59 protein-coding genes (1 of these 59 only partly in view) are annotated in these 55097 nt (G+C 69.1%); 26 read left to right on the top strand and 33 right to left on the bottom strand.

The features are described from left to right. From GV015_RS05685 to GV015_RS05675, 3 genes are all read right to left on the bottom strand, one after another. A protein-coding gene (locus tag GV015_RS05685) for a zinc-ribbon domain-containing protein (protein ID WP_159877219.1) crosses the window boundary here: on the bottom strand, positions 1 to 251 show its 5' portion. Its footprint begins 616 nt before the window's first position; the window shows 251 of its 867 coding nt (coding positions 1–251); its start codon is at positions 249 to 251; its stop codon lies off the left edge, out of view. 90 nt (positions 252 to 341) lie between these two features. After that, entirely contained in the window at positions 342 to 1037 is a 696-nt protein-coding gene (locus GV015_RS05680) for a hypothetical protein (protein ID WP_159877217.1), read from the bottom strand. Positions 1038 to 1214: 177 nt separating this feature from the next. Next, positions 1215 to 2039 carry a helix-turn-helix domain-containing protein gene (locus tag GV015_RS05675; RefSeq protein WP_159877215.1) on the bottom strand — a complete coding sequence of 275 codons (825 nt, stop codon included), beginning with the start codon at positions 2037 to 2039 and terminating at the stop codon, positions 1215 to 1217. Between the two features lie 225 nt (positions 2040 to 2264). Between GV015_RS05675 and GV015_RS05670 the strand changes: the two genes are divergently transcribed. The 3 genes from GV015_RS05670 to GV015_RS05660 are packed head-to-tail and all read left to right on the top strand — an operon-like array spanning position 2265 to position 4527. Then, entirely contained in the window at positions 2265 to 3476 is a 1212-nt protein-coding gene (locus tag GV015_RS05670; protein WP_159877213.1) for an inorganic phosphate transporter, read from the top strand. Between the two features lie 11 nt (positions 3477 to 3487). Then, the gene (locus GV015_RS05665) at positions 3488 to 3796 is read left to right on the top strand and encodes a hypothetical protein (RefSeq protein WP_159877211.1); all 309 of its coding nucleotides are present in this window, start codon (positions 3488 to 3490) and stop codon (positions 3794 to 3796) included. A gap of 2 nt (positions 3797 to 3798) precedes the next feature. After that, positions 3799 to 4527: a DUF3349 domain-containing protein gene (locus tag GV015_RS05660; protein WP_159877209.1), complete on the top strand. Its 729-nt coding sequence runs from the start codon at positions 3799 to 3801 to the stop codon at positions 4525 to 4527. A gap of 49 nt (positions 4528 to 4576) precedes the next feature. On the opposite strand, the gene GV015_RS05655 is transcribed toward GV015_RS05660, so the two are convergent. After that, positions 4577 to 5179 carry a TetR/AcrR family transcriptional regulator gene (locus GV015_RS05655; protein WP_159877207.1) on the bottom strand — a complete coding sequence of 201 codons (603 nt, stop codon included), beginning with the start codon at positions 5177 to 5179 and terminating at the stop codon, positions 4577 to 4579. 132 nt (positions 5180 to 5311) lie between these two features. Here GV015_RS05655 and GV015_RS05650 point away from each other — a divergent pair, with 132 nt between their 5' ends. Beyond that, positions 5312 to 6013: an SDR family oxidoreductase gene (locus tag GV015_RS05650; protein WP_159877205.1), complete on the top strand. Its 702-nt coding sequence runs from the start codon at positions 5312 to 5314 to the stop codon at positions 6011 to 6013. A 77-nt stretch (positions 6014 to 6090) separates the two neighbouring features. On the opposite strand, the gene GV015_RS05645 is transcribed toward GV015_RS05650, so the two are convergent. From GV015_RS05645 to GV015_RS05635, 3 genes are all read right to left on the bottom strand, one after another. Further along, entirely contained in the window at positions 6091 to 7083 is a 993-nt protein-coding gene (locus GV015_RS05645) for an NADP-dependent oxidoreductase (protein WP_159877203.1), read from the bottom strand. A 208-nt stretch (positions 7084 to 7291) separates the two neighbouring features. Further along, complete coding sequence (locus tag GV015_RS05640) at positions 7292 to 9604, bottom strand: DUF2510 domain-containing protein (protein WP_159877201.1); 2313 nt, start codon at positions 9602 to 9604, stop codon at positions 7292 to 7294. 217 nt (positions 9605 to 9821) lie between these two features. Then, a complete protein-coding gene (locus tag GV015_RS05635; RefSeq protein ID WP_159877199.1) occupies positions 9822 to 10448 on the bottom strand; it encodes a LysE family transporter in 627 nt (208 codons plus the stop codon). Positions 10449 to 10518: 70 nt separating this feature from the next. On the opposite strand from GV015_RS05635, the gene GV015_RS05630 reads away from it, so the two are divergent. From GV015_RS05630 to GV015_RS05615, 4 genes are all read left to right on the top strand, one after another. After that, complete coding sequence (locus GV015_RS05630; RefSeq protein ID WP_159877197.1) at positions 10519 to 10938, top strand: Lrp/AsnC family transcriptional regulator; 420 nt, start codon at positions 10519 to 10521, stop codon at positions 10936 to 10938. A gap of 171 nt (positions 10939 to 11109) precedes the next feature. After that, positions 11110 to 12282 carry an amidohydrolase gene (locus GV015_RS05625; RefSeq protein ID WP_159877195.1) on the top strand — a complete coding sequence of 391 codons (1173 nt, stop codon included), beginning with the start codon at positions 11110 to 11112 and terminating at the stop codon, positions 12280 to 12282. 45 nt (positions 12283 to 12327) lie between these two features. Beyond that, on the top strand, positions 12328 to 12837 hold the full coding sequence (locus tag GV015_RS05620; RefSeq protein ID WP_159877193.1) for a hypothetical protein: 510 nt from the start codon (positions 12328 to 12330) through the stop codon (positions 12835 to 12837). Continuing rightward, complete coding sequence (locus GV015_RS05615) at positions 12837 to 13154, top strand: transcriptional regulator (RefSeq protein ID WP_159877191.1); 318 nt, start codon at positions 12837 to 12839, stop codon at positions 13152 to 13154. Before GV015_RS05620 ends, GV015_RS05615 begins: the two co-directional genes overlap by 1 nt. A gap of 26 nt (positions 13155 to 13180) precedes the next feature. Here GV015_RS05615 and GV015_RS05610 read toward each other — a convergent pair whose 3' ends face one another. From GV015_RS05610 to GV015_RS05595, 4 genes are all read right to left on the bottom strand, one after another. After that, the gene (locus GV015_RS05610; RefSeq protein ID WP_159877189.1) at positions 13181 to 13717 is read right to left on the bottom strand and encodes an MOSC domain-containing protein; all 537 of its coding nucleotides are present in this window, start codon (positions 13715 to 13717) and stop codon (positions 13181 to 13183) included. 95 nt (positions 13718 to 13812) lie between these two features. Then, positions 13813 to 14409, bottom strand: coding sequence for a gamma carbonic anhydrase family protein (locus GV015_RS05605; protein ID WP_159877187.1), 597 nt, complete (start codon positions 14407 to 14409; stop codon positions 13813 to 13815). A gap of 36 nt (positions 14410 to 14445) precedes the next feature. Beyond that, positions 14446 to 14952 carry a GNAT family N-acetyltransferase gene (locus tag GV015_RS05600; RefSeq protein ID WP_159880127.1) on the bottom strand — a complete coding sequence of 169 codons (507 nt, stop codon included), beginning with the start codon at positions 14950 to 14952 and terminating at the stop codon, positions 14446 to 14448. A 105-nt stretch (positions 14953 to 15057) separates the two neighbouring features. Then, positions 15058 to 15513: an Lrp/AsnC family transcriptional regulator gene (locus tag GV015_RS05595; RefSeq protein ID WP_079704740.1), complete on the bottom strand. Its 456-nt coding sequence runs from the start codon at positions 15511 to 15513 to the stop codon at positions 15058 to 15060. A 99-nt stretch (positions 15514 to 15612) separates the two neighbouring features. Here GV015_RS05595 and GV015_RS05590 point away from each other — a divergent pair, with 99 nt between their 5' ends. Beyond that, on the top strand, positions 15613 to 16164 hold the full coding sequence (locus GV015_RS05590; protein ID WP_159877185.1) for an alpha/beta hydrolase: 552 nt from the start codon (positions 15613 to 15615) through the stop codon (positions 16162 to 16164). Here the strand turns inward: GV015_RS05590 and GV015_RS05585 are convergent. After that, the gene (locus tag GV015_RS05585) at positions 16121 to 17479 is read right to left on the bottom strand and encodes a PLP-dependent aminotransferase family protein (protein ID WP_236555562.1); all 1359 of its coding nucleotides are present in this window, start codon (positions 17477 to 17479) and stop codon (positions 16121 to 16123) included. The genes GV015_RS05590 and GV015_RS05585 overlap by 44 nt on opposite strands. Positions 17480 to 17576: 97 nt before the next feature. Here GV015_RS05585 and GV015_RS05580 point away from each other — a divergent pair, with 97 nt between their 5' ends. Both GV015_RS05580 and GV015_RS05575 read left to right on the top strand, forming a co-directional pair. Then, positions 17577 to 18416 (top strand): NAD(P)-dependent oxidoreductase, encoded by an 840-nt coding sequence (locus GV015_RS05580; protein ID WP_159877181.1) that lies wholly within the window; start codon positions 17577 to 17579, stop codon positions 18414 to 18416. Beyond that, complete coding sequence (locus GV015_RS05575) at positions 18413 to 18700, top strand: hypothetical protein (RefSeq protein WP_159877179.1); 288 nt, start codon at positions 18413 to 18415, stop codon at positions 18698 to 18700. Before GV015_RS05580 ends, GV015_RS05575 begins: the two co-directional genes overlap by 4 nt. Here GV015_RS05575 and GV015_RS05570 read toward each other — a convergent pair whose 3' ends face one another. Next, positions 18701 to 19171 carry a hypothetical protein gene (locus GV015_RS05570; protein WP_159877177.1) on the bottom strand — a complete coding sequence of 157 codons (471 nt, stop codon included), beginning with the start codon at positions 19169 to 19171 and terminating at the stop codon, positions 18701 to 18703. It abuts the gene before it with no gap. 74 nt (positions 19172 to 19245) lie between these two features. On the opposite strand from GV015_RS05570, the gene GV015_RS05565 reads away from it, so the two are divergent. Beyond that, complete coding sequence (locus tag GV015_RS05565) at positions 19246 to 20148, top strand: serine hydrolase (RefSeq protein WP_236555339.1); 903 nt, start codon at positions 19246 to 19248, stop codon at positions 20146 to 20148. Positions 20149 to 20167: 19 nt separating this feature from the next. On the opposite strand, the gene GV015_RS05560 is transcribed toward GV015_RS05565, so the two are convergent. Next, positions 20168 to 20512 carry a hypothetical protein gene (locus GV015_RS05560; RefSeq protein WP_159877175.1) on the bottom strand — a complete coding sequence of 115 codons (345 nt, stop codon included), beginning with the start codon at positions 20510 to 20512 and terminating at the stop codon, positions 20168 to 20170. Positions 20513 to 20802: 290 nt separating this feature from the next. On the opposite strand from GV015_RS05560, the gene GV015_RS05555 reads away from it, so the two are divergent. After that, the gene (locus GV015_RS05555) at positions 20803 to 22077 is read left to right on the top strand and encodes an MFS transporter (RefSeq protein WP_159877173.1); all 1275 of its coding nucleotides are present in this window, start codon (positions 20803 to 20805) and stop codon (positions 22075 to 22077) included. A gap of 151 nt (positions 22078 to 22228) precedes the next feature. After that, positions 22229 to 23902, top strand: a complete 1674-nt coding sequence (locus GV015_RS05550) for a RecQ family ATP-dependent DNA helicase (RefSeq protein WP_159877171.1) — start codon at positions 22229 to 22231, stop codon at positions 23900 to 23902. Here GV015_RS05550 and GV015_RS05545 read toward each other — a convergent pair. From GV015_RS05545 to GV015_RS19000, 9 genes are all read right to left on the bottom strand, one after another. Continuing rightward, positions 23852 to 24514: an HAD-IA family hydrolase gene (locus tag GV015_RS05545; protein WP_159877169.1), complete on the bottom strand. Its 663-nt coding sequence runs from the start codon at positions 24512 to 24514 to the stop codon at positions 23852 to 23854. The two genes, GV015_RS05550 and GV015_RS05545, sit on opposite strands and share 51 nt — an antisense overlap. Further along, positions 24511 to 24996, bottom strand: coding sequence for an NUDIX domain-containing protein (locus tag GV015_RS05540; protein ID WP_236555338.1), 486 nt, complete (start codon positions 24994 to 24996; stop codon positions 24511 to 24513). The genes GV015_RS05545 and GV015_RS05540 overlap by 4 nt, the downstream gene beginning before the upstream one ends. A gap of 36 nt (positions 24997 to 25032) precedes the next feature. Continuing rightward, positions 25033 to 25548 (bottom strand): ASCH domain-containing protein, encoded by a 516-nt coding sequence (locus GV015_RS05535; RefSeq protein WP_201299361.1) that lies wholly within the window; start codon positions 25546 to 25548, stop codon positions 25033 to 25035. A 40-nt stretch (positions 25549 to 25588) separates the two neighbouring features. Beyond that, complete coding sequence (locus tag GV015_RS05530) at positions 25589 to 26158, bottom strand: hypothetical protein (protein ID WP_159877167.1); 570 nt, start codon at positions 26156 to 26158, stop codon at positions 25589 to 25591. A gap of 16 nt (positions 26159 to 26174) precedes the next feature. After that, the gene (locus GV015_RS05525; RefSeq protein ID WP_124768385.1) at positions 26175 to 27335 is read right to left on the bottom strand and encodes a hypothetical protein; all 1161 of its coding nucleotides are present in this window, start codon (positions 27333 to 27335) and stop codon (positions 26175 to 26177) included. A gap of 45 nt (positions 27336 to 27380) precedes the next feature. Continuing rightward, positions 27381 to 28277 carry an oxidoreductase gene (locus GV015_RS05520; RefSeq protein ID WP_236555336.1) on the bottom strand — a complete coding sequence of 299 codons (897 nt, stop codon included), beginning with the start codon at positions 28275 to 28277 and terminating at the stop codon, positions 27381 to 27383. Further along, entirely contained in the window at positions 28274 to 29470 is a 1197-nt protein-coding gene (locus GV015_RS05515) for a M20/M25/M40 family metallo-hydrolase (RefSeq protein WP_159877163.1), read from the bottom strand. The genes GV015_RS05520 and GV015_RS05515 overlap by 4 nt, the downstream gene beginning before the upstream one ends. A gap of 53 nt (positions 29471 to 29523) precedes the next feature. Next, positions 29524 to 30000, bottom strand: a complete 477-nt coding sequence (locus tag GV015_RS05510) for a hypothetical protein (RefSeq protein ID WP_159877161.1) — start codon at positions 29998 to 30000, stop codon at positions 29524 to 29526. A gap of 218 nt (positions 30001 to 30218) precedes the next feature. Next, positions 30219 to 30365: a hypothetical protein gene (locus GV015_RS19000; RefSeq protein WP_157579891.1), complete on the bottom strand. Its 147-nt coding sequence runs from the start codon at positions 30363 to 30365 to the stop codon at positions 30219 to 30221. 100 nt (positions 30366 to 30465) lie between these two features. On the opposite strand from GV015_RS19000, the gene GV015_RS05505 reads away from it, so the two are divergent. Beyond that, positions 30466 to 30693: an RNA-binding S4 domain-containing protein gene (locus GV015_RS05505; RefSeq protein WP_159877159.1), complete on the top strand. Its 228-nt coding sequence runs from the start codon at positions 30466 to 30468 to the stop codon at positions 30691 to 30693. 19 nt (positions 30694 to 30712) lie between these two features. Further along, entirely contained in the window at positions 30713 to 31570 is an 858-nt protein-coding gene (locus GV015_RS05500; RefSeq protein ID WP_159877157.1) for an SDR family oxidoreductase, read from the top strand. A 46-nt stretch (positions 31571 to 31616) separates the two neighbouring features. Here the strand turns inward: GV015_RS05500 and GV015_RS05495 are convergent, their stop codons facing one another. Then, complete coding sequence (locus GV015_RS05495) at positions 31617 to 31886, bottom strand: hypothetical protein (RefSeq protein ID WP_159877155.1); 270 nt, start codon at positions 31884 to 31886, stop codon at positions 31617 to 31619. Between the two features lie 194 nt (positions 31887 to 32080). On the opposite strand from GV015_RS05495, the gene GV015_RS05490 reads away from it, so the two are divergent. The 5 genes from GV015_RS05490 (at position 32081) to GV015_RS05470 (ending at position 37539) form a co-directional block, all read left to right on the top strand. Then, on the top strand, positions 32081 to 32263 hold the full coding sequence (locus GV015_RS05490) for a hypothetical protein (RefSeq protein ID WP_159877153.1): 183 nt from the start codon (positions 32081 to 32083) through the stop codon (positions 32261 to 32263). Further along, complete coding sequence (locus GV015_RS19260; RefSeq protein ID WP_159877150.1) at positions 32260 to 35235, top strand: helix-turn-helix transcriptional regulator; 2976 nt, start codon at positions 32260 to 32262, stop codon at positions 35233 to 35235. The genes GV015_RS05490 and GV015_RS19260 overlap by 4 nt, the downstream gene beginning before the upstream one ends. Positions 35236 to 35452: 217 nt before the next feature. After that, positions 35453 to 36421: a ketopantoate reductase family protein gene (locus GV015_RS05480; protein WP_159877148.1), complete on the top strand. Its 969-nt coding sequence runs from the start codon at positions 35453 to 35455 to the stop codon at positions 36419 to 36421. Next, complete coding sequence (locus tag GV015_RS05475) at positions 36418 to 36951, top strand: TetR family transcriptional regulator (RefSeq protein ID WP_159877146.1); 534 nt, start codon at positions 36418 to 36420, stop codon at positions 36949 to 36951. The genes GV015_RS05480 and GV015_RS05475 overlap by 4 nt, the downstream gene beginning before the upstream one ends. A gap of 45 nt (positions 36952 to 36996) precedes the next feature. Beyond that, on the top strand, positions 36997 to 37539 hold the full coding sequence (locus GV015_RS05470) for a GNAT family N-acetyltransferase (RefSeq protein ID WP_159877144.1): 543 nt from the start codon (positions 36997 to 36999) through the stop codon (positions 37537 to 37539). 40 nt (positions 37540 to 37579) lie between these two features. Here the strand turns inward: GV015_RS05470 and GV015_RS05465 are convergent, their stop codons facing one another. From GV015_RS05465 to GV015_RS05460, 3 genes are read right to left on the bottom strand one after another with little or no spacing between them, the layout of a single operon-like run. Next, positions 37580 to 38296: a tyrosine-protein phosphatase gene (locus GV015_RS05465; protein WP_159877142.1), complete on the bottom strand. Its 717-nt coding sequence runs from the start codon at positions 38294 to 38296 to the stop codon at positions 37580 to 37582. Between the two features lie 45 nt (positions 38297 to 38341). Beyond that, positions 38342 to 38497, bottom strand: a complete 156-nt coding sequence (locus GV015_RS18995; protein WP_168223376.1) for a hypothetical protein — start codon at positions 38495 to 38497, stop codon at positions 38342 to 38344. Positions 38498 to 38544: 47 nt separating this feature from the next. Beyond that, positions 38545 to 39654, bottom strand: coding sequence for an acyl-CoA desaturase (locus GV015_RS05460; RefSeq protein ID WP_159877140.1), 1110 nt, complete (start codon positions 39652 to 39654; stop codon positions 38545 to 38547). A 267-nt stretch (positions 39655 to 39921) separates the two neighbouring features. Between GV015_RS05460 and GV015_RS05455 the strand changes: the two genes are divergently transcribed. Next, positions 39922 to 40692, top strand: coding sequence for a GAF and ANTAR domain-containing protein (locus tag GV015_RS05455; RefSeq protein ID WP_236555334.1), 771 nt, complete (start codon positions 39922 to 39924; stop codon positions 40690 to 40692). A gap of 116 nt (positions 40693 to 40808) precedes the next feature. After that, on the top strand, positions 40809 to 41387 hold the full coding sequence (locus tag GV015_RS05450) for a TerD family protein (protein WP_064295082.1): 579 nt from the start codon (positions 40809 to 40811) through the stop codon (positions 41385 to 41387). A 30-nt stretch (positions 41388 to 41417) separates the two neighbouring features. Here GV015_RS05450 and GV015_RS05445 read toward each other — a convergent pair whose 3' ends face one another. Then, positions 41418 to 42923, bottom strand: a complete 1506-nt coding sequence (locus tag GV015_RS05445) for a SulP family inorganic anion transporter (protein WP_159877138.1) — start codon at positions 42921 to 42923, stop codon at positions 41418 to 41420. Between the two features lie 212 nt (positions 42924 to 43135). On the opposite strand from GV015_RS05445, the gene GV015_RS05440 reads away from it, so the two are divergent. Continuing rightward, positions 43136 to 43489 (top strand): MerR family transcriptional regulator, encoded by a 354-nt coding sequence (locus GV015_RS05440; RefSeq protein WP_121291167.1) that lies wholly within the window; start codon positions 43136 to 43138, stop codon positions 43487 to 43489. Between the two features lie 67 nt (positions 43490 to 43556). Here the strand turns inward: GV015_RS05440 and GV015_RS05435 are convergent, their stop codons facing one another. The 5 genes from GV015_RS05435 to GV015_RS05415 all read right to left on the bottom strand — a co-directional run bounded on the left by GV015_RS05435 (position 43557) and on the right by GV015_RS05415 (position 52039). Continuing rightward, positions 43557 to 47168 carry a family 43 glycosylhydrolase gene (locus GV015_RS05435; protein ID WP_201299360.1) on the bottom strand — a complete coding sequence of 1204 codons (3612 nt, stop codon included), beginning with the start codon at positions 47166 to 47168 and terminating at the stop codon, positions 43557 to 43559. Between the two features lie 68 nt (positions 47169 to 47236). Beyond that, entirely contained in the window at positions 47237 to 48280 is a 1044-nt protein-coding gene (locus GV015_RS05430; RefSeq protein ID WP_159877136.1) for an ABC transporter permease, read from the bottom strand. Next, positions 48277 to 49401, bottom strand: a complete 1125-nt coding sequence (locus GV015_RS05425; RefSeq protein WP_124768368.1) for an ABC transporter permease — start codon at positions 49399 to 49401, stop codon at positions 48277 to 48279. Before GV015_RS05425 ends, GV015_RS05430 begins: the two co-directional genes overlap by 4 nt. Beyond that, a complete protein-coding gene (locus GV015_RS05420; protein WP_159877134.1) occupies positions 49398 to 50924 on the bottom strand; it encodes a sugar ABC transporter ATP-binding protein in 1527 nt (508 codons plus the stop codon). The genes GV015_RS05425 and GV015_RS05420 overlap by 4 nt, the downstream gene beginning before the upstream one ends. Before the next feature lie 116 nt (positions 50925 to 51040). Continuing rightward, positions 51041 to 52039 (bottom strand): ABC transporter substrate-binding protein, encoded by a 999-nt coding sequence (locus GV015_RS05415; protein WP_159877132.1) that lies wholly within the window; start codon positions 52037 to 52039, stop codon positions 51041 to 51043. Between the two features lie 268 nt (positions 52040 to 52307). Here GV015_RS05415 and GV015_RS05410 point away from each other — a divergent pair, with 268 nt between their 5' ends. Next, positions 52308 to 53891 (top strand): sugar ABC transporter ATP-binding protein, encoded by a 1584-nt coding sequence (locus GV015_RS05410; protein ID WP_159877130.1) that lies wholly within the window; start codon positions 52308 to 52310, stop codon positions 53889 to 53891. Beyond that, positions 53884 to 54921, top strand: a complete 1038-nt coding sequence (locus tag GV015_RS05405) for a LacI family DNA-binding transcriptional regulator (protein WP_159877128.1) — start codon at positions 53884 to 53886, stop codon at positions 54919 to 54921. The genes GV015_RS05410 and GV015_RS05405 overlap by 8 nt, the downstream gene beginning before the upstream one ends. Positions 54922 to 55097: the final 176 nt, after the last annotated feature.

Genomic DNA, 55097 nt, shown 5'->3' with positions numbered 1-55097 from the left:
CCGGGCCGCGAGCGCTGTTCGGCCGGCGTCGCGACGAAGCGGTGTCCCCGGTCGCACTGCCACTGCAGCAGGACGTCGGCGGCCGGCGGCACCTGACTGAGGACGATGCCGGCGTTGAGATCGGCGTGGTACTGACGCCAGAGCGCTGGGAACGACGCCCAGGCCTGCCGGTAGGCGCCCACCGGGTACGGCGTCTCGAGACCCTTCGACCACTGACGGCGGGCCCACCACGCTTCCACACGTTCCGGCACGAGCCGAACCTACGACGGGCCCCCGACATCGGGGGCCGCGAAGGGCGACCACCTCGGCGACCCCGTCGTCAGCGCGTCGCGTGCACGGTGTCACCCCACCGGGACCTGGAAGTCCTCGCTGCAGGGGACGTTGTCCTGCCCGGTCTCGAAGTGCCCCGTCGGCGCCTTGCGCTTGACGTCGTCGATGTAGTGGGTCTCGGTGCTCTGCGAGTAGCCGTCTCCACCCTGGAATTCGTACACGGTGATGTCGACGCGGATCCGGCCGGTCTGCTCGACGTACTGGGTTCCCGCCGTCACCGCGTTCTTGTAGCCCGGAACCGCCGTCACCTCGGCCCGGCGTTCGTTGGTCGTGGTCTTGGTCTCCGTGTAACCACCGCTGGCCTCGATGCTCACGACGTCCTTGATGTTGAGGGAGACGCCCCCGCCGGTGGTCCACGACTGGGCGAAGGACTTCACGTCACCCAGCGTGAGCTTGAGGTCGCTGACCGCGCCGTCGTTGCAGTTGGACAGCGGCTCGCCGTAGCGCACCCATTCGAGCGGGAGCGGGGTCTCGCCCTGCACCTCGAAGGTGCACGACCCCTCCATGGCACCCGTCGACGCCGGCTCCCCGTTGCAGGTCTTCATCAGCATGTCGTCGTTGTAGGGGTCCTCGTCGGCGGATGCGGGACCTCCGGCGATCAGCGCCCCGGTGAGCGCGAGCAGTGACCCGGCGGCCAGGAGGTTCCGCTTCCGACCTCCGCTGAATCGAGTGGCGTTCACGTGTGTGGTCGTGGTCTCGGTGTTCATGGTTCCGTCCTTTCGCCGTACGTTCCTGTCGCTGTTCCCCGCCGGTCGTTCCGACGTGTCGTCAGCATGACGCGACCGACTCGGGCTCGACAACGGAAGCGGCGGATGCTGAGGCGATCGCCTAAAGAGCCGCAGGGGTCGACGAATGCGTGATAGAGGCGCGGGCCACCGTGGTCGTCACGCGAGCTGGTCGTCGTCCTCGCGCTCGCTGGGCTTCGCCAGGGCGACTGCTGGATGACGGTGCGCCGCTTCGAGCTGCGCCGGAGTCGACGGACGGCGGCGGAATCTGGCGGCGAGCACACCGCGGACGAACGCCACCGCCACGAGCGCGGTCCGATTCTGCACGTTCCAGGCCTTCATGAGCTTGCCGAGGTGCCAGCTGACCGCCTGTCGGCTGTAGTTCGTCTGTTTGGCGATGTCATCGTTCGAGAGCCCGTAGGCGGTGAGCGTCAGCATGTGCTGCTCGGTCTCGTCGAGCTCCGGACCGGTGGCGATCAGTTCGACCGGCGCTTCGTCCACACCCTCGGCGCCGACCTCTCCGACCGGCACCAGCGATCCCTGAGCCCGATCGAGCCGCGCCCGCTCCTGGTCCCAACTCTCGACCCAGCAGGATCCGAGTTCGTGAGCCACCCAGGTCGCGCGCGTCATGGCGAGCACGACCTGCGAGGGTCGGGCGTGCTGGAGTTCGAACATGACCGCTGAGAACACCGCCAACGCCGGATACGACCCCCGCAGGGCCGTGGAGAAGGTCGCCCCCGGCTCGTTCGCCGAACGGATCGCCACACCTCTCAGCTCGGCGAGACACCTGGGCGAGATGGGTCCGCCGCGCTCCACGGCGCGCAATGCGGCCGGGAGGACGACGGGAACGATCTCGGCGTACCGGGCCCGGAGCCACGCTCGCGTCTCGGGTTCGATGTCGTCGAACGGTGGGTCCTGGAGGAGGAGGCTGAATTCGTGGACGCGGTGGTCGAGGTGCAGTCCGAGATGTCGCCGTTCGCCCATGAGCCCCCGCCAGCCGTCAGTTCGCCTTCGGTCCACAGTGGTCGGAGGCGCCGCCTCACACTGTATCGACACGCGATCACCTCGACGGCGTTCGAACGGGTCGGGCTCGCCAAGGTGGACTGAGGGCCCGCGCTCGCCCCCTCTCACCCCTCCCCACGTGAACAACGGGTGAATCCGCCCGCTCACCCGTTGTCGATCCCCCTATCGAGGAGCAAGCTCGTCGCCGTGGACCCCATCATCCTGCTCTCGCTCGTCGTGATCACGGCGCTCGCCTTCGACTTCACCAACGGCTTCCACGACACGGCGAATGCGATGGCCACCTCGATCGCCACCGGTGCGCTGCCGCCGAAGGTCGCGGTCACCCTCTCGGCGGTGCTGAACCTCGTGGGGGCGTTCCTGAGCATCGAAGTCGCGCTCACCGTCACGAACGCGGTGGTGAAGATCCAGGACTCGTCGGGAGCTCCCGATCCGGCGCTGCTGGAGGGCGGCGGCTCGGCGCTCCTGCTGATCGTGCTCGCCGGGCTCATCGGCGGCATCATCTGGAACCTGCTCACCTGGCTGCTCGGTCTTCCGTCGAGCTCGTCGCACGCGCTCTTCGGGGGTCTCATCGGCTCGACGCTCGCGGGCCTGGGCCTGAACGGCGTGAACTGGGCCGGTGACGGCTCGAAGCTCGACGGCGTCGTCGGCAAGGTCATCCTCCCGGCGCTCATGTCGCCGTTGCTCGCCGGCGCGGTGGCGGCGATCGGCACCTGGCTCGTCTTCCGCGTCATCGGCAACCTCGCCCAGGGGCGTCTCCATCGCGGCTTCCGGATCGGGCAGATCGGCAGCGCGTCGCTCGTGTCGCTCGCCCACGGCACGAACGACGCACAGAAGACGATGGGCGTCATCACCCTCGCGCTCATCGCGGCCGGCGGCTGGGACGACACCGAATCGGTCCCGCTCTGGGTGAAGCTCGCCTGTGCCCTCGCGATCTCGCTCGGCACGTACATCGGCGGGTGGCGGATCATCCGCACCGTCGGCAAGGGCATCGTGGAGTTGAACACGCCGCAGGGCATGGCCGCCGAGAGCTCCTCCGCCGCCGTCATCCTCGCCTCGAGCCACCTCGGCTTCGCCCTCAGCACCACGCACGTCGCGACCGGATCGATCCTCGGTTCCGGGGTCGGACGACCGGGCGCGCAGGTGCGCTGGCGGGTGGCGCTCCGGATGGTCGTCGCCTGGGTCATCACCCTCCCGGCTGCCGCCCTCATGGGCGCGGTGATGTGGTGGGTCGGTCACCTCGCGGGTGGGGCGATCGGCGGGATCCTCATGGTCGCGATCCTCGCCGGCGTCGCGCTCACCATCTACCTCCGCTCGCGCCGCGACAGCATCGGATCCCACAACGTGAACGACGACTGGCAGGACGCCCCCGCCCGCTCGTCGCAGAAGACCGCAGCGTAAGGACGTCGGACATGTTCATGCTCTTCCTCGAAGCCGCCGCCCAGGTGGCCGTCATCGCGCTCGTGCTCGGTGCGGGTCTTCCCGCGCTTTTCGCGCTGGGTGTCCGCTCGTTCGCGGTCGCCGGAGGCGCCGGGTCCGACGACCGGAGCGGGTCGACCGCGCCGACGCTCCCGTCGGGGCTCCTCCGGGCCATCGGGGTGCTGTGCTTCGCCGTCGTCGTCGCCGCAGTGCTGGTCGGACTCACGATCATCGTGGCCACCGGCCTGGGGCAGGAGGTCAGCTTCGACCACGTGTTCCCGACCTTCACCCCGAAGGACTGAGGATGTCGGACGAGAACGGCGCCGGCGGGACCGGAGCCGACGCGATCCGCGAACCGGCCACCGGCAGTGGGTCCGGCGTGGTGGCGCGCGTCGTCGGTTGGCTCCGCGCCGGATACCCGTCGGGCGTGCCCGAGCACGACTATGTGCCGTTGCTCGGCATCCTCCGCCGGAGCCTCACCCCCGAGGAGCTGGACGAGGTCGTCGGCGGACTACTCATCGATGCGGAGCAGGCGGAGGCGTCCGGCGAGCTGATCGGTCAGGATCGTCTGCGGGCGCGCGTCGAACAGCTCCTCCTCGGTCCGGCGCTCCCGGAGGACCTCGTCCGCGTCTCCGCCCGGCTCGCGAGCGCGGGGTGGCCGCTCGGCAGCCCGGACGACGTCCGCGCGGCGGCGACTGACCATGACGGTGGTCGGGCTGCGCGCGCGACCCTCCTCGAGGAACGCGGAGGGCTGGTCGCCCGCATCGTGCGCTGGCTCCGAGCCGGGTATCCCGCAGGATTCCCCGACCAGGACTTCGTCCCGCTCGTGGCGCTCCTCCGCCGTCGGCTGAGTGACGCCGAGGTGGCCGAGGTGGGCGCACGCCTCGCGGCCGAGGGCGACACGTCGCTCAGTCGGGTCGACGTCGCCACCGCGATCGCGCGGGTCACCGCAGAACTGCCGAGTGACGAGGACGTGGAGCGTGTCCGCCGGTCGCTCGCCGACCACGGGTGGCCGAGCGACTTCGCGGTCTGAAACCCGCCCGCAGTCCGCGCTGCGGGTCACCTACAGGACGGTTCCCGGCTCAGCTCGGAAGGATCACCCGCACCTGCGCTTCGATCTCGGCGACGATCTCGTCGATGGTGTTCCCGGCGTTGATCGTCGCCGCCATGCTGACGAACATGATCGCGGACACGATGTGCGCCGTCGTCGCTGCGCGCTCGGCGGTCATGAGGTCGTCTCGTCGCAACACCGCGGCGATCGCCTCCTCGGTCTGCACGGTGAGGGCGAGCGCGGCGCGATGATACGGCTCCTCGGGATCGCCGAAGACGATCTCCCGCAGGTAGGTGCGGCCGTTGTCGACCTGCTTCCGATTGCATTCCACGACCGGACGGATGATCGCCATGACCGCATCGAGCGGGTCGGCTGCGGTTTGGGCGTCGGCCACCCCGCGGACGAGTGCATCCGCATAGGTGGAGTTCTGCACGAGCAGCAGGAGCTCACCCTTCGTCTTCGCGTAGAGGAAGAGCGTGCCCGTACCGATGTCGGCCCGGTCGGCGATCTGCTGCGTGGTCACGTCGTCGACCCCGTGCTCGGCGAACAGCTCGCCGGCGGCTGCAGTGATGCGTTCGAGTTTGTCGAGCTTGTTGCGCTCGCGGCGTCCGAGCGGTCGGGAATCGACGGTCATGGGTGTCCTTCGGGAATAGAAGATGATTGCGCTCAGTTGTGAGCATAGTCACTGGATCGCGGCATCGCTGGATGTCGCTCATTGTTCCACGACCACTTCGGAACCACTCACTCGAACAGAACGGTCAGCCACATGCCCTCACTCAACGGAGCAGTCGTCCTCGTCACCGGCGCGAACGGCGGCATCGGGACCAACTTCGTCCGCGACGCCCTCGAACGCGGCGCCAGCAAGGTCTACGCCACGGCTCGGAACCCGCGCACCTGGGACGACGAGCGTGTCGTCCCACTCGCGCTCGACGTCACCGACCCCGCTTCGATCGCCGCCGTCGTCGTCGCGGCCCCCGACGTCACGATCCTCATCAACAACGCCGGCACGAACGCGTCGACGCCCGGCATCCTGTCGCACACCGACGAGGAGATCCGCACCAACGTGGAGACCAACTTCCTCGGCCCACTCTTCCTCGCTCGCGCGTTCGCACCGATCCTCGCCGCCAACACTGGATCCGCGATCATCGACATCCACTCCGCCCTCAGCTGGTACGCCGTCGCAGGCATCTACAGCGCCACGAAGGCCGCGCTCTGGTCGGCGACCAACTCGCTGCGCCTCGAGCTCGCCCCCGCGGGCGTGCACGTCGTCGGCGTGCATGTCGGCTACGTGGACACGGCAATGGCCGCCGGTGCGACCGACCCGAAGCTCGACCCCGCCGTCCTCGTGACGAAGGCACTCGACGCGACGGAGGCCGGCGAGTACGAAGTCCTCGCTGACGACACCTCGGTGCAGCTCAAGGCCGGGCTCAGCGCCCCACTCGAGGCGGTCTACCCGCAGCTCGCCTGACCCTTCCCGAGAGTGCACAAAACGCTCCCAAACGTCGTGTTTGGGAGCGTTTTGTGCACTCTCGCTGTCATCACTGACTAGTCCGCGATGACCGCTTTGCCACGGATGCCGCCACCGGCGAGCGAGCCGAGTGCCTCCACCGCGTCGTCGAAGGGGAACACCCGTCCGACGACGGGACGGATCGCGCCGCTGTCGATGAGGGCGGTGATCTCGCGCAGCTGGTCACCACTCGCCTGCATGAGGAGGAACCGGTAGCTCACGCCGAGCCGCTTGGCCTGCCTGCGGATCTTGCCGCTCAGTGCGGAGATCGCGAGCCGGAGCACCGCGCTGAGACCGACGGACCGGGCGAAGTCCGGGGTGGGCGGTCCGGCGATGCCGACGGCCGTTCCACCGCGTTTGAGGATGCGGAGCGACTTCTCGAGGTTCTCGCCGCCGAGGCTGTCGAGCACGAAGTCGTTTCCCCGGAGGAACTGCTCGAAATCCTCGGTGCGGTAGTCGATCACGGTGTCCGCGCCGAGTTCGCGCACGAAGTCCGCGTTGGAGGCACTGGCCGTCGTCGCGACCTCCGCACCGAGCTGCTTGGCGAGTTGGATCGCGATCGATCCAACCCCGCCCGCACCGGCGTGGATGAGGACCTTCTGACCGGGCTGCACGTCGCCGAGCTCGACGAGGGCCTGCCAGGCGGTCAGTGCGACGAGCGGCAGCGATCCTGCCTCCACCATGCTGATCGACGCCGGCTTGAGCGCGACATCCGCCTCTGCGAGAGCGATGCGCTCGGCGAAGGTCCCGATCCGGTGATCACGAGGACGCGCGTAGACCTCGTCACCGGGCTTGAAGCTGCGGACATCCGCGCCGACGCGGATCACGGTGCCGGCGACGTCGTGGCCGAGGATGATCGGCAACCGGTACGGGAGGATCTGCTTGAACTCGCCGAGACGGATCTTCTCGTCGAGTTGGTTGAGGCCGGCGGCCTGCACCTGCACCAGGACGTCGCCGGCGCCGACGACGGGCTCGGGCACCTCGGTCTCGTGCAGTGGGGACGCGTAGCTCGAGATGGTGAACGCCCTCATGGGTGGGGCTCCTTCCGGGTCGATTCCCCGGATTGACCCGAGTTAGCTCAATTATGAGCAGACTCAGTTATTTTGTCAAGGAGCCCCCACAGCCACCCCGACGCCCAACTCCCCCAACCACTTCACGCCCCGACTGGGCACCACAAGACCATCGGGCCGCTGGTCGAGCGGCAGCCGTCAGACCCTCGACGACGAGGATGCTCGCCGATCAGGGGGTCGCGTACGCGGGGATCGACGAGTCGATCATCCAGTACGTGTCTTCGACCCGCTGCGCCGAGTCGGTGAAGCCCGAGTCGGGGATCATGAGGTAGGCCGAGGGATCGCCGCCGTCGTTCCAGGTGGCGTCGACGGCGAGCCACTGCCCGTCCACGAACACCTTGTTCCATGCGTGCGGCCCACCGGAGAGGACATCCCCGGTCACGACCACCGTCTGCACACCCGCGGCGTTCGCGAGCGCGTTGAAGGCGTAGGAGTAGCTCGCGCACACGCCGAGTCCCTGCAGCAGCGTCCCGGTGGCGTTCCAGGCGTACTCGTAGCCGGCCGGGACCCCGTCGAACGCGTCGCCCTGCAGGGTCGCGAAGGCGGTGTCGTCGTACTCAGCATTCGAGACGAGCCACTCGTTGAGCGCGGTGACCTTCTCCCGATCACTCAGCCCCTCGGGTGCCACTGCCGCCACGACCTCGTCGACGCGTTGCTTGAGTTGCGCCTGCAGCGCCGCCACCTCGTCGTTCGGCAGCGAATACGTCACGAGCAGGGTGTCTCCCCCGTCGCGGAGTCCGACGTAGCTGACGTTGAAGACGTAGGGGTTCTGGGCCCGCGCCTCGTACACGGCGTCGTACGGGTCGGGCGCTCCCGGAGTGTCGACGAACTCGGAGATGTCGATCGACTTCGTCTGGGCGATCAGGTGCCCGGCGAGGAACCGGGTGAACTCGGTGCTGCCGTAGACCGGGTAGTCGGTGGGTGGCACCTCGGACACCGGTTCGGCGTCGGTGTTCTCGGGTGCCACGAAGGCGTCGAACCGCGGCATGCCGGTCGGCGGGGCAGCCTCCTGCGCTGCGGCGTTGAACTGGGCGATGGCTGCGACCGGGTCGGGGGTCGACCGCTTCGTGATCGGGATCCACTCCCCCAGCTGCGTGTTGCGCCCACGGAGCGGGACGACCCATCGATCGCCGTAGTCGAGCACGGCGCTGTCATCGAGGTACGCGACGGTCGAGCGGGTGCGCCCGTCGACGGAGACGAACGGCAGCACCTTCTGCACGTTCTCGATGCCCTCGATGTAGCCGCTGGCACCCCAGTTCTTCAGCGCCCGCGTGGAGTTCGACGCGACCTCGAGCGGAAGGAATCCGGCGGAGCGGGTGAAGTCGTACGGCTTGTACGGGGAGAAGGCTGTTCCGTCGGTGGCGATCACGCCGAGGTCGAACCCGATCGTCTCGGCGGCGATCTCCTCCTCGCCGGCGTCCTGCTCCTCGCCGCCGGTCACGTCGTCCTCGGTCTGCGAACGGTAGTTGTAGGCCTGCAGCCCGATGTTCTGACGACTGACGAAGGGGGCTTCCTTCGCCTCGAAGCTCTCGGTGTCGCCAGCGGAGGACCACTCGGTCCCGTCGACCTCGGCCACCAGCTTGAAGACGCCGTCACCCCGCTTGGTGACCTCGTGGTGCACGATCAGGTAGGTGTCGGCGCCTTCCACCGACTCCCAGGACAGCGTGACACCGCCGCTGTCGTCGGCCGCCCCGAAGGTCACCTCGGGTGCCTCGTACTCCGACTCGACGGTGAACTTGGTCACGAGCGGCTTGTCCCGCTCGGTGCCGTCCTTCTCGAGCCGACTTACGAGGAAGTACTCGTCGTGCAGGCCCCAGCGGCCGCGGGACGCTCCGGCTTCGTCGAGGATGTCCGCCTCGGTCTTCCCGAACGTCTTCCCGAGTTCGGTTCCGGAGATCGTGACGCCGCCACCGGAGTCGGACTGGTACACCGAGTACTCGGCCTGCTTCGTCAGAGCCGCGTCGTAGAAGACCTGGAACGCCCACGGGGGTGCGTTGCCGCCGCGGTCGAGGTCGTCGGCGTCCGCCCGCTTCTTGTTCTCTGCCTTCACGTCGTAGTCGACGTCGATCTCGAACTCGTGGTCGCGTTCGAGGCCCGCCTGTGGGGCGGTGAAGTCGTAGAGTGCGGACTGGTCGGTGGTGATACGGCCCTCGTCGCCGCCGGTCACGGCAGGGACCACGACGAACGCCGCCACGACGGCGAGCGCAGCCGCGATCGCGACACTCCCGGTGACGATGCCGATCGTGCGGCCCCGCCGTTTGCCGGGATGCTTCGACTGGTGTGGCTGCTGTGGCTGACGCTGAGCCTGCTGTGGGGCTGGTGGCTGCTGCACGGGTCGTGGCTGCGGCGGCTGCTGCGGCTGCTGCGAAACTCCGCTGTGCACCTGCGGGGTCCACTCCGAGCCGTTCCAGTACCGCTGCCCGGTCGGGTTCCACGGGTCCGCATACCAACCGGCCGGCGTACCCCCATGCGATTCCGTCACCCGACATCCCCCTTCAATCCGAACGCATCACTGCGATGACCCCATCAAAGCAACGCAACATACGATATTCGATTCACGGGAATCGGGAAGCGAATCGGCCCGCCGTCACCGCACGACCTCGAGCGGTCAGATCGTCGCGCCGACGTCCCGGAACCCCTGGGGGGACGTGCCGGCGAGGCGCTGATCGACGGACGAGCCGGCGCTCACAGGGCGAAGATCACAGCGCCTGGACGATGAGGGCGACACCGAATGCGACGATCAAGCCGTTGCCGACGATGGCCGTCCACCTCCGAAAGGACGCGCCCGTCCTCCGCCGGAGTCCGGCTCCGAGCGCGACCAGCAGCGCCTGCCAGCCGAAGGATGCGAGCCCGACACCCGCGATGAAGGCGACCGCCGTCGACCCTGATTCCGTGAACTCGGCCAGCCCGGTCAGGATCGCCGCGAAGTACACCAGGGTGGCCGGGTTGAGCGCCGTCAGGCCGAGGAAGAGCAGGTAGCGCTGACGCGAGGAGCCCGTGCGCCCCGCCGGCCGGTCCCCCGCTGGCGGCTTTGCGCGCAAACCTTGCAGGAGTCCGTGCGCTCCGAGCGCGATGACGGCGACACCACCGAGGAGCTGCGGCCAGGGAGACCAGCCGCTCACGATGGGACCGGCGAGCGCACCGGCAGCGACGGCGGCCGCGCAGTACGACACGTCCACCGTCGCCACGGCGGCGGCGGCAGGCAGTCCACTGCGCAACCCGCGCGTGATGCCCTCCTGCAGGAGCAGGATCCCGATCGCACCGAGCGGAGCAGCCAGCGCGAGGCCGGCGACGGAACCGGCGAAGAGAGCGAGGAGGACATCCATGCCGACGACTCTGGCGCAGCGCGACGGTAGCGACGGTGCGTTCCGGCAGTGAGACGGCATACTGTGTCGCATGGACGATCTCGACAGTGAAATCATCGACGTGCTCCAGGTGAACGCGAGGATTTCGTTCAGTGAGCTCGGTCGCCAGATCGGCTTGAGCACGAATGCGACGGCGGCCCGTGTGCGTCGCCTGGAGCACAGCGGCGTCATCACCGGGTACCGCGCGATCCTCGGCTCCGATGCCCCGGTCGCCGAGGACGGCCTGGAGGCGTTCATCGACGTCCGACTCGACCCCGCGCGCAAGTCGGAGGAGTTCCTGGAGTGGACCCGTCGGATCCCCGAGATCAGAGACGCGGTGCACGTCACCGGCGCCTACGACTACCTCGTCCACATCCGTGTCGCCGGCACCGCCGCCCTCGACCGCCTCCTCCGCAGCATGAAGAACGATGGCGGCGCGACCCACACGCAGACGCGGCTGGCACTCCGCTAGGCATCGAAGCCGTGTTCCGATGCGACACTCGGACGGGACATCGATGGATCACCACCACATACGCCCGGCTCATCCCGAGCAGGCAGACTGACGCGACGGCTTCGGAGGCGCGAGACAGAACGCCGTCATCGAAGCGGTATCCGATCGACGCGCCCACAGACAGGAGCATCGATGCACCCGCAGCCCCATGGCACCGAGCTCGCGACCAATGACCTCGACCGACTGATCCTGCTCCGTCGACAGCTGCACCGTCACCCCGAGCTGTCCGGCAGCGAACACCGCACCGCGGCCGCGGTCGCCGAGTTCCTCGCCGCCACCAGGCCCGACGAGATCGTGACCGGGCTGGGCGGCCACGGGGTGGCGGTGGCCTACTCCGGTGCCGACACCGGCCCGACACTCCTGCTCCGCGCGGAACTCGACGCGCTCCCCATCACGGAGGTGACGGAGGTCTCGTACCGCTCCGAGCACGACGGCGTCGGTCACCAGTGCGGACACGATGGCCACATGACCGTCCTCGCCGGCGTGGGCCTCCTGCTCGGCCGTCGTCGACCGACACGGGGTCGCGTGGTGCTGTTGTTCCAGCCGTCCGAGGAGAACGCGGTCGGTGCGGCGGCCGTGCTCGCCGATCCCGCCTTCGAACGGTTGCACCCCGATCTGGCACTCGCGCTCCACAACCTGACGTCACTGCCGTTGGGTCAGGTGGTGCTCGATGAGGGCGTCGTGAACTGTGCGTCGCGCGGCGTCCGCGTGATCCTGGACGGCGAACCCACCCACGCGTCGGCGCCGGAAGGCGGCGTCTCCCCCGCCACGGCGATCGCCAGGCTACTCACGTCGCTTCCTGCACTCGGACGCGGAACCGAGATCGACTCGGACTACCGGCTCGTGACGGTAACCCACGCCGCCCTCGGCGAGCGGGCATTCGGCGTGGCACCCGGGCACGGTGAGATCTGGGCGACCCTGCGCACCATGACCGACGACGGCATGGACGCGCTCCGCGCCGATGCCGGACACCTGGCCGTCGACGTGGCCGAGCAGGAAGGTCTCCGTGTCACCGTCGAGGAGGCGGACGTCTTCCACCACTGCGAGAACCACCCTGCAGCCGTCACCCTCCTCCGTCGGGCGCTCGATCACGAAGGCGTGCCCCACACGACCGGTGTCGTCGAGCGAGGGTCGGAGGACTTCGGTCGCTTCCGAGCCGTCGCCCCCTCGGCCATGTTCTTCATCGGGTCCCGACGCAGCGCTGATGGCCCCGACTTGCACCACCCGGACTTCGACTTCCCCGACCAACTCATCGACACCGGCACACGGGTGTTCGCGCGTGCGGTCCGCGAATTCCTCGACTGAACGCTCAGTTGCGTTCATCGCAACCCACGACATAGAGTTGCGATCATGGAAAGCGACTTTGACGGCCGGATGGAGGACGCGCAATCGGCGTCAGACCGGGCAGCCCGGGCTCAGGCGGAGACCGCGCTCGCCGAGCTGGCGCGCGACCACGAGCGACTCGCCACGCGGATCATCACGCCGTGGTGGTACCACCCGGCACTCGGCCTCATCACAGCGGTCTTCGCCGGCGCCCACGCCCTTCCCGGCGTGTGGCCGATCGCCGCGATCACCCTGGGAATCGTCGCGCTACCCATCCTGACCACGACGTATGCCCGGGTGTCCGGGGTCGTCGTCACGAAGCCGGCTGGCCCTCGCAGCAGGCGCCTGCTGATCGCGACACTCGTCATGCTCGTCGCGGCCATGTCGTGCAGCCTGGCGTTCAAGTTCCTCGACGTCTCGCCGTGGTGGGCACTCGTCCCGGCAGGTGTGACGTTCGTGGCGACCGTCGTGCTGGGACGGCGATACGACGAGGCGCTCCGCCAGGAGATCGCGGCCCCGAGAACCTCGCCTGCCTGATGAGCAGTCCCGCACCCGCCTTCAACGAATTGATCCACGCGCCCCTGCGACTGAGGATCTGCGGACTCCTCCGGAGCGTCGACGAACTGGAGTTCTCCGTCGTGCGTGATGCACTCGCCATCGACGATGCGAAGCTCTCGAAGCACCTCAAAGTGTTGGCCGACGCCGGGTTGATCTCACTTCACAAAGAACGATCGTCAGCCCGCACCGACTCGCGGCGGCTCACTTGGGTGAAGCTCACGCCCGCCGGTTCGACCGCACTCGAGGCGCACCTTGCAGCGCTGGCGAGCATCGCCGCAGGAGTACCGGTCGAGTGATTTCGGGGTCACCATCTCAGCACCGTCTACACCGGCGCGAGCGGTTCGAGGACTCCGTCCGGCAGTTCCACGGTGATCGGGTCACCGGGCTGCACGACGCCGCCGACGAGCACCACACCCATGACTCCCGTCTTGCGGACGGTGCGGCCCTCGGCATCCGTACCGACGACCTGCTTGAGCAGGCCCGGTTCGAAGCGGTCGATCTGGACACACGGGTTCCGTAGCCCAGTCACCTCGACGACGGCGTCCGTTCCGAGTCGGAGCACTGCACCCGCGGGGAGGTCGAGAAGGTCCAGTCCCTCGGTGGTGATGTTCTCGCCCAGCTCACCCGGGGTGAGGTCGGCGTCCACCTCCGCGAACAGCTCCCGGTGGATGAGGTGGACCTGCCGGAGGTTGGGCTGCGTGGGGTCTCGTCTCACCCGGGATCGATGCTGCACCGTCGCACCGAAATGCGCGTCCCCTTCGACGCCCAGCCCGGCGACGAGCGTGATCGCGTCCCGTCGCGGCTTGGAGAAACGGTGCTCATCGTCGCTGCTGACCGAGACGACACGGGCGTTTGTCATCTCCCCAGTGTGCACGGGGGAAGCGAGGAACTCCACAGGCCTCGGCGCTGTGCGCCATGACGTCCGTGGACGACGAGGAGCACTTCGGGCTGGCCTCAGCGACCGACGGGCTCGTCGCCTGCATGGGCTCCGTAGAACTCGGACTGACGCCGCATGAGCTCGCGCATCGACACCTCGGGTCCGACGCCGTACACGGTCCCGCCGAAATCGAGCTGTCGCTGGATCGCCCAGATCTCATCGTGACGTTCGGGCGGGAGGATCGATGCCGGTGTTCCGACCGCGACCCATCCGATGGGAACCACGGCACCCGGTTCCAGCACGGTGTTGACCTGGACGACACCGTTGATCCGGACTTCGGCACCGTGCCCGACTCGGCTGCCGGGGAACAGCGAGGCACCCGTGGCGATGAACGCCTCGTCGGCCACCACGCTGCCGTTCACGTGCGTGTGCGGCCCGATCATGACGGCGGCTCCGATGAGCGCTGGGTGACCGGACCGTCCGCGGATCAGGGCATGCTCCATGACGACGGTGTCCTCGCCGATGACCACCTCGCCGTCTTCGGCGGACACCACCGCACCGTGCAGGATCCGCGCACCCGCCTCGATCCTGACATCGCCCACGATCATGGCGGACGACGCGACGGTCGCGGTCGCGTGGATCGACGGTTCGCGGTCCCGGTGTCTGATCAGCATGCGCTCACGATAGCGAAGGCGTCCGGTACAGGACGGTCAGCGGTGCAGGATCACCTGGTACAGGTTGTGGTCCTGCCAGGTCCCGGCGATCCGCAGGTACGACGGAGCCATGCCGATGTGCTCGAACCCGGCTTTGCGAAGCACCCGTTGCGAACCATGGTTGTGCAGCAGGGTGCTCGCCTCGACCCGATGCAGGCCGAGGTCGTCGCGCGCCACCCGGACGATCGCCTGCACGGCGGCCGTCGCGAGGCCCTTACCCGCGTACTCCGCATCCACCCAGTAGCCCAGACCGGCGTTCTGAAACGGCCCGCGGACGATCCCCGACAGGTTGAACCGGCCGACGATGCTCGTGCCGTCGAACAGACCGAGCGAGTATCCGCTCCCGGCGGCACTCGACGCGAGCTTGCTGGCGAGGTCCGCCGATTGCCCGGCCTCGGTGAAGAACTCGTCGGATCGAGCCGGCTCCCATGGGGCCAGATGGTCGCGGTTCCGCGAGTACGCCGCAGCGAGCGCCTTCGCATCGCCGAGCTCCAAGGGCCGCATGTCGACGCCGTCGGCGAGGTTGATCACGGTGAACACCCGTCAACGGTAGTCGCCGCCGGGCGCACTCGACCACCCCGATGCGACGTGGGTACCGCCGACTGAGACTCAGCGGCTGGCGATGGGGTGGGCCGGGTACTCGCGCAGCACCAGGGCCGTGCTGACGGGACCGAACCGGCCGATGGCGTCGATGATCTGCTCGAGGCGTTCCGGCGAGGGGGCGTGCACGTCGAGGACGAAACAGTCCTCGCCGGTCACTCGGTAGATCCGGTGGATCTCCGGCAGCTCGTCGAACTGGGTCAGTGACGCCTGGATCTGCGCGTGGGTCGTCCGCAGTCGGACGACGGCGTGCGTCGTGAGCCCGAGCTTCCGCGGCGAGACCCGCGCCCCGTAGCCGGTGATGTACCCGGCGAGCTCGAGCTTGCGGACCCTCGCCGACACTGCCGGCTGGGACAGGTGCACGAGCCGGGCGAGGTCGGTCATCGTGGTTCGCCCGTCGACCTGGAGCACGTCGAGGATCGTCTGATCCGTTCGATCGAAGGAAAGCGAAGCATCGTCCGTCATCTGCTTAGTAAACAACGGATGATGACGCTCCAGCTGCTGACACCGAGGGTCCGACTGGCACGCTGAGGGCAGATCACCCAGCCACGACGAAGGAATCCCATGTCGATCATCACCATGCCCGGGATCGGTGGATCCGACGACGCCCACTGGCAGTCCCACTGGGAGCGCGCGACGCCTGCGATCCGACGGTTCGCACCGGCTTCCTGGGACGAGCCGGATCTCGACGACTGGTCCGCTGCGCTCGACCGGGCGGTGGCGGACGAACCGGCGATCCTGGTGGCCCACAGCCTCTCGTGTCTGCTGGCCGTCCGCTGGGCGGCGGCGAACCCTGCACGAGTCGCCGGGCTGTTCCTCGTCGCTGCACCCGATCCCGACGGGCCGCGGTTCCCGAGGGTCGCCGCTGCGTTCGCCGAGGATCTCGATGTCCGGCCATCCGCACCCGCACTGCTCGTGGCCAGTGACGACGACCCGTACTGTTCGGAGGCACGCGCAGCCGGGTTCGCCGCAACGTGGGGCGTGCCTCGGATCAGCGTCGGGCGGCAGGGCCACGTGAACTCCGCCAGTGGACTCGGCGCCTGGCCGGAGGGCCGGCGACTGCTGACCGCGTTCAGCGCGGGGGTCGGGAGTCGCGAGCGGTCAGCAGCGGCGTGAGGGCCGCGATCGCCGGTTCGAACCGCGCTCGCGACGGCGTGGCGAACCCGACGACGAGGGCCTCCGGGCGGTCGTGGCTCCGGGTGTAGCGCGCGAGGCGATGGACGCCGACGTAATCGGGTTGGGACTCGAGCCGGGACAGCACCGTCGGGGCGGCATCGCCGAGCGGAATGAGGCCGTGCAGCCCGGCAGCGAGACCGGGGACCTCGAGACCGACGCTGCGCAGCGCCTGCTGGAGATGGGTGCGACGGCGGGCGTACTCGCGGCGCTGACGGCGGATGTGGCGCTCGTACTCGCCGGTCCTGATGAGGTCGGCGAGAGCCAGTTGGTTCAGCATCGGCGCGCCGCCCGTGAGCGCTTCGGACGCCTCGACGACCGGACGCACGAGGTCGCGCGGCAACACGAGCCACCCGAGCCGGAGGTCTGGAGCGAGGGTCTTGCTCACGCTGCCGGCGTAGACCACGCGCTCCGGTGCCGACCGTTGCAACGCGGCGACCGGGCGGCGGTCGAAGCGGAACTCGCCGTCGTAGTCGTCTTCGACGATGAACCCTCTGTCGTTCGCCATCGCCCAATCCACGACGAGTCGACGTCGCGCCGGAGCCAACGCCCCACCCAGTGGGAACTGGTGCGACGGCGTCAGCACGACGGCGTCCGTGCGGGCATCGAGCCGACCGATGTCCGCGCCGTCCTCGTCCACGACGAGGTCGGACACGGTGAACCCCGACGTCGACCATGGGCGTTCGATGCCGAACAGCGACGGGTCCTCGATCGCGACAGACGACGCTCCGCCTGCCGCGAGCGCTGCTGCGAGGAGCGTGCTGGCAGTCCGGTAGCCGGCGCAGATCACGATGGCGTCAGCGGTCGTCTCCACCCCGCGAGCGCGGGCGAGGTAGGAGGCGAGTTCGGAGCGCAGCGCCATGCTGCCGGCACCGTCGGAGTCGACGTCGGCAGGTGCGGCGCCGGCACGCCGGATGGCGGTGAGCCAACGCGCGGTCGGAAAGGACCCCGCCTCAGGTCGCCCCGGCCTGAGGTCGAACTCCGGTCCGGCACTCGCTGCCGTCCGGCTTGCGCTGTGGATTGGCGCGACGCTGCGCGCGACGAACATGCCCTCGCGGGCTCTGGCCTCGAGAACACCTTCGGCGACGAGGTCGTCGGTGACGGCCACGATCGTGTTGCGAGCCACCCCGAGCTCGAGCGCGAGTTCCCGGGACGACGGCAATCGCATCCCGGGTAGGGCCCGGCCATCGGCGATCGCGGCCCGGATGGCGTGTTCGACGGCACGGGTCTTCGGCAACGTCGGGTCCAGCTGGAGCATCAGGTCCACTGGACCAGGATATGCGGCTCGTTCTGGACCTCATCATCGGTCCACCGGCGGAATAGGGTCGAACCGCATCTTCTGGAAGGACGTGCTCATGCGGGTGTTCATCGCGGGCGGATCAGGCGTGCTCGGGCGCGCGCTCATCCCGATGCTCAGGGCAGCAGGTCACGAGGTGATCGCGACGACCCGGTCACTCTCGAAGTTCGCGCGCGTCGCGGACACCGGGGCGACACCGTTCCTGCTGGACGCCCTCGACCGGACCGCGACGGTGCGGGCGGTGGTCGAGACCCGGCCGGACGCGATCGTGCACCTCCTGACCGATCTGACCGCGGGAGACTCAGGGAGCAACGCACGATTGCGCACCGCGGGCACCCGTCACCTCGTCGACGCGGCCCACGAGGTCGGAACGTCGCGGATGGTCGCGGAGAGCATCTCCTGGATCCACTCCCCCGGTCGTGAGCTCGCGACGGAGTCCGATCCGCTCGATCTGGACGCACCGGAGCCTCGGCAGACGACGATCTCCGCGGTGCGTGCCCTCGAGGGCACCGTGCGGGAGCTCGATGACGGCGGGGTCCTCCGCTTCGGCCAGCTCTACGGGCCCGGAACCTGGTACTCGACCGCCGGACGCTTCGGCGATGCCGCCCGTGCGGGCGAGCTCCCAGCCACGGAGACCGTCACCTCGTTCGTGCACACCTCCGACGCCGCCGCGGCGCTCCTGCTCGCACTCGGATGGGGTCGCGGGACGTGGAACGTCGTCGACGACGAACCCGCCAGTGGCCACGAGTGGGTGCCGCGGTTCGCCGCTGCAGTCGGCGCGCCGCCGCCGACATCATCGACCTCCGGTGACATCGGCCGCCCGGTGTCGAACGCCGCCGCCAGAGCGGCAGGTCTCACGTTGCGTTACCCGAGCTGGCGCGACGGGTTCTTCGCGTGAATCGGCGGCGATTCCGTCGCGGATCCTGGCGGCAGGCCGTCGTCACCCTCGCCGGGGTCCTGCCGATGAGCGTCGCGTTGAACATCGGCCTCGACCCGCTCACCAGCGACTGGCCCCGCCTGGCCACGGTCGTCGCAAACGCGACCGTCCTCGTCGCGTCGCTCACGTGGATCCTCCTACCGGCGCTCCATTGGGCGACGGGCGGGTGGGCCGCGCCGCGCCCGAATCCGTCAGCCGAGCTCGCGGAGCCTGGACGCGACGTCGCAGACGTTCCGTCGCCGTGATCAGCGGACGCTGCAGGGCCCCGAGGCGGACAACACGATGACCGGGCCTACTTCGGGCGCGTCGGCGAACTCCCCGAGACGCAGGTAGAACCCGTCGTCAGACGTGAACGCCACGGCCCGGGTGGCGTCTGACGATCCATCCGCGGCGACCTTCTTCTCCACCTTCCATCCCGCGCGTCCGGCGTACATCGCGGCCGCATCGTCCAACCAGGCGGCACGGTCGAAGTCCGCTGCGACGCTGACCGTCAGGATCCCGTTGAACTGCGCGGCGCCACCGGTGCACTGGATGTCGACGTCGTCCTCGACCCCCGTCGACGCGCTGTCGGCAGGCAGCGTCGCCTCGAACTCGGCACGGAGCGAGAGCGCCTCCGACTTCGTGGTGTCGTAGTCCGGCCTGATCTGCAATGATCCACAGCCTGCGAGCGCGCAGGCGAGGACGATGCCGATGAGGCCGAGCATTGTCCGACGCATGATGCGATCCCTCCCCAAATGGACCAAGGTCTTCAGCGTAGGTGCCGAGGACGCCCGTCGGGCAGACTGGACCGGTGACCCGACCCGATCCGATCCGAGCCGACACCACCCGAGCAGCCCTCCTCCGCGACCGCATCGTCCAGCAGGTCGCCGAGCGGGGCTTCGGCGCACACGGCCTGCACGTGCTCGCCGGTGATGACGAAGCCGAGCATCGCTGGACCGAGGACGTCCGTGAGGACATCCACTCCGCAGCGAAGGGCGTCTGCGTGCTCGCCGCCGGTCTCGCCATCGACGACGGCCTGATCACGATGGACACCACGCTGGGCACCGTGTTCCCGGAAGCCGACTTCGGCGAGGGCACCGCCGACGTCACCCTCCGGCACCTCCTGAACATGACGAGCGGCGTCGACCTCCCCTGGTCGCCGACCCTCCTGTCCGACTGGCCGGACCTGGCCCTCGAGTTCCTGAGCAGGCCGTCCCGCGGTCGCGTCTTCCAGTACTCGAACGCCAGCACCTACACCGCGATGCGCGCGCTCGAGACTCGGGTCGGCGACGTCGGCGACTACCTCGAGCAGCGACTCCTCGCACCGCTCGGCATCCACGACGCGCCCTGGGAGCGGTGCCCCCGCGGATTCATCGCATCCGGCGGAGGGCTGCAGCTCCGCACCACGGAACTCGCGCGCATCGGCCGCCTCATCCGCGACCGCGGCCGGTGGGCGGGCGAGCAGCTCCTGTCGCCGGAGTGGATCGACGCCATGCACACCGACTGGGTGCCCTCCGGAACCGGCGCCGGGTACGAGCGGTATGCGCTCGCCGGATGGGACGGTCCGGGCGCGGCCTGGCGACTCCACGGTGCCTACGGGCAGCTCGTCATCTTCACCGGCGACGCCGTGGTCACCATCACCGCCGAGGACCACGAGGGGGCCGACCGCATCGCGGCCTCCGTGTCCTCGCTCCTCACCGACACCGCGGGCTGATCGCGGCTGCGGGCGCGGGTCAGCTTCCGGCGCGGAGCACTCCCGCCGCCGCTTCGACGGTCGAGACGAATGTGGCGCCGACGCTCCGGTGCCCCGACCGGATCTCCTGCTGCGGAGCGTCGGAGAGCACGACCACGTCGATGTCGAGGATGCGGCAGACACGCGCCTTGTACGCGATGTCGACGCGGTCACCCGCTCGCGGGCACAACACGACGGCGCTCGGTGGGAACCGGTCGTCCGTGAGCATCTCGCCCCAGGATGACGCCGCGATCGTCACCTGCAGATCAGGTGCGTGGGAGCCGAGCCACGACACGGCAGACGTGCGGGCGCGATCGTCGCTGTCCAGTACGCCGACTGTTCGCATCGATACCTCGTCACCCGCCGTCGCACCCGGAGTCACACCCCGGTGGTGTCGGCGCCATCCGTAAGATACCAGCGCCGGGACCGCCCGCGGAGCACGGAAAACCGAACCCCACCGCACCACCCACCCACCCACGCCCGACGCGGACCGTCCACCACGGACGGCTCGCGGCGCTTGCGCCCCACAGGCCTGGCGGGCACGATGGACGGGTACCGCGGTGTCGTGGTGATCGTCGAAGCCCAGGCCGACTTGTCTGCCGACCGATCCCCCGCTCCGCCTCGGAGGCATCGTCCATGACGACTGCTCGCTCATTCCCACCTTCCATCCCCGGCCCCGTCCGCTCAGCCGCCAGCCGGTACCGCGGTGTCCTCGGCCGGGCCGGGGCGCCGCAGTTCTTCCTCGCTGCGGCCCTCGCCCGGCTCGGCGTCGCCATGACCGGACTCGGATTGCTGTTCTCGATCCAGCACGCGACGGGATCGTTCGCGGTCGCAGGTGCGGCGACGGGGGCGTTCGCCCTCGCCGAGGCGGTGTTCGGTCCGCAGATCGCACGACTCATCGACCGGTGGGGCCAGACGGCGACCCTTCCGGTGGCCGTGCTCGTGCACGTCAGTGCAGTCGTCGTCGCGATCACCACTGCAGGACATGCGCCGATCGGCATCACCCTGGCGACCGTCGTCATCGCGGGCGCCGCGATCCCGCAGCCCGGCGCCCTGTCGGCGGCACGCTGGTCACGTCTGATTCCGGAGCCCGAGGCGCTCCGGACCGCCTTCTCCCTCGAGGCGAACGTGAACGACGTCGTGTTCCTGTCGGGACCGATCCTCGTGACGCTCCTGAGTTCCTTGCTCGCGCCGTGGGCGGGATCCGCATCCGCGGGGATCCTCGTGGTCACGGGCTGCGTCGCACTCTCCCTCCAACGCTCCACCGCACCGATACCGCGACGTCGACCCGACCGCGGGGCGGACACCCACCGATCCACCCTCCTCGCCCCGCCGTTCCTCGCGGCGCTCGGGGTGAACCTCGGGCTGGGGTGCTTCTTCGGTGCGGTACCGCTCCTCGTCACGGCGGCGGCGACCGCGGAGGGACGGCAACCGTTCATCGGACTCGTCCTCGCGCTCTCCAGTGCCGCGAGCATCGTCGCCGGTGCGCTGTACGGGGCGCTGCGATCAACTCCACAGCCTCCGACCGTGCAGCTGATCGCGTCCGTCGTCCTCACGCTCGCCGTGCTCGTCGGCACCGTCTGGCCGACCCTGCCCGGGCTGGCGATCATGCTCCTCGTCGGCGGGACCGCGATCGCACCGCTGCTCGCCTCGTCCTCGCATATCGTGCAGGCGACGGTCGTCCCACAGGAACTGACGCAGGGGTTCACCTGGATCAACTCCGCTTCCGCTGCAGGTATCGCGGCGAGCGCCGCGCTCACCGGTTGGCTCGTCGCACAGGGAGGCGTCGAGGCCGCGATGCCGACGCTCATGGTCCTCGTCCTGATCGCGGTCGCGTCAGCAGGGTTGGCGCACGCGCGAACGAAGGCGGGCCGACGTCGCGAAGATGTCTCGCTCAAGCCTCACCGGTGAGGCCCGAGGACTGTCAGCTGGGGATGCGACGTCGACCGGATCCCACGCTAGAACGAGCCACCGACACCGTTCAGCTGGGATGGTGTTGCAGAGCCCGTCGCACTCGTCAAGCGGGCTCGCGAGGTCGGTGGGCGGAGGTACCGTCACGGACATGGGTTCCTCTCGCACATCCCCCGGTTCCGTCGATCGCATCGCCCGCGATGAGTTCGGATGGGAGACGTTCCTGCCAGGACAGCGGGAGGCGATCCAGTCGGCGGTCGCGGGGCGTGACACCCTGTTGGTCCTCGCCACGGGCGGCGGGAAGTCGGCGGTGTACCAGGTCGCCGGTGCTCAGCGCGGCGGCGTGACCCTGGTGATCTCGCCGCTGGTCGCGCTGCAGGCCGATCAGCTCGCCTCGATCGAAGCCGCGCCGGACGCGCCCCCGGCCGTCGCCCTCAACGCCTCCCTCGGGCAGGCGGCGGTCGCGAGCGCGTGGGAGCTCGTCGACCAGGGTGGCCCCGTGTACGTGCTGCTGGCTCCTGAGCAGCTCGCGAACGAGGAGACCGTGGACCGGCTCCGGACGGCCGGTGTCTCGCTGCTGGTCGTCGACGAGGCGCACTGTGTCTCCTCGTGGGGGACCGACTTCCGCCCCGACTACCTGCGCCTGGCCGACGTCCGCCGCGAACTCGGCGATCCACCCGTCCTCGCGATGACCGCGACCGCGTCCGGCCCTGTCCGCGCGGAGATCATCGACCGGCTGCGCATGCACGACCCGGACGTGCAGGTGCACGGCGTCGACCGGCCGGAGATCCGGCTCGTCGTCCACCGCCACGAGAGCGAAGCGGAGAAACGGGCCGCGGTCGTCGACGAAGCCCGCGCCTGGACGGCGCCCGGGCTGGTCTACGTCGCGACGCGGCGCGAGACGGAGCAGTACGCCGACGAGATCGCGGCCGAGGGCCGCCGGGTGGCCGCTTACCACGCGGGTCTGAAGAGCACCGAACGTCGTGCCGTCCACGATCGCTGGCGCGCCGGCGAACTCGACGTCGTGGTCGCGACCTCCGCGTTCGGCATGGGCATCGACCGCGCCGATGTGCGTTTCGTCCTGCACGCCACGACCACCGAGTCGCTCGACGCCTACTACCAGGAGGTGGGCCGCGCGGGACGGGACGGTGAGCCGGCGACCACCGCGCTGCACTACCGGGCGGAGGATCTCGGACTCCGCCGCTTCTTCACCAAGCGGTCGGTGTCGGAGTCGGCGTTGCGCGCCGTGTGGCGGGCAATCCGCGCGACCCCGGGCGTGACCGTCGGCGATCTCGCGGAGCAGCTCGATCGGCCGCGGCGCACGGTCGCCCGCCTCGTCAACGACCTCGCGGACGCCGGGCTCATCGACACCGCCGACGGCGTCCGCGCCATCGACCAGGTCGGCCCGAAGCGCGCCATCGGTGCCGTGCGGGAGACGCTCGAGTCACGCGAGCGGATCGCGGAGTCGCGGCTGGCCATGATGCGCGCCTACGCCGAGACGTCGCACTGCCGCCGGCGGGTCTTGCTGGAATACTTCGGTGTCGAGGCCCCGGAGTGGTGTGGGAACTGCGACGGCTGCGAACGGCACGAAGCGCACCAGGAGCAGGAGCGGGCACAGCAGCACGCCGGGACGGCCAGCGCCAGCCACGCGTCGCCGTTGCACGTCGACCAGGCGGTGCAACACGAAGAGTTCGGTCCGGGCACCGTCATGGGCGTCGAACCCGACCGCGTCACCATCTTCTTCGACGCCGAGGGATACAAGGTTGTGGCGCTCTCAGCGCTCGAGACCGGCGTCCTCTCCGCCCGCGAGCTCGCCTCGGCCTGAGCGCTCGGGCGCCTGCGCACCGCGAACCGGCACCCCCGCGTCGCGCAGGCGACCCCGAAGGGCTTCGACCGTCGTGAACCGGTGTGTGGACATCGAGAGCTGTTCTGCTCCCGCGAGTTTCGCAGGCGAGTCGTCGCTGAAGAACACGTCTTCTCCTCGTACCTGCAGAGCATCGAGCACGTGCTGGAACGCACGGACGTCGGGTTTCGCGAAGCCGATGTCCGCCGAGTTGAAGATCGCGTCGAAGTGGTCGGCGATGCCCGAGGCTGCGAGTTCAGCAGCGATGGTGTCCGTGCCGTTCGTGAGCACCGCCGTCGTCAAGCCCGCGGTTCGGATCTCGTCGGACAGCTCCAGCAGCGCGTCGTCGACCGACCACGTCTGAGCACCCCATTCCTCCGCCGCTGCCCGGTCACCGACGAGACCGCCGATCCGGCCGACCCATTCGGCTCTCGTGATCCGGCCGGTGGTGACCTCGTCGATGAGCGGCGCCGCGAAGGCGATCCCGGCGAGCACCCCAGGCTGGAGTCCGTACCTGGCCTCGATGTCGGACGCCTGCGCCGGATCGAAGTGTCGGATCACGCCGTCGAGGTCGAACAGGACGACGCGGATCACGACTCGACCCGTTCCTCGCTGCCCGCCGACTCATGCCCAGGAGCGTCGGCGATGACGCGATCGATCCAGTCACGTCGCGGCAGCGTCAGGATCTCGTCCCGAGCGAACCAGCCGAGTTCGAGGAGCTCCTCGGGATCCGCGGTCGCTTCGCTGAGCAGCTCGCAGTCGTAAGCGGTGGTCACGTACCCGACGTGGTCGCCGTTCGGATAGCGCACCATCATCGGTTCGCCGCCGTACACCCCGACGATCCCGCGGATGCGGACCCGGGCGCCGGTCTCCTCGAGGACCTCGCGCAGGAGGGCGTCGGCGGGTTCCTCACCCGGCTCGACGCCGCCGCCGATCAGGCTCCAGAGGCCGGAGTGGTGATGGCGACCGAGGAGGAACCGGTCCCCGTCCCTGATCACCGCGGTAACCCCGGGGAGCATGAGGAACCCGGTCCCGATGTGGGCGCGGATCGAGGCGACGTAGTCGGACATCGGCATGCGGGGAGTCTACGGAACCGGTCTGACCGGAACGTGTCAGTCGGCGTGCTCCGGCGGCCACACCACGGCGAAGTGTTCGAAGACGATCTCCTCGGACTCCGACCACTCCGCGCCCCGGGCCGCACTGGTCCGTTCCCAGTAGCGTCGGTGTTCGCGCTGCCAACTCTCGAGCGTGCGGTCGTCCTCACCTTCGGCGAACGCGAACGCGGCGTCTCCGCTCGCGAACGGACCGATGCGCAGGGCGACGCTGCGGATGATGATCTGCGGAGCACCGGTGCTGTCGCACGCGATCCAGTGCGACCCGATCCGAGGAAGCGGGTCGCCGCGGTGTGCGAACTCCGACACGAGTTCGGCGGTGGCCCGCTTCCGTCCGCTCAGGACGATGTCCAACAGCTCGTCGGCCAGCCCGGCTGTGTCGCCGAAGTGCTCGACGGTGTAGTCGGCGTCGTCCAGTCCCGCGCCGCCGCGATGCTCGGCGTACGCCTGCCACATCGCGATCGCAGCGTCATGGTCGGGCGACGCGACCGGTGCTGCGTCGTTCGGGGAGTTCATACCTTCGATCGTGCCAGACCATCCGACAGACCTCTGCAGCTCAGCGCAGGCGACCGCCGGTGAACGCGCTCGCAGCCGCGGACACGGTGTCGAGCGGTGTATCGATCGCGACCTCGCCGATCTGGAACCCGAGCTTGCCGAGCGCGGCGAACGACCGCGGCGGGAGGGTCGTCGAGACGCCCGGCGACTGCGCGGTGAGACCGGGCAGGAGGTGGAAGGTCAGGATCCGCCACTTGCCGCGTGAGCGGACCGAGACGCGCTCGATCGCACCCCACGGGAGGAAGACCTCGCCCTGCGGGATGACGCCACGAAGGCCATTCGCATCGAGCGTCAGCACCGTGCGAGCCACCGACTGCGCACCGCGGACCGTCGCGAACTGCACCACAGCGAACAGCATGAACCAGGAGACGACACTGAAGGACAGTCCGGACAGCATGCCGAGGGCGAACCCGCCGCTGGACGTGGTCAGTGCGGCGAGGACCATCCCGAACACGGGGATCAGCGCCGCTGCGATCAGCATGAACACGAACGCCGGACGGGTCGCCCGCTCCGTCCGCACCGGGTCGGAGCCGACGACGAGTGGCGGGAAGGACTGCGGTGCACCGTTCATGAGGACAGTATGCCGCTCACCGCGCGGTGAGGCCCGAGCCGTCCGCATCGGCGACGAACGAGGTGGAACCGTAGTCGTCCCCGACACTGAAGGTGATCTGCGGCGGTCCGGCCGAACGGGCGAACGTGGGGCTGTCGACGTCGGTGTCGGTCGACCGGACGACGTATGCGAGCGCGTCACCCACGGGCAGGCCGACCTGCTCTGCGCCGTCCTGCATCAACGCCCAGACGCGGTCGAGCGCGACGTCCGACCAGGAGAACTGCTCGGCCGCCGATTCGGGTTGGATGCTCGCCGCGCCGTCGTTGGTGACCTGGCCATACCGGTACTCCCACCGGTCGGTCTTCGTGTCCCCCACGGTGAGCGGCGCCTGGACGATGACGAAATCGGCGGCGACCGTGATCGACACCACACGGTCATGACCGATCGCTTCCTGGAGCGCGCGCTGCGCCTCCGCGAGCGCCCCCGGGCGACGGAGGTCGGGTCGGAGGCGTCCGTCCTCGAGGGCAGCGATCGCCTGCGCGACGGACTGGTGGTACGGCACGACCACGATGGCCGCTGCCGCGATGGCGACGATCGCGAACAGGGCGAAGCGGCCGGGACGACCGGCCCGGCCGACGCCGAGCAACGGTCCGCGTCGCCGTCCGTCGACGATGCGCCGGTGCGGCTCGACGGGGAGGAACGGGACGGACGCGCGAGCCGGCACGCGCAACCGTGAACGCTCCGCCGGAGCGAGCTCGCCGGCGTCGATGAAGGCGACCTCGGGGCCGCCGTCGAGCAGGATCGCGACATCGCGCTCGGTGCCCGGCTGGAACATCGGGATGGCGGTCAGCGGTACGACGGTGCGCATCGTGCTCGCGAACGCCGCTCCGTGAAGCGGCTGGACGGTCAGGTCGAGTTCGCACAGCGGCTGGTCGTTGATCTGGGTGCCGGTCTGACGGAGCGCATCGACGCGGGCGACCCCGAGCCGACGAGCGTCCTTGGCCTGCTGGACGGCCTGAGGCGAAGCACCGACGGCGTTACCCACCGACCGGGCCACGAGCGTGAGCACCGAGGTCATGATGAAGACGGGGAGTGCGACACCGGCGACTGCGTACCCGACGTCGGGCGGACCGACGGTGATCACGATGACGCCGCCGAGCAGAGCACCGAGAGCCGCGAAGGCGATCAGACGAAGCATGCTTTCGACCTTATCGAAGCGCTCGATCCCACCACCGCCGGCGGTTCAGCCGGGTCCATCGCTCGTCGCGGCGAGCAGGGGCACGATGACGTCGCTGATCGGCGTAGGGATGCCGTGCACGCTCCCCCGCCGCTGGATCACCGCATTGCGGACGTCCCACTCGAGCGGCTGTCCCTGTTCGCGGTCGGCGAGGATCGATGTCCCGCGGTCGACTGGGGCGCTTCGGAACTGGTCGAGGAGCCGTCGGGGTTCGTCGTCAGCCAACCGAGCACCCTCCGCTCGGGCGACGACCGCGCACTCCTCGAGGTAACCGAGCATCAAGCGGCCGATGTCGTCGCGCCGGTACATGCCGGATCGACGTCCCGTCAACGCCATGAGTCCGGCGGCGGCGTTCTGCAGGAGCTTGCGCCAGGCGAGGGTCGTGAAGTCGGTCGAGACCTCGACGGTGCAGCGGGAGCCGCGCAACGCGTCCTCGACGACGACGGCACCAGGTGCCTCCGGCACGGACAGGCGCGGCGGGCTCAGCAGCGTGACCGGGCCGCCGGGCTCACGGGTGGCCGGGAACCACACGACCGCGGGGACGACCGTTCCGGCCCGGACGAGTGGGTCCACCATCTCGCGTTGCTCGACCCCGTTCTGCAGGACGCACACGACCGTGTCCGGGCCGCACAACGCGGCGAGCCAGTCCGCAGCGGCAGCCGTCTGGGTCGCCTTGACCGCCAGGAAGACGAGGTCCGCGGCACCCGGAGACTCCGCCGGATCGGTGTGGACCGGCCCGGGGACCGTCACCGTCTCGTCATCGACCTGGAGCTGGAGTTCTGGCCGCTTCGACCGCCCAGCAATGAACGGCGTCCGTCCCTGCTCGTGGAGCGCGGCGGCGACCACGGTTCCGATCGCGCCAGGCCCGATCACCGCGATGCGGTCGGGCCCACCGGGCGTCACGCCTCGCTCGATCCGGACAGGGCGTCGCGGGTCGCGGCGATGACCGCCTGCGGGAACCGCCGGAGCTGGTCGAGGTCGACCCATTCCTCCGCCGCGTGCAGTCCGCCGCCGGCGGGGCCGCACACGACGGTCGGGATCCCCGCCGCCTGCCAGAGCGCCGACTCCATCCAATACGGCGCTCCGACCGCCGCCGGTGCGGCCTCGGCGTCCCGGGAGAGCTCGGCGGCGAGGACGTCGGCGAACCGCGCAGCCGCCCCGTGCTCGTCGGCCTCCCAAGCCTCACGCTGATGGGTCAGCCGAGCGCTCGTGCGCAGACCAGGCATCTTCGCGGCGACCGCATCGAGCATCGACTGGACCTCGACGAGGGCGTCCTCAGCGCGTTCACCCGGCAGGGTGCGTCGCTCGATGACGAGGGTCGCGTCGGCGGCGATCGTGAACGGGGCGCTCCCTGCCCTGGCGACCGTCGCGGTGAACGAACCGTACTCGAGCAGCGGGTGCGCCGGCCGTCTGCGGAGCTCGTCGTCGGCCCGCACCACCTCCTGCAGCAGCGCGCCGAGGGCACGGATCGCATCGACGGCCAGGCCGGGCTGAGAGGAGTGCGCGGCCGTCCCGTGTAGCGTGACCTCGACGACCGCGTACCCCCGGTGCGCCGCTATGCGATCCAGCCAGGTGGGCTCGGCGATGAGGCACACGTCCGCCGTCACACCACGATCGGCGAGGTGTCGGAGGACGGCTGCGGCCCCCACGCTCGCGTCTTCTTCGTCGGCGACGCCCGTGAAGACGACGGTGCCGGGGTGGTCGGCCGCGGCAAGTCGCTCCGCGGCGACGATCAACCCCGCCAGGCCGGACTTCATGTCGCTGGCGCCGCGTCCGAAGAGCTTGCCGTCCGCGATCCGCGGGTTGAAGGGGTCGACCATGCCCTCGACCCCGACGGTGTCCAGATGGCCGTTGAACACGACCGTCGGACCCGGCCGCGATCCCGCGTGCACGGCCACGACGCTGACGCGCTGCGCATCCTCCGGCGCGGGAACGAGGTCGACCACGAAGCCGGCTCCCTCGAGTCGCTGCGCGATCACCGCCGCGATCCGCCCTTCACCTGGAGCCCCTGGGACGAGGCTCGGACTGACGGAGTCGATCGAGATGAGCAGGCGAGCGAGCTCGAGCGCGTCGTCGCCGGGGCTGAGGTCGGACATGCCACGACGATAGCGGGATGCCCGCCCGCGCGTGATCCGTCAGTGCCTCGGCGTCACTCCGCCTTCGGCGCGCGCCACGTGCCCGCTCCACCGAAGGACTCCGACTCGAGCGTGGCACCCTCCGGCACCATGATGAGCTGGCACCCTTCCGCCTTACCGTCGGACACCTCGCCGAGACCGGTGCAGTCGAAATCCCCGCCGAAGTCGAGGACGTTGATGGGCGACGCCTCACCGTTCGACGCCTTGGCCTTCCAGAAGTTCTCGTTGAGGTCGCTCTTGCCGTCGTTGAACACCACCTCGTAGGACACGAAGTAGGGCGTCTGGCCGGCGAGTTCGTCGAGTTCGAGGTCGCCGAGGTCGTCAGCGGTGCGCTCCTCGATCGCCGTGACCGTCATGGTGCCGTCGGTGATCCGGACCTCGTCGCCGATCTCACCGCCCGAGCTGCCACAGGCGCTCAGGAGCAGCAGTGCCGGAACGGCCAAGGCTGCTGCCGAGGTGCGGATGATGCGCTGCCGGAATGTGTGCCCCATGGTGATGCTCCCCCTGATCGACGGTTGTTGTTCTCAGGGTCCAGCTTGGGGCACGCCACGACGACCGCTCAATGGGGACTGCTCCCCACCCCAGGCCCGTGGACGTCGACACCTGGGTGGATCGCGGCGCTGACGCCGAGGACCAGAACAGGCGCCCGTCTCCGTGAGGGGACAGACGCCTGAGCGCATCACCGGCCGCGACGGGCCGCTGATCAGGACTAGCGGTTCTTGACCCGCGTGACTGCGTCGGTGTTCTCCGAACGCGCATTGCCGGCCTTCTTGTCGGCCTTGGCGGTGCGCTTCTCCTTCAGCGTCTTCGCCGGTGCGGTCTTGCCGCCTTCTTTCCGTGCGGACTTCTCGCCCATGATGGTGCTCCTTTGCGAGTCACGGTGACCCGGTACCGCTGAGGGTACAGCCACATCCTGTCCCCGGGTCCAGCCGCCGCATCCTTGTTAGCATTCGGGGATGACGAACCCGACACAGATCACCGACGTCCCGATCGGCGACGAGGGCATCCGACTCGGGCAGTTCCTGAAGTTCGCCGGTCTGCTCGACTCCGGCGGAGACGTGAAAGCGGCGATCGCCGACGGCGCGGTGCGGGTCAACGGCGAGATCGATCGCCGACGCGGCCGGCAGTTGCAGCTCGACGACGTCGTCTCCCTCGAGGGGCGCAGCGTCCGCGTCCGCCCCTGAGCCCGATGAGAGGAACCCTGTGAGCCCGAGCACACCCCGACCCATTGCCGTCACCGGATCGACCGGCGTCCTCGGCGGCCTGGTGGCGCACGACCTCGCCGCCCGCGGGATCCCACAACGCCTGCTGGTGCGCACGCCCTCGAACGCACCGCAGCACCCACTCAGCACCGTGCACCGGTTCAGCTACACCGACCAGGCGGCGGCCCGCGCGGCACTCGAGGGCGTCGACACCCTGTTCATGGTGTCGGGGGCCGAGAGCGCCGACCGGGTCGACCAGCACCGGTCGTTCATCGATGCGGCCTCCGCCGCCGGCGTGCAGCACCTGGTGTACACCTCGTTCGCTGCGGCGGCACCGGATGCCGTGTTCACCCTGGCGCGCGACCACCATGCGACCGAAGAGCACATCCGAGCGTCGGGCATGCGTTGGACGTTCCTCCGCGACGGCTTCTACCTCGACTTCATGGAGGCCCTCGTGGGTGAGGACGGCGTCATCCGCGGGCCGGCCGGGGACGGTCGCGCCTCCTTCGTCGCCCGCGCCGACATCGCACGGACCGCTGCGACGATCCTCGTCGACCCGGCGTCCCACGCCGGTCGCACCTACGACCTCACCGGACCGGAGGCGCTCTCGATGGCCGAGGTCGCCGCCACGATCGGTCGCGTCCGCCATCGCGAGGTCACCTTCCACGACGAGACCATCGAGGAGGCCTACGCATCGCGAGCCTCCTACGGCGCACCCGACTGGGAGGTCGACGCCTGGGTGAGCACGTACACGGCCATCGGCAGCGGTGTGATGGCCGAGGTGAGCCCGTCGATCGAGGACGTCACCGGTGTCCCACCGATGGACCTCGAGACCTACTTGCGGGCGAACGCCGACTGAGGACTCCCCCGTCCGACGATCGACCGGGCACGACCACCCCGCTGGATCACAGGCCGTAGAACCCCAGTTCCCAGTCGACCGCTTCCGTGGGGCTGAGGTCGACGTGCGTCAACTCGGACACGTCGTTGGTCGTGAAGTAGATCGACGTCCCAGGGCTCACGAAGACGCTCGCGAAGTCCTCGCCGACGACGTCGAGGTCGACGAAACCGCCTCCGGACAGCGCGGTGCGCTCCATCGTGTCCTTCAGGGTGGTGATGATCGTGCTCGGGTCGAGGTCGTAGACGAGCCCGCCGAGCGTGAGAGTGCTGCTTTCCATCGTGATGTCCTCAATGAGGTCATGGTGCGCGAAGGGCAACCGTACGCCATCGAGCGGTGCGAACCCGTCCTACGGCTCCACAGCGACGCGCTTCCGGCGGAACTAGGGCAGATGCCCGAGGTAGGCATCGGGCCTCAGCGAGGAACGTGAGTGGTCGAGCACGGACACCAGCACCGTGCGGCAGCGGAGGAATCATGTTGATCACGAGCGCCAGTTACAGCCCGTTCACGTCCGTCGAGACGAGACGCTTCATCGAGCAGGAACTCCAGCGGGATCTCGAGCGGGAGCGTCGCCGCCAAGAACGACCACTCGAGGAGCAGCGACAACTCGCGGAGGCCGCGGCCGATTCCGACGAGGGTGGGACCATGGAGTGGTGAGCCTGCCCACCACCAGCCCGACGATGATCGGGCGTGCCTCCGACCTCAGAGCGCTGCAGGCCGTGTTCGACGCCGTCACCGCGGGCGAGTCACGAAGTGTGGTCCTGAGCGGCGAGGCCGGCATCGGCAAGACGCGCCTGCTCACCGAGTTCACGCGGTCGGTCCGGTCGTCGGCGCTCGTCATCACGGGCCAGTGCGTGGACCTCGGTGACGTCGCCGCGCCCTACGCACCGGTCCTCGGCCTCATGAAGGACCTCGTCGCGCAGCGCGGGCGCGACGCGGTGCTTGAAGCTGCGGGCCCGGGCAAGGCCTCCCTCGCGACGCTGCTGCCGACACTCGGTCCCGACGCGGAGGATCAGCGGGAGGGCGGCGTCGGGCGGCTCCACGAGACCGTCGCCGTGCTGTTCGAAGCGCTCTCTCGCGACCAGCCCGTCGTGGTCACCGTCGAGGACGTCCACTGGGCAGACGGCGCGACGCTCAGCCTGCTCGCGTTCCTCGTCCGCGCGCTCACCTGCGATCGCGTGATGATCGTGCTCACCTTCCGGAGCGAGGACGTCTCCCGCGGACACCCGTTGCGCGGGTTCCTCGCCGAGCTCGACCGCACGAGACGCGTCGAGCGGCACAGCCTCGAACGGTTGAGCCGCAGCGACGTGCTCCGCCAGGCGATCGCCATCCGAGGCACGTCGCTCGACACGGTCTCGATCGACAGCGTGTACGCGCGGAGCGAGGGCGTCCCGTTCTTCGTCGAGGAGCTGCTCGGTCTCGACCAGGACCGCGACGGCGAGGGCGACGAGCTCCCGGACACGCTCCGCGAACTCCTGCTCGCGCGCTACGAGCGCCTCGCGCCCACGACCCAACAGCTGTTGCGCGTGATCTCGGCCGGGGGCGTCTGCGTCGAGCACGCACTCCTGGAACGGGTGTTCATGGGCGGCCCTGACGCTCTCGACACCGGTGTGCGGGAGGCGATCGGGTCGAACGTCCTCGTCGCGGACGCGACCACGTACGAGTTCCGTCACGCACTGGTCCGGGAGGCGATCCACGACGACCTGCTGCCCGGCGAACGGAGCCGGTTCCATGCGGGGTTCGCCGAGGCGCTGGAGGCAGGCGTCGGTGGTGAGCCGGTCGCTGCGGCGGTGTCGCACCACTGGATGCTCGCCCGCGACTTCGGACGGGCCTTCCCCGCGACCGTCCGCGCCATGGAGCAGGCCCACGCAGCATACGCGTACAGCACGGAGGCGCAGCTCGGCGAGCGTCTCCTGGAGATCTGGGATCAGGTCCCGGACGCGGAAGCGCTCGTCGGCCGCTCGCGTTCGGAACTCATGCGACGGACGGCGAGCGCGTTGCGGAACGCCGGCTGGACGGACCGGGCGATCGCCATGGTCGACGAGGTGCTCGCGACGCCGGAGGACCGCGACGACCTCGACCAGGCCAAGCTCCTCCGTGACAAGGCCTTCTACCTCGCCAACCTCGGTCGACCGGGCTCGGTGGACCTCCTCGAACAGGCGCTCGACCGGGTTCCACCGGGCACCCCTGGCGATCTGCGTGGTGTCCTGCTGACGAGCCTCGGCGCGCGACACATGATCGTCGGGCGGCTGGAGCGGGCGATCGAGTACGCGGACGAGGCCGCCCGGGAGGCCGTCCGCACCGGTTCGGCACGGAACGCCTCGGTCGCCGCGAACATCGGTGGGATCGCGCGCATCCACCACGGCGAACTGGAGAGCGGCAGCAGCATGCTCGCGAGCGCTGAGCCGCTGGCGGACGGCGACGGCAGCGCCCTGCTCCGGTACCGGGTGAACGCGTCCGACATGGCGAACCTGCTCGGCTCATACGAGGACGCGCTCGCCTCGGCGCTGGAAGGTGTCGCGCGAGCGAAAGAGCTGGGTGTCGAGCGCAGCTCGGGGCTCATCCTGTCGTCGAACGCGGTCGACCCGCTGGTGGCGCTCGGGCGCTGGGACGAGGCGGAGGAGCGTGTGCATCGGGCACTGGCACTGCAGCCGCCGCTCGCGTTCTCGGTGTACCTCCGCCAGTCCCTGATCCTGCTCACCCTCTGGCGAGGCGACACCGAGAGTGCGGCGACCATGTACCGCCGGTGGCGGAAGGGGATGCTCTCCCTGTCCGGCCTGGAGGTGCAGACGAGGTTCGGTGTCGCCCGCGTCGTGATGCAGGTCGGGCTGGCGGCCGGCGACCTCGCCGGGGCCTGGTCGCCGGCGGGGGTCGGCGTGTTCGACGCACCGGACCACCGCCCGATGCCGGCGTACGACCTGCCTGCGCTGGCGGACGCGGCGCGCGTCCTGGCTCGGGTCCGTGTCGCGCTGGCCACCGGCACCCTCCACGTGGAATCCGGGCCATTCGCGGATGTCGACGACGATCAACTCCGGCAGCTGGAGGAACGCTGGCGGGCACTGCTCGCCGAGGAGCGGTTCTGGCCGACCGCACCGCTGTGGAGCGCGCTGGTCGACGCAGAACTCGGCGGACCGGACGGCACCGGTGACGACGTCGGTGCGTGGGAGGCGGCTCGCGCGATGGCCGAGCGTCCGTTCGCACCGGCCGCGCTCGCGCCCTACACAGCGCTCCGACTGGCTGAGGCGCGCGTGGCCGCCGGTGATCGCTCCGGCGCACACGACACGCTCGTCGTCGCGGTCGCCGAGGCGACGACGCTCGGTGCCGGCCTCGTGCTCGACGGTGCGCGGGCGTTGGCGGAGCGAGCGTCGCTGAACGTCGACGGCCGCCCCCGAGCGCGCGGCACGAGCGGCTCCATCGAGTTGACCGCCCGGGAGCGCCAGGTGCTGCAGCTCATCGCGGAAGGCCTGAGCAACCGTCAGATCGGCGAGCGCCTGTTCATCAGCGCGAAGACGGCGAGCGTCCACGTCTCGGCCATCCTGCGGAAGCTCGGTGTGGCGACCCGGACCGAGGCCGCGATGGTCGCCGGAGCGAGCGGGTTGCTCGCGGCGAGCGCCGAACTCGCCGACTGACCGGACGCCCACCTGGCGGTGAAGTGGGTCCCGGCCGGAATCGAGGGGAAGCCGGCCGGGAACCCCGACAGGGCGAAAGGGTCCTGTCGCGCATCAGCGTAATCACGAGGCCGGACGGCGCGTGGCCCGTTGCGTTCTTTGGACAGCAGCATCCGTGTACACTCAATAAACCGACACTTGTGTCGAATTATGCACACGGATCAGCAACGGAGAGCACATGCGCATCGTCATCATGGGTCGAGGCGTCATCGGGGTGACCTACGGTTGCGTCCTGCGTGAAGCCGGCCACGAGGTCCAGCACCTCCTTCGTGACGCCGACCCGCGGGCCCGGCCGGCGACCACCACGGTCGACCTCCTCGACGGACGCGAGCAGCCACCGGTCGACCGCTCGTTCCGGTATCCGCTCACCCCGGTGACGTTCGATCCGGAGACGGTCGACCTCGTCCTCGTCTCCGTTCCGGCCGAGGCACTCGCCGGTGCGATCGAGTCGCTCCGTCGCCGCGGACTCGATCGACGCCTCCTGCTCATGGGCGGGTTCTGGGGGTCCCGCGAGGAGCTGCAAGCGCTCGTGGGCCACGACGACCACCTCCTCGGCTACCCGATCGCCGGCGGCCGACGCGACGCGGAACTCGTCGAGAGCGTCCTCTTCGACAGCGTCCGGTTGGCGCCGGCGTCCGCTCACACCACCGCACTTCATGCAGCGGTCTCGCAGGCGTTCCATGACGCCGGACTGACGGCGGAGCGGTCGCCTCGCATGCTCGAGTGGCTCTGGGTGCACCAGGCGGTCAACGCCGGGATCATCTCCGCGATCGCCTCCGAGTTCCGCCCGGGCGACGAGATCGGCGACGTCGTCTCACGAGCGTTGGCGAGCCCGCGAACCCTCGCTCGGGGCATCGGCAACATCCGTGAATGCCTCCGGGTCGTGCAGGCCCGCGGGGTCCGGCTCCGCCACCACCTGCGGGACATCGCGCCGTTCACGCTCCTGCCGAAGGCGCTCGCCGCGCGCGTCATGGTCCTCATGTTCCGGAAGGACGTCCTCAGTCGGCGCATCATGGAGCTGCACCACAACACGGACGATATCCTGGCGCTCATGTCGGAAGTCCACGTGTCGGCCACCGAATCGGCTGTCCCCGTCCCCGGGTTCACCCGCGACCTCGGTCGCGCACGGGACGCCCTCGCCTCGTGAACGCGCTCAGCCCGACGTCGTCACGCGCCCGCGAACACCTGCGGCAGGCCGCTGTCGCCGAGTTCCGGGAACGCGGCTTCTGGCGGACGACGATGGATCACGTCCGACTGGCGGCGGACGTCTCGCGCGGAGGCCTGTACTACCAATACGCCAACACCGAGGAGATCCTGCTCGACGCGCTTGCGCACGAGCGCTCAGGAGACGAGGCGAACGACCTCGAGGGCTTCCTCACCGAACAGGCGACCGCGCTCCACGACATCGACGCGACCCTCCGCCCGATCGTCTACGAATACGTCCTCGGTCTGCCTGCCGACCATCGTCGCGCTCTCCTCGCGGAGCAGTTCCGGCAGGCCGAAGGGGTGGTGGTCGGGATGCTCGGCGAGGTCTCCGGCGTCGACGATCGGGCGTTCCTCGCCCGGCAGATCGTCAGGCGCCTCGAAGGACTGTCGATCGCAGCCATGGCGGGAGCACTCGACGACGTGGACCTGGAACGCGAGCTCGCCGACCTCCGCACCCTGGCTGCGGGATGAGCCGGCGTGTCCTGCGACGATGCGCCGCGTTGCGATACTGAAGGGATGCCAGCGTTGACCCTCCGCCCCGTCGAACGTCCACGGGACGACGACGCGTTCGTCGAGTTCCTGAGCGCACACGAGTTCCCGTTCCACATGCAGCCGCGACCGACCACGGAGGAGGCTCGCAAACGCCTGACCTCCGGCATCGTCGACGGGCCCGGCGCCTTCGGATGTTGGGTACTCGCAGACGGTGAGGTGGTGGGAATCGTCACCTTCGAGGACCTCGAGGACGACACGGCGTTGATCGACCTGCGGCTCGCCGAAGACGCGCGAGGGCGCGGGATCGGCACGGCGGTCCTGCCGGTCATCGTCACCGAGGTGTTCGGCCGGTTCCCGTCGGTTCGCAAGCTCGAGGGGCAGACCCGCGAGGACAACGTCGCCATGCGTCGTGCCTTCCGTCGGGCTGGCTGGGTGAAGGAGGCCCACTACCGCGAGGGCTGGCCCGTGGCCGGCGGACAGCCGCTCGCATCGGTCGCCTACGCGATCCTCCGCAGCGACGTGCAGTCGGGCACGACGACGCCGGTCCCTTGGGACGACGAGCCGTAAGGCGCCATCGACGAAGGCTCGCAAGCTGATCGCGCGGACATCACAGCAGGAGCTGACGCACCCTCTGTCGAGATGCCTCGGCGAAGCCCAAGGTGTCGAAGACCCCGTCCGCATCGGCGACGAACGCTCGCACGTGCGGCGTCACCTCGTCGAGGAAGGCGTCGACCTGCTCCGAGGTCCAGGAGGCCTGGCGGTCGTGGGTCGGGCCGCCGTGGGGCGCTGTTCCGGCCATGGCACGCACCGATGCCGCGTAGTCGTCGACGATGGCCTCATCGGTGACGCCGGCGTTGGCGAGGAGGAGCGCGCTGATCATGCCGGTGCGGTCCCTGCCGGCTGCGCAGTGCACCAGGATCCCGGGTTCGGATGATGCGACCGCTTCGAGCGCACCGCGGACGAGCTCCGGCAGGATACGCACATTGTGCGGCCAGTACTCCGGGGAGTCGAGGATCGGCAGGCACACCTCGCGGAACTCCGGATGGGTCTGATCCTCGGTCGGCGCGAGCGTCATCACCAGCTCGGCTGGTGGCCGGACACCAGAGTCGGTTTCGCGCGCCCCGGTCTCACCGACGCTGCGGAGATCGATCACGGACCGCAGCCCCCATCGCATCGCGGCGTCCCACCCTGCAGCGGTGAGCAGCTCTCGTCGGGGACCCCGCGCGATCCGCCCGCGCGCTGTCAGGCCGGTGGACGACAGCGGTGTCGGCAGGCCACCGAGATCCCTGAGGTTGCGCAGGCCGTCCCAGTCCAGATTCCGCATCCGGCAGAGCGTACCCGAACCGACCGTGCGGCTTCCGACTGCGAGTTAGCGCTTGCTGGCGGCGCGCCGGATGGCGCCGAAGACGATCGTGCCGATGAGGAGGACGATGCCGATGATCCCGAGCCACAGCAGGCCCTTCAGCGCGAAGCCGACGATGGAGAGGATCGCCCAGATGACGAGGAGCACGATGATGATCTGCATGGCTTGGGTTCCTGATTCCGTGGGGTGATGGTGGTCGGTGAGGTGGCTCAGTGTATGCGGAGCTCCGCGACGAGCGGGCACGCGAACGGATCGCGAGCTCCGAGGCCGACGCGGTTGAGGTAGCGGATGACGATGCCGTACGAGCGCAGCAGCGTGGTCTCGGTGTACGGGACGTCGAGTGCGGCGCAGTGGTCGCGAACGAGTCGTCGAGCCTCTTTGAGTGCGGGACGCGGCATCGAGGGGAACAGATGGTGCTCGACCTGGTAGTTCAGGCCGCCCATGAGGAAAGACACCCACCATCCGCCGACGACGTTCCGCGACGTCAGGACCTGACGGGAGAAGAAGTCGACGTCCGCGTCATGGGCGATCGTCGGCATCCCCTTGTGGTTCGGGGCGAACGAGGCACCCATCATGACGCCGAACACCGCGAGCTGGACGCCGAGGAACGCGCACGCCATGCCGAACGGCAGGAACCAGAACACGACCGTGAGGATGATCCCGAAACGTGCGACGAGCATCACGCCCTCGATCACCCGGTCGCGCACGTCGGCCCGCGTCCCGACACCGCTGACGACGGAGCGGATCGCGAGCCAGTGCAGGTTGACGCCTTCGAGGGTGAGGAGAGGGAAGAACAGCCAACCCTGGTGGCGGTAGAAGATCTTCGCCGCCCGGTTCCGCACGGTGTCGACGTCCTCCGGCAGGAAGCGGATCGTGTCGGGCTGGATGTCGGGGTCCTTGCCCACCGTGTTCGGGTTGCCGTGGTGACGGGTGTGCTTGTTCATCCACCACGAGTAGCTCAGTCCGACCAGGAAGGTCCCGAGGAAGCGACCCGCCCAGTCGTTCCAGGCGCGGGACTCGAACACCTGCCGGTGCGCGGCCTCGTGGGACAGGAAGGCGAACTGGGTGAACAGCACGCCCAGAGCCGCCGCCACCACCAGCTGCAGCCAGGAGTCACCGAGGAACGCGAAGGCGACCCAACAGCCGGCCGTGGCCAGCACGAGGACGGCGAACAGCGTCCAGTAGAAGCCGTAGCGCCGTCGGAGCAGACCGGCCGACTTCACCTCGGCGAGGATCGCGGAGTAGCTCGAGGTGCCGCCAGCCCGCGTTCTCCCGCTGGGTCCGGTCTTCCGGAACCCGCTGCTGCGTTCGACCGTCATCGGACGCCCTGCGCCGGTGGGACGGGCGGTCTCGTCGACCACGAAGGTCGCCGACGGCGCGCGAGAAGAAGGCCGACGGGGTGCGTGCTCATGAGGCTCCTGGGCATCATCAGAAAGGACGAACAATCCGGCAACCGGGGTCTGGGGCAGCGCTCGTTCAGCGTAGAACGGCCCCGCGACCCGACGCAAATCCGCGTCAGCGCGTCTCGACAGCGGCGGTCATGGACGGCCTCCGGCCTCGGTTACGGTTGATCCGCTGATCAACAGATGAGGACTGACACCGCCATGGACGACACCCGCGAAGCACGGCTCATCGAGACGTTCGTGACCCTCACCGACAGCCTCGTCGCCGACTACGACGTCGTCGACGTGCTGCAGACACTGGTCGACCGGGCGGTCGAATTGTTCGACGCTGCCGCCGGGGCCATCCATCTGGCCGACCGCGACGACGTCCTCCAGGTCGTCGCGTCCACGAGCGAGCGGAGCGAGTTCATCGGCCTCATGCAGCTCAACGCAGGCGAGGGACCCTGTATCGCTGCGGTGACGAGCGGTGTCCTGGTGACCGCGGAGAGTGCCGAGGAGCTCCAGGAGCACTGGCCGAGGTTCGCCGAGGCGTCACAAGAACGCGGATACGCGGGCGTCCACGCGATCCCCATGCGGCTCCGCGACACGACCGTCGGGTCACTGAACCTGTTCCGCGAGACCGAGGGCGCCCTCAACGGTGCCGACGCCCGAGCCGCCCAGGCGCTGGCCGATGTCGCGACGATCAGCCTCCTCCAGCAGCGGACGATCGAGAACGCGACGCTCGCCACCGAGCAACTCCAACGTGCACTCGACAGCCGGGTCGCCATCGAACAGGCGAAGGGGTATCTGGCCCGCGCGGCCGGGGTCGACATGGACACGGCCTTCGGGATGATCCGGCAGTATGCACGCACCCGCCAGCGGCGGCTCGGTGACGTCGCGGCAGCGGTCGCCCGCGAGGAACTGCCGCTCGACGAGGTCACGGCGGCCGGCTCCCCCGAGTCGGACGGCGCCTGACCACCGCTGCGGCCGTGGGGTGGCTGGTCGATCCTCCACAACCCACTCCAAACTCAGCCGGAACAGGGCAGGATGGAGGTTCGAACATCACCGAGCACTCTCGAAGGAACACACCCATGGCAGGCCTCAGCCTCTCCAAAGGCAACAACCTCTCGCTCACGAAGACCAGCCCAGGGCTGACCATCGCCACGGTCGGTCTCGGGTGGGACCCGCGCACCACCGTCGGCGTCGCGTTCGACCTCGACGCCTCCGCCATCCTCGTCGCCGAGAACGGCAAGATCCGAACCCCCGCGGACTTCATCTTCTACAACCAGATGTCGACGCCCGACGGCTCGGTCGTGCACCAGGGCGACAACCGCACCGGTGAGGGTGACGGCGACGACGAGCAGATCACGATCGACCTCCGCGCCGTGGAGCCCGACGTCTCGCGCATCGTCATCGCGGTCTCGATCCACGACGCCGACAACCGCCGCCAGAACTTCGGTCAGGTCCGCGACGCCTTCTGCCGGGTGATGGACCAGGACCAGCAGGAGATCGTCCGCTACGACCTCACCGAGGACGCCTCGCAGGAGACGGCGATGCTGTTCGCCGAGATCTACCGGTACAACTCGGAGTGGAAGTTCCGAGCCGTCGGCCAGGGCTACACCACCGGCTTGGCAGGCATCGCGGGCGACTTCGGCGTCCCACTCGACTGAGCCTGACGCAGGCGCCGGCATGACCGGCGGTCAGTGACCGCCGGTCAACTTGCCGGCCAGCCTGGCGTGGATCCACGTACTCGCGTCGTTCATCCCCTCGATGACGACCCGCTTCCCGCGACGCTCGTACTTCGTGGTGATCGCGTCGAGGGCGGCGACGGTCGACGCGTCCCAGACGTGCGACTGCGAAAGGTCGATGACGACCTGCTCCGGGTCGTCCGCGTAGGCGAACTGCGTCGTCAGGTCGTTGCTCGAGGCGAAGAACAGCTCTCCGGTGACGGCATAGCGGGCGGTGGGCGTCGCGGCGGACCGGTCGACCGTGCGTTCGACGGTGGCGAGGTGGGCGACCCGCCTCGCGAACACGACCATCGCGGTGATCACACCGACCACGACACCGATCGCGAGGTTGTGCGTCAGGACCACCACGACGACCGTGGCAACCATGACGACGGTCTCGCCGAGGGGCATGGCGCGCAGGGTCCTCGGGTTGATGCTGTGCCAGTCGAAGGTCGCGACGGACACCATGATCATCACCGCGACGAGGGCGGCCATGGGGATCACCGCGACCACGTCGCCCAGCGCGACGACCAGGACCAGCAGGAACACCCCGGCGAGGAAGGTCGAGATCCGCGTCCGCGCGCCAGAGGCCTTCACGTTGATCATGGTCTGGCCGATCATCGCGCAGCCACCCATGCCGCCGAAGCACCCGGAGAGCACGTTCGCGATCCCCTGACCCAGCGACTCGCGGGTCTTGCCCGACGGGGTGTCGGTGACGTCGTCGACGAGCTTCGCCGTCATGAGCGATTCGAGGAGCCCGACCAACGCCATCGCGGCCGCATACGGGGCGATGATCGTGAACGTCTCCAGTGTGAACGGCACGTTCGGGATGAACAGGGTCGGCAGGCTGCGCGGCAGTTCGCCCTGGTCGCCGACTGTCGGCACGTTCAGTCCGGTGACCACGGTCGCCGCGGTGATGAGCACGATCGCGACGAGCGGCGCCGGCACGACACTCGTGAGGCGGGGCATGACGACCATGACCACGATGCCGACCGCGACGAGCGGGTACACGAGCCACGGCACGCCGATGAGGTTCGGGAGCTGGGCGGTGAAGATCAGGATCGCCAGGGAGTTGACGAACCCGACCATGACGCTGCGTGGGATGAAGCGCATGAGCTTCGCGACGCCGAGGAGGCCGAGGACCACCTGGAAGACACCGCCGAGGATGACCGTGGCGATGAAGTAGTCGAGGCCGTGTTCGCGGGCGACCGGGGCGATGACCAGGGCGATCGCTCCCGTGGCCGCCGTGATCATCGCCGGGCGGCCGCCGAGGAAGGCGATCGCCACGGCCATGACGAACGAGGAGAACAGCCCCACCTGCGGGTCGACGCCCGCGATGATCGAGAAGGAGATCGCCTCCGGGATGAGCGCCATGGCGACGACGAGGCCCGCCAGCACCTCCCTGGTGAGGATGCGGGGGCTGCGGAGGGCGGAGAGGACGGTGGCGTCCGGTGCGGCGGGTTTGAGGCCAGTGGCCATGAGTGCTCCTGTCGGAGTCGGGGTCCTCAGCGCGAGGACCGGATGGGAATGTCTGGGTCCGGCGCTGCGGTGCGCACGCCACCGACCGCGCGGGGACGTCACGCGCGGGAGAATGGTGGGGAGATGCGGCCCGATCGGCCGCCATCGATAACTCTACCCTAACGTAAGGGTTGATTTGAAGTGAGGCGACCGTGACGAGCGAACCGACCACCATGCACATCGGCGAACTCGCCGAGCGCACCGGACTCTCGCTCCGCACGCTGCGGCACTACGACGACGTCGGTCTAGTCTCGGCCTCCGCGCGCACCGAGGGCGGATTCCGCTTGTACACGCAGGACGACTACGACCGCCTCATCCTCATCCGGCGCATGAAACCGCTCGGCTTCTCGCTTGAGGAGATGGCCGAGCTCCTCCGGGTGATCGACGCCATGGACACGGCACCCGACGACGACACCCGCGCGATCCTCGACGGCTTCATCACCGACGCGGCCGAGCGCCGCGCCAAGCTACAACAGCAGCTCGCGATGGCGGACGAGTTCGTGTCACTCCTCGAAGCCCGCCGCTGATCAGCAACGATCCCGCCCGAGGTGACGATGGTCACCCCGGACGGGATCGATGCCGTGTCGGCGCGGGCTAGGCGGCGACGCGTCGGCGACGGACGACCAGCCACGCGCCGGCTGCGAGGAGCAGCCCGGCCAGGCCGACGAATCCGACGACCGAGACACCGGTGGTCGACAGCGCCCCAGGACCGGAGCCCGCAGCGCCGGGAGCCGCGGCATCCGCGGCCAGGACGGTCAGCGCCGCCTCGGCCGTGATGCCGGAGTCCGCGCCCAGCGCCTGCAAGGTGTGTGCACCCGGCACCACCGAAGCGGGCACCGTGAGCGTCGCCACGAACGCACCCGAAGCGTCCGCGACGACGGTCCCGAGGTCGGTCGGGGTGGAGAACAGCGTGAACCGAACCTGCTCCCCCGCGGCGAAGCCGGACCCGGACACCGAGATCGACTCACCCACCCGCACCGACGGCTGGTCGATCGTCAGCGTGCCCTCGGCACCGGGCACCGCGATCCGCTGCGGGCCGACGCTCTCGAGGGTCGGGACGACCGGGTTCATGAGGCCCGTCTCCGGGTCGAACGTCAGCCGGTCGATCGTCGTCTCGCGGTGCTGGCCGTCACCACCCGGGATGGCGAACCGGTGGTAGACGATGTACCAGTCGTCGGTGCCCGGCACGTTGAGGATCGAGCTGTGACCGGTGGCGAGGATGCCGAGTTCGGGCTGCTTCTGCAGGATCACACCGCGGTACGTCCACGGGCCGTCCACACTCGTCGCCGTCGCGTACCCGACCCGGTAGTTCTCCGAACCAGTGTCGTCGATCGAGTACGTCAGGTGGTAGATCCCGTCCCGGTAGTTGACGAAGGCCCCCTCGCGGAAGTCGGTCAGGCCGTCGATGCGCTTGAGCGTGTCGGCCTTGATCGACAGCATGTCGTCCGACAGCTCGGCGTACACCGGCGAGCCGTTGCCCCAGAACAGGTAGCTCTTCCCCGTCACCGGGTCGGTGAACGTGGCCGGGTCGATCGCCTGTCCCGAGGTCACCGCTTCGTCGTTGAGGATCATCGCGTTCGGCTGAGCCGCGAACGGACCGGCCGGGCTGTCCGCGACGGCGACACCGATGGTCTTCCGGTCGACCGAAGGGTTGTGGCCGCTGAAGTAGAAGAAGAACTTCCCGTCCTTCTCGGCGATCGTCGGCGCCCAGGCGTTGCCGGTCGCCCACGGCACGTTCCCGTTCGCGCCGTCGAGCGTGAGGATCGGCTCCGCCGAACGCTCCCAGTCGACGAGGTCCTTCGACGACCAGACGAAGAACTCCTTGCCACCCCAACCGGCGAAGCCGTCGGTGGTCGCATAGATGTAGTAGGTGTCGCCCCAGACGAAGACGTTCGGGTCGGCGTAGAGACCGGGGATGACCGGGCTCTTCATCTCGACCGCCCGCATCGTCCACGTCACGGCCTCACCCGAGGTCGGCGTCAACGTCACGGTCACCGGGCTGCTGAGGTCGACGGTGGTCCCCGAGGCGGGGCTCGCCGTGACACCGGCCGCGGTCGTGAAGGTCGGGCTCAAGGCGGTGCGGTCCGTCCCGGGCTGTACCGGGAGGACGACCTCGTGGCGGTCGTTGTCCACGATCGGAGCGGTCTTGAGCACGTCCTCCTCGAGGCCGATGTCGGTCAGCGCCGCGGTGTTCCCGGAGCCGGCGAGCACCTCGTCCGCCGAGAGCGCGCGGTTGTAGATCGCGAACTCACGGAACGCGCCCTTCAGGCGGTTGTCGGCGTCGTAGTTCGAACGGCCCAGGTAGTTGGCGCTCGTCCACCCGCCGCCGATGTCACCCGGATCGGACGCGACGGTCCCGGTCCCGACGGCGATGCCGTCGAGGTAGATCGTCGCCGTCGTGCCCTGCAACGTGTACGTCAGCTTCGCCCAGCGACCGCGCGTCAGGTCCTTGCCCTGCGACACCGTCTGCTCCGTGCTCCAGTTGCCGGTCGCGAGGCTCGTCCGATACGCGTTGCCGGTGCTGAACAGGTAGCCGTCGCCGGCGCCACCGGTGGTGTTGCCGAGCCCGTAGATGAAGTACGGGTTGGCCTGCGTCGGGTCGATCCAGACCTCCGCCTCCACCGTGACGTCCTTCACGCCGGCGAGCAGGTTGTCGGGCAGCTTGACGTAGTCGTCGCCGCCGTCCAGCTGCAGCGCGCCGTCGGAGAAGCTCGCACCGCCCTCGACCGCAGCGTCGAGGCCGTTGCCTGACACGTCGTTGAGCGTCGAGCCTGCGGACCCGGCGAAGTCGTACCGGACGATCTCGCCGTCCTCGTTCGCGGGCACCGGCTCGGGTGCTCCGCCGAGGCTGTCCTCGAGCAGCTGCAGCTCTGCGGCCGTGACCGGGAGCACGGTGCCGTGGCGCGGGCTCGCGGGCAGGTCGTAGTCCTTCGCGACCTGCCAGTCCGGGTTCGCGATGTCCTCGGTCTCGAGCGGGATGTAGCCGCGTCCGCCGTACTCGTCGACGAAGAGGTAGAACTTGTCACCGTTGACGTCGCCCGGGTTGGCGGCGAACGCCGTCGGCCCCTCGACCGCGCTGGTGCCGGCGTCGCGACCGATGCAGGTGTCGAGCACCGTCCAGGACTCGAGCGTGGCCCGCAGGTCCGTCGAGGACTCCTGGATGATGTCGGCGCACCCGGTGCCACCGGCGCCCTCGTCCTTGGTGAAGCGGTAGTAAGTGTCGCTCGACTTGATCACCGTGGAGTCGATCCGCGAGACGCCCTGGTCCTGCCAGACCTGCGGCTCGCTGAACGTCGTGAAGTCGCGGGTGGTCGCGTACATCATGCGGTGGTAGCTGTTCCCGGTGTGGTCCGGGTCGTCGGCGCCGTAGAGCGACGACGCCCAGAAGACCACGTACGCGCCGATGGTGTCGTCGTAGTACGCCTCGGGTGCCCAGGTGTTGCCGGCGTTCTCCGGTGCGACCTCGATGTGCCGCTGGTCGGACCAGGTCACCAGGTCGTGGGACTCCCACACCTCGAGGTAATGGCTGCCCGTGCGGACGGAGTCTCCCCAGGACGTGCCGCTGCCGATCGAGAGGTCGGTGGCGATGAGGTAGAAGGTGTCGCCCTCGGGAGAGCGGATGAGGAACGGGTCGCGCAGCCCCTTCGTGCCCTCGTCCGAGGTGAGGACCGGGCGTCCGGCGTTGAGTTCGTTCCAGTCGAGCGCGTTGTTGCCCTCACTGGCGGCGAAGTAGATGTTCTCGCCGGCGAGCGAGTTGCCGGTGAAGTAGGCGAAGGCGTAGCCCTCGTAGTCGGGGGTTGCGATCGCGGCGCGGACGGTCGCCGTGAACTCGCGCGTCGCGGTCGCCTCGCCCTGGCTCAGCGTCGCGGTCAGGGTGACGGTGGCGTCCGTGGCGGGCCGCGTCACGACACCGTCGGTGGTGATCACGGTGGGGTTCGACGACGCCCAGGCGATGTCGATCCCCTCGGGGGCTCCCGGCAGGGTCAGATTGCCGCGCACGTCGTCGACGTTCGCGATCGAGAGCGCCGCCGCGGCGGCGTCCAGATCCTCCTGCGCCGTGGGGGCGGCTCGGAGGCTGGAATGGGATGTCGCTGTCGAGGTGACCCCCGACGGCACCGCTGCGGCGGCGCCGGAGGCACCGACGAGCGGGAGGATCAGGGCCGCGATGGAGGTCGCGACGACCGTTTTGAGGCGCAGTTGTCTCATGGGGGTTGGTTCTCCTGGTTCGGCGTCGTTGTCGAGCGGGATGGAACGGGTGGTGCTGCGGGGGGGCGTCAGGTCTTGCGTTTGCGCGAGACCACGAGTCGCTGGAGGAGGACGAAGACGAGCAGGATGCCGCCGGTGATGATGGTCGTCGCCTCCGGCGGGATGCTGCCGTCGCGGGTGATGAGCACGTTCATGAGGCCGAGGACGAGCGCGCCGACGACTGAGCCGAGGACGAAGCCTGCGCCTCCGGTCAACAAGGTGCCGCCGATGATGACCGCTGCGATGGCGTCGAGCTCCCAGCCGACGCCCGTGATGTTCTGGGCGATGCCGAGCTTCGAGGTGTAGACGACGGCCGCGAGGCCGGCCAGCGTGCCGCTGATCACGTAGACCATGAGCTTCGTGCGGACGACGGGCAGCCCCATGAGCAGCGCCGACTGCTCCGAGCCGCCGATCGCGTAGACGGTCCGGCCGAGGCGGGTCTTGTGGAGCACCACGAACGCCGCGGCGACGACGAGCAGGGCGATCAGGACATTCGGGGTGGTGATGAGGTCGTTGATCTTCGGGCCGTCGATCACCTTCCACTCGGTGGAGAGCGAACGGATCGGCGAGTCGTCGGCGAGACGCTCCGGGGTGGTGCTGAGCATCGACGCGAGACCGCGCCCGAGGAACATCATCGCGAGGGTGGCGATGAACGGTTGCACGTTGAAGTACTGCACGAGCACGCCCGAGAACACGCCGAACGCGGAGCCGATGAGGATCATGATCACCATGACCGCGATCGGGTTCCAGCCCGAGTTCGCGAGCATCACCCCGACGAGACTGCTGATGGCGATGATCGCACCGACGGAGAGGTCCACGCCCCCCGTGAGGATCACGAAGGTGAGCCCGACGGCGAGGATGATCAGGTAGGCGTTGTTGATGAGCAGGTTCGAGATCGTGCTGGCCTGGACGATGCGTCCGTAGGCGATCTCGCCGTAGACGACCATGCCGATGAAGATGACGACGGCCGCCAGGGTGGGCAGGGTCTCGAGGTTGGGCGTCAGCCGGGACAGCAGCGAGCGCCGCGGGAGCACCGGAGCGTCGGGCGCCGGTCGGTCGGTGAGGGTGCTCATGCTGACACCGTTTCCTTTCGCGTGGGGACCGACGCCGTGGGCGTCGTCCGGGACTTCCGCCGGGCGAACAGGGCTCTCACGCGCTGTGACTGGAGGAGGCAGATGATCACGATCACGACGGCCTTGAACGCCGGCGTCGCCGAGGAGGGGATGGAGAGGAACACGATCGTCTTGTCGAGCGTCGCGATGAGGAGCGCGCCGATCACGCTGCCGGTGAGGGAGAACTTGCCGCCGGCGAGCGAGGTGCCGCCGATGACGACCGCGAGGATGGCGTCCATCTCCGCGTTCAGGCCGGTCTTCGCGACCTCGACCGTCATGACGCTGGCGGTGCTGAAGATCCCGGCGACGCCCGCGAGGACGGCGCTCACGATGTAGACGGCGATGAGGATGCCGATGGGGCGGATACCCGCCATCCGGGCGGCGCGCGGGTTGATACCGATGGACTCGATCATCAGGCCGAGCGCGGTGCGCCGGACGAGGAAGGCGACGATCGCGACGATGACACCGGCGATGATGAAGACGACGGGGAATCCGAACACGGTGCCGTTGGCGAGCCAGCGGAAGGGCTCGTTCGTGGCGGAGGTGTTCTGCCCCGAGGTGATGACCTTCGCGAGGCCGCGGCCGGCGAGCATCGTGATCAGCGTGGTGATGAACGGCTGTAGGCCGACGATCGAGACGAGCACTCCGTTGACGGTGCCGAGGAAGGCGCTCACGGCGAGCGCGAGCAGCGCTGCGACGATGGCCGAACCGGCGTCGCCGCCGCTCTGGTTGCTCATGAACTCCATCGACACGGCGCCGGAGACGGCCATGACGGAACCGACCGAGAGGTCGATGCCGCGGGTGGCGATCACGAGCGTCATCCCGACCGCGATCATCATGATCGGGGCGCTCGCACGCAGGATGTCGATGGGGTTGCCCGACAGGTTGCCGGTCGTGCCGTTGACGGAGACGCCGAGGTAGCCGGGGTCCTTGACGAGGTTGATGATGAGGAGGAGCAGCAACGTCACGATCGCCCAGATGTAGGGCTGGTGGACGATGGTGCTGACGACGCCGCGGGCTGAGCCCTGGCCGCCGCGTGCGGAGGAACCGGAACGGGCCGGCCCCTGACTGGTGGCGCTCACGTGGCGCTCCCTTCGGTGGCGATCAGGTCGACGATGGTGTCTGCGGTGACTTCGGGTCCGTTGACGATCTCGCCGATCTTACGGTGGTCCTTCAGCACGACGATCCGCTCGCTCAAACGCACGACCTCCTCGAGCTCGGAGGAGATGAACACGACGGACATCCCGTCCTCGGCGAGCGCGGCGATCGCCTCCTGGATCTCGGCCTTGGCGCCGACGTCGATGCCGCGGGTCGGCTCGTCGAGCACGATGAGCTGCGGCTTCGTCGCCAACCATCGGCCGAGGAGCACCTTCTGCTGGTTACCACCGGAGAGGTTCTTGATGGGTCGTTCCGGGTCGGAGGGGCGGACGTTGAGTTCGAGCAGGTACTTGTCGCAGAGCTCGTTCTGCTCGCGGCGGGAGAGCGGGCGCGCCCAGCCCCTGCGGGCCTGGACGGCGAGGATGAGGTTCTCCCGCACGGTCAGGTCGCCGATGATGCCTTCGTCGCGTCGGTTCTCCGTGGAGAAGGCGATCTGCTTCGACAGGCCGGCCATGGGCGTGTGGACCTCGGCGGTCGCGCCGTCGATCGTGACCGTGCCGGAATCGGGACGGTCGGCACCGTAGATGAGCCGACCCAGCTCGGTGCGGCCCGACCCGAGGAGCCCCGCGAGACCGACGACCTCGCCGGCGTGGACCTCGATGTCGACGGGGTCGATCGAGCCCTTCCGACCGAGGTCCTTGGCGCGGTAGAACGCCGGGGTGTCGGCTGTGGCGGTCCGGCCGCGGTTGGAACCCAGGGCGGCGAGTGCGCCGTAGTCCTTGCCGATCATCTTGGAGATGAGCTCGGTGCGGTTGAGGTCGGCGGTGCGGTACTCCCCGACGAACTCACCGTTGCGGAGCACCGTGAGTCGGTCGCTGATCGCGTAGACCTGGTCGAGGAAGTGGGAGACGAAGAGGATCGCGACGCCCTGGTCGCGCAGTCGGCGCATGACCTGGAAGAGGCCCTCCACTTCGTTGGCGTCGAGGCTGGAGGTCGGCTCGTCGAGGATGAGCACCTTCGACTTGGTGACCATGGCCCGGCTGATCGCGACGAGCTGTTGCAGCGCGAGCGAGATGCTCGAGAGCGGCTGCTTGGGGTCGATGTGCCCGAGGCCGAGCCCGACGAGCGCTTCGTGTGCGGCTTCGTGGGTGCGGCGCCAGTTGATGCCGAAGGGACCGCGGACCTCGTGGCCGAGCATCACGTTCTCGCCGACGGTGAGGTTGTCGCAGAGGTTCACTTCTTGATAGACGGTCGAGATGCCGGCGCTCTGCGCGTCCGCCGTTCCGGAGAAGGAACGGGGGCCTCCGGCGACCAGGATCGTGCCGGAGTCGATCTTGTACACCCCGGTGAGCGCCTTGATGAGTGTCGACTTGCCGGCGCCGTTCTCGCCCATGAGCGTGTGGACCTCGCCGGGGAAGAGACGGAAGTCCACGTCTTGCAGGGCTTTGACGCCCGGGAACTCGATGGAGATGTGCTGCATCTCGACGATCGGCTCGGTGATTGCCATGTCTGCCTGGTCGTTCTGCCGGTCGATCCGGCGTCGTCGCCGGGGAGTCTGGTCCCCGGGAAGCGGGTGGGCGGTCGCCCGGCAGCCTGGGGTGGCTGCCGGGCGACCGGGTCGGATCAGTAGGCGCGTTCGGGCAGTGCTGCCGTCGCGGCGTCCGGGGAGTCGAACGTGACGCTCGGCACCACGATGTCCGATTCGACCTTGTCGCCGGCGAGTGCCTTCTTGACGATGTCGATCGCGGTCTCACCGAACAGCGGGTTGTACTCGGCGACGAAGCTCAGGCGTCCGGCGGCGAGTGCTTCGAGCGCCGCCTTGGTGCCGTCGATCGTGATGATCTTGACGTCGGTTCCGGGCTTCAGGCCGGCCTCCTCGACGGCGAGTGCAGCGCCGAGGCCCATCTCGTCGTTCTGTGCGAAGACGAGCTGGACGTCGTTGTTGTTCGCCTTGAGGATGGTCTCGAAGACGCTCTTCGCCTCTTCGGTGGACCAGTTGGCCGACTGCGACTCGAGCTTGGTGAAGTTCGGGTCGATGGTGTCGTCCCAGCCCTTGTTGCGGTCGTTGACGACGGAGAGGCCGGGAGGGCCCTCGAGGACGACGTACTTGGCGCCGTCGGGGAACTGACCATTCGCCCACTCGGCGGCCGAGGCGCTGATGCCGACGTTGTCGGGGGCGATGCGGCTCGTGTAGAGCTCGGTGTCGTTCGGCTCGATGCCGCGGTCCAGCAGGACCACGGGGATCTCGGCCTCCTTCGCGCGCTTCAGGACGCTCTCCCAGCCGGTCGCCTCGGTGGCGGACAGCAGGATGGCGTCGACGCCCTCGTCGATGAACGAGGTGAAGGCGGTGATCTGCGAGTTCTGGTCGCCGTTCGTCGCCGGTGCGTACTTGAGGTCGAAGCCGTTCTCCTTCGAGAACGAGTCCTGGATGTTCTTCTCGTTCGCGGTGCGCCATCCGCCTTCGGGACCGACGGCCACGAAGCCGATGGTGGTGAGTTCGCCGTCGGAACCGGCGTCGCCGTCGGAGCTTCCGGAACCGCTCGAGCAGGCGGTCGCGCTGAACGCGAGAGCGCCGACCAGGGCGAGGCCCGCGAGTGCGCGGACACGTGTTGTCTTGAACATTGTTCTCCTCTTTGAGACCCGCGGTCCCGACGATGGGTGCGGCGTGAATGTGACGTGCGTGGTGCTGCGGTCACGCAGGTGGTCGGTGATTGTTAGCGATCACATCTGCGTTGTGCTGAACATTAGCCACGGCTCGAAGTGGTTGTCAACAGGCAATGTTAGCCCTCACAATTCTCCTGGAGCGGCCTCCCGGCGGCGCCGCCGCGCGCGCTAGAGTCAGGTGATCAGCGGACACCCCGGCCGCGACCACCTCGATGGAGAGTTGCAGATGACCTCGCCCACGCCACTCGTGCAGTTGCGCGGTGTCTCCGTGAGCTTCCCCGGCGTCAAAGCGCTCGACGACGTCGACCTCCGGTTGTTCCCCGGTGAGGTCCACTCCCTCATGGGCGAGAACGGAGCGGGGAAGTCGACCCTGATCAAGTCGCTCACCGGGGTCCATCGGATCGACAGCGGAAGCATCCTCCTCGAGGGACGAGAGGTGTCGTTCTCGAGCGTCGCCGACGCCCAGGCGCACGGGATCAGCACCGTCTACCAGGAGGTCAACCTCCTCCCCAACCTGACCGTCGCCGAGAACATCCTCCTCGGCCGCGAACCACGCCATGCCTGGGGAGGGATCTCGGGGAGGCGCATGCGCGAGCGCGCCTGCGAACTGCTCGCCGTCGTCGGACTCGACATCGACCCGGCCTCGCAGCTCTCCGCCCACCCGCCGGCGATCCAGCAGCTCGTCGCGATCGTCCGGGCGATCGCCGTGCGCACCAAGGTGCTCGTCCTCGACGAACCGACCTCGAGCCTCGACAACGACGAGGTCACCGAACTCTTCCGGGTCATCTCGATCCTCAAGGCCGAGGGCGTCGCGATCCTCTTCATCTCGCACTTCCTCGACCAGGTCTACGAGATCTCCGACCGACTCACCGTGCTGCGGGAGGGGCGTCTCGTCGGCGAATACCTCCCGCACGAACTGCTCCGGATCGACCTCGTCCACAAGATGATCGGCAAGGAGCTCGCGACCTTCGACGAGATCCGACGCGGGCTCGACACCTCCGACGAGGGCGACGCCCTGGACGGTGAGGACCCGTTCGTCGCGGCGATCGGGCTCGGGCGCCAGGGTGCGATCGAACCGATCGACCTGAAGGTCTACGAGGGCGAGATCGTCGGCATCGCCGGCCTGCTCGGCTCAGGACGGACGGAGCTCGCCAGACTCCTGACCGGCGTCGACCGGGCCGACACCGGCTCGGTGGAGGTGGCCGGGAGGGCCACCCGCCTCGGATCCCCGCGTCGCGCCCTCAAGCAACGGATCGTCTACGCGTCGGAGAACCGTCGCACCGAGGGGATCATCGGCGACCTCAGCCTGCGCGACAACATCGCGCTGGCCCTCCAGGCGGACCTCGGGTGGTTCAGACGGATCCCGCTGCGTCGGCAGAACGAACTGGCCGAGAGCTACATCCAGGCGATGGGCATCAAACCGGCGAATCCCGATGCCCTCATGAAGGAGCTCTCAGGCGGGAATCAACAGAAGGTACTCTTGGCGAGGTGGCTCGCGCTCGCTCCTCGGCTGCTCGTGCTCGATGAACCGACCCGAGGCATCGACATCGGCGCCAAGGCCGAGATCCAGAAGCTCGTGACCCGGCTCGCCGAGAACGGTCTGTCGGTCGTGTTCATCTCAGCCGAACTCGAGGAGGTCCTGCGCATCAGCCACCGGATCGCCGTGCTGCGCGACCGACGGAAGGTCGCCGACCTCCCGAACTACGACCTCACCGTCTCGAAGCTGCTGGCCGCGATCTCGGAGGGGCCGGACGAGGCCCCGCCGGAACCGATCACGACCGCCGACGACGAGAGGGGACCGCGTGGCTGAGCCGTCCCGTCATGCGACGATCTTCGACGTCGCGCGGCTCGCGGGGGTCTCGCACCAGACCGTGTCACGGGTGCTCAACGACCTCCCGAACGTGCGCCCGGCGACGAAGGCGCGGGTCGACGAAGCGATCAAGCAGCTGCGCTACGTCCCCTCCCCCGCCGCCCGGACGCTCGTCACGAAGCGATCCCGGACCATCGGCCTCATCGCCACCGGCGGTACCGAGTTCGGGCCGTCGTCCTCGGTCCTGCACTTCAACGCCGCGGCCCGCGACGCACGCTGGTCGGTCTTCACCGCGAACATGGTGGACAGCGACCCGGGTTCCGCGCGTGCAGCGGTCGAGGGGTTCCTGCGCCAGAACGTCGAGGGCATCGCCGTCATCAGCGCACGCGAGGGGGTCACCGACATCGTGGCGGCGATGGAACTCAGTGTGCCGCTCGTGGCCCTGCACGCCACGCCACGTGCAGGTATGGTCACCGTCGGCGTCGACCAGTACGTCGGCGCGCGCGCCGCGACCGCCCACCTCATCGGGCTCGGCCACCGGCGCATCGGGCACCTCGCCGGACCACCGGACGCGATCGACGCCCGCGAGCGTGAGCGCGGCTGGCGAGACGAACTCGCCACCGCGGGTCTCGTCGCGCAGGTCGTCGGGACCGGCGACTGGACGCCGACCTCCGGATACGCTCTCGGCCGTCAGCTGGACGACGAGGTCACCGCGGTGTTCGCCGCCAACGACCAGATGGCCCTCGGGCTCATGCACTCCCTCACCGAGCGCGGACTCCGGGTCCCGCTCGACTTCAGCGTCGTGGGGTTCGACGACATCCCCGAGGCGGAGCACCTCTCACCGCCGCTCACCACCGTGCGGCAGGACTTCGAACAGGTCGGCCGGACGCTGCTCGCGACCCTGCTCGACCACGTCAACGGGGAACCCCCGGGAGCGGTGCCACCCTCGGTACCGGAGCTGATCCTGCGTGACTCCACGGCGATGGCGAACGCCGAGCGCTTGGCGAGGCGCCGGGTCGACGTCCCCTGAGCACCTCCGGTCCCTGAGCGCCTCCGGTCCCTGAGCCTCACCCGGTCCCTGAGCCTCACCCGGCCCCTGCCCCACACCGGTCACTGAGCCGCCCCTCACCCGGTCCCTGAGCCGCCCCTCACCCGGTCCCTGAGCCTGTCGAAGGGCGAATTCCCAGGTGCCCCGTCCACCCCCTG

Origin of the sequence: Plantibacter sp. T3 (assembly GCF_902506515.1) — a bacterium.
Classification (GTDB): domain Bacteria; phylum Actinomycetota; class Actinomycetes; order Actinomycetales; family Microbacteriaceae; genus Plantibacter; species Plantibacter auratus.
The sequence above is the reverse complement of the archived record's forward strand: the minus strand, read 5'-3'. Positions and strand labels throughout refer to the sequence as shown.

What these genes read in the sequence shown, in the direction of transcription:
- GV015_RS05680 (WP_159877217.1), bottom strand. Translation starts at nt 1,037, where the DNA reads ATGAACACCGAGACCACGACCACACACGTGAACGCCACTCGATTCAGC.
- GV015_RS05675 (WP_159877215.1), bottom strand. Translation starts at nt 2,039, where the DNA reads ATGGGCGAACGGCGACATCTCGGACTGCACCTCGACCACCGCGTCCAC.
- GV015_RS05665 (WP_159877211.1), top strand. Translation starts at nt 3,488, where the DNA reads ATGTTCATGCTCTTCCTCGAAGCCGCCGCCCAGGTGGCCGTCATCGCG.
- GV015_RS05660 (WP_159877209.1), top strand. Translation starts at nt 3,799, where the DNA reads ATGTCGGACGAGAACGGCGCCGGCGGGACCGGAGCCGACGCGATCCGC.
- GV015_RS05655 (WP_159877207.1), bottom strand. Translation starts at nt 5,179, where the DNA reads ATGACCGTCGATTCCCGACCGCTCGGACGCCGCGAGCGCAACAAGCTC.
- GV015_RS05650 (WP_159877205.1), top strand. Translation starts at nt 5,312, where the DNA reads ATGCCCTCACTCAACGGAGCAGTCGTCCTCGTCACCGGCGCGAACGGC.
- GV015_RS05645 (WP_159877203.1), bottom strand. Translation starts at nt 7,083, where the DNA reads ATGAGGGCGTTCACCATCTCGAGCTACGCGTCCCCACTGCACGAGACC.
- GV015_RS05635 (WP_159877199.1), bottom strand. Translation starts at nt 10,448, where the DNA reads ATGGATGTCCTCCTCGCTCTCTTCGCCGGTTCCGTCGCCGGCCTCGCG.
- GV015_RS05630 (WP_159877197.1), top strand. Translation starts at nt 10,519, where the DNA reads ATGGACGATCTCGACAGTGAAATCATCGACGTGCTCCAGGTGAACGCG.
- GV015_RS05625 (WP_159877195.1), top strand. Translation starts at nt 11,110, where the DNA reads ATGCACCCGCAGCCCCATGGCACCGAGCTCGCGACCAATGACCTCGAC.
- GV015_RS05620 (WP_159877193.1), top strand. Translation starts at nt 12,328, where the DNA reads ATGGAAAGCGACTTTGACGGCCGGATGGAGGACGCGCAATCGGCGTCA.
- GV015_RS05615 (WP_159877191.1), top strand. Translation starts at nt 12,837, where the DNA reads ATGAGCAGTCCCGCACCCGCCTTCAACGAATTGATCCACGCGCCCCTG.
- GV015_RS05610 (WP_159877189.1), bottom strand. Translation starts at nt 13,717, where the DNA reads ATGACAAACGCCCGTGTCGTCTCGGTCAGCAGCGACGATGAGCACCGT.
- GV015_RS05605 (WP_159877187.1), bottom strand. Translation starts at nt 14,409, where the DNA reads ATGCTGATCAGACACCGGGACCGCGAACCGTCGATCCACGCGACCGCG.
- GV015_RS05600 (WP_159880127.1), bottom strand. Translation starts at nt 14,952, where the DNA reads ATGCGGCCCTTGGAGCTCGGCGATGCGAAGGCGCTCGCTGCGGCGTAC.
- GV015_RS05595 (WP_079704740.1), bottom strand. Translation starts at nt 15,513, where the DNA reads ATGACGGACGATGCTTCGCTTTCCTTCGATCGAACGGATCAGACGATC.
- GV015_RS05590 (WP_159877185.1), top strand. Translation starts at nt 15,613, where the DNA reads ATGTCGATCATCACCATGCCCGGGATCGGTGGATCCGACGACGCCCAC.
- GV015_RS05585 (WP_236555562.1), bottom strand. Translation starts at nt 17,479, where the DNA reads ATGCTCCAGCTGGACCCGACGTTGCCGAAGACCCGTGCCGTCGAACAC.
- GV015_RS05580 (WP_159877181.1), top strand. Translation starts at nt 17,577, where the DNA reads ATGCGGGTGTTCATCGCGGGCGGATCAGGCGTGCTCGGGCGCGCGCTC.
- GV015_RS05570 (WP_159877177.1), bottom strand. Translation starts at nt 19,171, where the DNA reads ATGCGTCGGACAATGCTCGGCCTCATCGGCATCGTCCTCGCCTGCGCG.
- GV015_RS05560 (WP_159877175.1), bottom strand. Translation starts at nt 20,512, where the DNA reads ATGCGAACAGTCGGCGTACTGGACAGCGACGATCGCGCCCGCACGTCT.
- GV015_RS05555 (WP_159877173.1), top strand. Translation starts at nt 20,803, where the DNA reads ATGACGACTGCTCGCTCATTCCCACCTTCCATCCCCGGCCCCGTCCGC.
- GV015_RS05550 (WP_159877171.1), top strand. Translation starts at nt 22,229, where the DNA reads ATGGGTTCCTCTCGCACATCCCCCGGTTCCGTCGATCGCATCGCCCGC.
- GV015_RS05540 (WP_236555338.1), bottom strand. Translation starts at nt 24,996, where the DNA reads ATGCCGATGTCCGACTACGTCGCCTCGATCCGCGCCCACATCGGGACC.
- GV015_RS05535 (WP_201299361.1), bottom strand. Translation starts at nt 25,548, where the DNA reads ATGAACTCCCCGAACGACGCAGCACCGGTCGCGTCGCCCGACCATGAC.
- GV015_RS05530 (WP_159877167.1), bottom strand. Translation starts at nt 26,158, where the DNA reads ATGAACGGTGCACCGCAGTCCTTCCCGCCACTCGTCGTCGGCTCCGAC.
- GV015_RS05525 (WP_124768385.1), bottom strand. Translation starts at nt 27,335, where the DNA reads ATGCTTCGTCTGATCGCCTTCGCGGCTCTCGGTGCTCTGCTCGGCGGC.
- GV015_RS05515 (WP_159877163.1), bottom strand. Translation starts at nt 29,470, where the DNA reads ATGTCCGACCTCAGCCCCGGCGACGACGCGCTCGAGCTCGCTCGCCTG.
- GV015_RS05510 (WP_159877161.1), bottom strand. Translation starts at nt 30,000, where the DNA reads ATGGGGCACACATTCCGGCAGCGCATCATCCGCACCTCGGCAGCAGCC.
- GV015_RS19000 (WP_157579891.1), bottom strand. Translation starts at nt 30,365, where the DNA reads ATGGGCGAGAAGTCCGCACGGAAAGAAGGCGGCAAGACCGCACCGGCG.
- GV015_RS05505 (WP_159877159.1), top strand. Translation starts at nt 30,466, where the DNA reads ATGACGAACCCGACACAGATCACCGACGTCCCGATCGGCGACGAGGGC.
- GV015_RS05495 (WP_159877155.1), bottom strand. Translation starts at nt 31,886, where the DNA reads ATGGAAAGCAGCACTCTCACGCTCGGCGGGCTCGTCTACGACCTCGAC.
- GV015_RS05490 (WP_159877153.1), top strand. Translation starts at nt 32,081, where the DNA reads ATGTTGATCACGAGCGCCAGTTACAGCCCGTTCACGTCCGTCGAGACG.
- GV015_RS05480 (WP_159877148.1), top strand. Translation starts at nt 35,453, where the DNA reads ATGCGCATCGTCATCATGGGTCGAGGCGTCATCGGGGTGACCTACGGT.
- GV015_RS05470 (WP_159877144.1), top strand. Translation starts at nt 36,997, where the DNA reads ATGCCAGCGTTGACCCTCCGCCCCGTCGAACGTCCACGGGACGACGAC.
- GV015_RS05465 (WP_159877142.1), bottom strand. Translation starts at nt 38,296, where the DNA reads ATGCGGAATCTGGACTGGGACGGCCTGCGCAACCTCAGGGATCTCGGT.
- GV015_RS18995 (WP_168223376.1), bottom strand. Translation starts at nt 38,497, where the DNA reads ATGCAGATCATCATCGTGCTCCTCGTCATCTGGGCGATCCTCTCCATC.
- GV015_RS05460 (WP_159877140.1), bottom strand. Translation starts at nt 39,654, where the DNA reads ATGACGGTCGAACGCAGCAGCGGGTTCCGGAAGACCGGACCCAGCGGG.
- GV015_RS05455 (WP_236555334.1), top strand. Translation starts at nt 39,922, where the DNA reads ATGAGGACTGACACCGCCATGGACGACACCCGCGAAGCACGGCTCATC.
- GV015_RS05450 (WP_064295082.1), top strand. Translation starts at nt 40,809, where the DNA reads ATGGCAGGCCTCAGCCTCTCCAAAGGCAACAACCTCTCGCTCACGAAG.
- GV015_RS05445 (WP_159877138.1), bottom strand. Translation starts at nt 42,923, where the DNA reads ATGGCCACTGGCCTCAAACCCGCCGCACCGGACGCCACCGTCCTCTCC.
- GV015_RS05440 (WP_121291167.1), top strand. Translation starts at nt 43,136, where the DNA reads ATGCACATCGGCGAACTCGCCGAGCGCACCGGACTCTCGCTCCGCACG.
- GV015_RS05435 (WP_201299360.1), bottom strand. Translation starts at nt 47,168, where the DNA reads ATGAGACAACTGCGCCTCAAAACGGTCGTCGCGACCTCCATCGCGGCC.
- GV015_RS05430 (WP_159877136.1), bottom strand. Translation starts at nt 48,280, where the DNA reads ATGAGCACCCTCACCGACCGACCGGCGCCCGACGCTCCGGTGCTCCCG.
- GV015_RS05420 (WP_159877134.1), bottom strand. Translation starts at nt 50,924, where the DNA reads ATGGCAATCACCGAGCCGATCGTCGAGATGCAGCACATCTCCATCGAG.
- GV015_RS05415 (WP_159877132.1), bottom strand. Translation starts at nt 52,039, where the DNA reads ATGTTCAAGACAACACGTGTCCGCGCACTCGCGGGCCTCGCCCTGGTC.
- GV015_RS05410 (WP_159877130.1), top strand. Translation starts at nt 52,308, where the DNA reads ATGACCTCGCCCACGCCACTCGTGCAGTTGCGCGGTGTCTCCGTGAGC.